The following is a 57,671-nucleotide window of genomic DNA, read 5'->3' as shown; positions in this document are numbered from 1 at the left end:
ACCTTTCAGCAACAAGAGGCTAATAAATTTAGAGTAAGGCAATACTATCATGATAAATATGCGAGTTGGGAAACAAAAAGAAATGAGGAATTAGCAAAATTAAAATCTGATAGAGCGTCTCTGACCGATGAAGAATATAAAGAATATGAAAAAACGATTAACTATCGACTCAGAGACCGAAAAATGCCCGGCTCTGGTCGGAGTAGCGCTTATAAAGTTGACGCAGGAACGCGTTTAGATGAGGAGAATCAGAAGGCTCTTACATCCCTACAAGCACAATTGAAGGTGTTAAAAGAGCATAAAACAGTTAGTGATGTTATTAGCTCTGAGCGTAAAAAACTTTGGGATACGGAAGCGAAAATATCAATCCTTGAGGAGGCTCAGAAAACAAGGCAGTTAACCAAGGACGAAAAGGCGTTGCTTGCTAAAAAGGACTACATTCTTGCTTCTCAAAAGGCTCTAGCTATAGCGGGTGATGAGGTTAAGCTTCAGGAGTTACATAATCGTGAGTTAGATAAGCAACTTAAACGTGTTGAAGAAATCAATGCCAGAAGTCGCGCCTTAGAGTTGGGAGCTGGTAAGTCTGACCGCATGTATCAACGAGACATCGCACTAGAGAAAGCTAAATCACCAGACGAGAGAAAAGCCTTAGAGGAGTATTATGCTAAGGAAGACTCCATTCGTGCTGACTGGGAGTTAGGCGTTAAGAAAGGCTTTGCTGAATTCCAAGAACAGGCCACTGATGTTTACGGCAACGTAGCTCAAATCAGCCAGTCTGCATTCCAAGGCATGAGTAACAGTCTCTCTGATTTTGTATTGACGGGCAAAGCTAATTTTGCTGATTTCACTCGCTCATTCTTAGAAATGACCACTAAGATGTTAATGCAGATGGCTATGCTAAATGCTATGAAAGCGGCATTTGGTGGTAATGCGGTAGGTAATTTCTTGGGGCTAAAAGGTCACTCGGAAGGCGGCTACACTGGGGATGGCGGTAAGTACGAACCGATGGGCATCGTTCATGGTGGAGAGTTTGTATTCACAAAAGAAGCCACGCAACGATTAGGCATTGCCAATCTTTATCGGCTAATGGATTACGGTCAAAAAGGGTACGCTTCTGGCGGCTATGTTGGGGGTTCAGCGCCAATGTCGGTTACGCAACCAACCGCATTTATCGCTCGCAACCCTCAAATTGCTGGTGGTGGAACCAACATCAACATTAATATGGGTGATATAAAGCTAGATAATGGCGGGCAAATTCAGCAATCGCAGTCAAATCAAATGAACACAAACGCAGTAAAACGCGAATTCCAGCAAATGATAGAAGTTGGGGTTAATAATTTACTTAAAAACCCAGCATCTGCATTATCAAGAACAATCAAAGGTAATTAAGAGAGGTAGTTATGAGCAATCAACATTTAGAAGCAGTGATCAGTGAATTATCAGCACGAGTAACAAGCCAAGGCATTCAGATCGCAGAGTTACAAAAACAGCTCACTGACATGCAAGCGAAAGTGAGCTGTGATGCGTTCTCTATAAAAGAAGGGGAAATATTTATAGAGAAAAAGGCTATTAGCGAACCTTTATTGAGTCAATTAACTTCATAACCGCTTTCTTTTCGTTGGCAAGAAAATCATCAGTTAGTCTCTTATCATTTGAACTATACATATTAACTATCGTTTCAACGCCTTCTCTTTTTATTAGCCCTGCTGCCACTAATGCGGAAAAGATAGATGCTAAAATTTCAATGCGTACAGCTAGAGATTTATTTGAGTTTCCAAGCGAAATAACGGTTTCGTTAAGTTTTCTTACATCAGAGGTGAGTTTATTCATCATCTGTTCGTCCATTTTAAATCCTCACACCGAAGTAAATCAGCCATTCCTTCGGCAAAATTACATAGGGCTGAACTTTTACCATAAACTAAATTTAACTATTGAAAATCCTGATATTTGATCATTAGGCGGCTTTGTGCCGTCTTTTTTCGAGGTGAACCATGATTGAAGAATTTAAGTGGCGAATGCAAACGCAAGAAACGCCAACGGGCGAATTCACTCATCGAATAAAAGAAGTCACTTTTGGTGATGGTTACAAACAAGTTGCGGGCGATGGCATCAACACGGAATCACAGTCATGGCCTTTTACCTATACAGGAATGAAAGAGGAGGTGATGCCGATATTTAAGTTTATCCGTGAGCACACCGCAAAGTCATTTATATGGACGCCACCATTTGGAGAGAAGGGGTTGTATCGCGTTAAGGCTGATTCAATCACGATGACCCCCATTGGCGGCCTTGCAGTCACTATCTCAGCAACATTCGAGCAGGCTTTTAGCGCATGAATATTACATCTGACATTCAAAAACTAGAATCGGGCAACAAGGTTCAACTTATCGAAGTTGATGGATCTGAATTTGATGGGCCGGTGCTTAGGTTTCACGCTTACAACTTGCCTCATACACCAGAAGAGATAGAGCAATCGAATGGTGACATCAAGCCAAAATCTATCTGGTGGCAAGGCAATGAGTACGGAGCATGGCCTTATGAAATTGAGGGCATGTCAAAAAATAGCGATGGCAGCCCACCAAGGCCAACATTGAGGGTTGCTAACATCGATGGGCTGATATCGTCATTGTGTTTGCAATTTGACGACATGGCCTTAGCCAAGGTCACTATTTATGAAACTTTTGCTCACTATCTTGATGCTAAAAATTTCACGGATGGCAACCCAACCGCTAACCCCGACGAGTGCTTTACCCAAGTTTATTACATTGACCGTAAGACTAGCGAGGTGGCTGGTGAAGCTGTTGAGTTCGAGCTTTCTACCCCGTTTGATTTACAGGGAATTATGATACCCGTTCGCCAGATACATAATCTGTGCTATTGGTGCATGAAAGGGGATTACCGCAGTGGTCGCGGGTGTAACTATACTGGCACAAAGTACTTCAATGAGCGGGGTGAGCCAGTTGATGATCCATCACTAGATAAATGTGGCGGGCTTATCAGTGATTGTAAAAAGCGCTTTGGTGAGAATGAACCTTTGGACTTCGGAGGTTTCCCAGCAGCGGGGTTAATACGATGATCACAAAGAAATTAACTGAACTGATATTTGAGCATGTGAAAGCTGAATATCCCAAAGAAGCTTGCGGAGTTATCTGTCAGAAAAGTCGAGTTAAAAAATACTTTCCTTGTAGCAATCTTTCAGATAACCCAACAGAGCATTTTGAGCTTTCTCCAGAAGATTACGCTCTTGCTGAGGACTGGGGTGAGCCAATAGCAATTGTGCACAGCCATTGCGGTGATGGTGTAACGACTCAACCTAGCGAAATAGATAAATTACAGTGTGATGCAACTGGATTGCCGTGGGTTATTGCATCATGGCCTGAGGGTGATATTCGAATTATTTACCCTCGAGGTGAGCGCGAATTAGAAGGCCGTCCTTTTGTGCTTGGTTATGCTGATTGCTGGTCACTCATTATGGACTACTACCGACAAAAGCACGGCATTGAGTTGCATAACTACAGCGTCGATAGGCATTGGTGGGAAGAAGGCGAAAACCTGTATATGGATAATTACCAGAAAGCAGGTTTTGTCGATGTTACTGGTGAACCTAAAGAAGGTGACATGGTGATTATGCAAGTGCAAGCCGATGTGCCTAATCACGCTGGTGTTATCTCTAATGGAATGCTGCTACATCATCTTTATGGTCAACTCAGCAGGTTAGTACCCTACAGCGATTACTGGCGCGATCGGACGGTAAAAATAGTGAGACGCAAGGAGTTGGTATGAGTTTAAAAACAATACGGCTTTACGGCGTTCTTGGCGCAAAATTTGGGCGTGAACATAAATTAGATATAGATTCCCCTCGTGAAGCCATAAAAGCATTATCAGTGCTTCATGACGGCTTTGAGCAATTCCTCGCGAATGCACACCTGAAAGGGCTAGAGTTTGCTGTATTTAAAGGTAAGCGCAATATTAGTGAAGATGAATTACATCTTGATACCACAGAAGATATCCGCATAGCACCAATCATTAAAGGAAGTAAACGAGGCGGATTTTTCCAGACTATTTTAGGTGTGGCCATGATTGGTGCGGCAGCATTTTTATCCGGCGGCTTATCTGTTGCATTTACTGCTGCTGGAACATGGGGCGGGGCATTGGCTATGGGCGGTGCTGCGATGGCGCTAGGTGGCGTAGTGCAAATGCTGTCACCTCAGCCGCGTGGCTTATCTGTGCGTCAAGACGCCGACAATAAACCGTCTTATGCCTTTGGTGGCACAGTCAACACCACTGCGCAAGGTAATCCTGTGCCGCTATTTTATGGGCTAGACCGACGCGAAATCGGCGGCGCTATTATCTCTGCAGGGATATATACCGAAGATCAGCAATAACAACAATGAATTTCAGAATAGCCACTTATGTGGCTTTTTTTATGGGTGAAATATGGAAACGATATACGGTGCAAAAGGTGGCGGCGGTGGCGGACATACGCCCGTCGAATCAAAAGACAGTTTGCTATCCGAATCTACCGCAAAAATTCTGTTAGCGATTTCAGAAGGTGAAATAGCAGGTGGGTTGGATGATACGCGGATCTTTCTTGATGATACCCCCATTGGTAATGCGGATGGCTCTAAAAACTTTGAAGGAGTGACGTGGGAGTTCCGTGCGGGTAGTGAGCATCAAGAATACATCCAAGGTATCCCCTCCGTTGATAATGAAATTGCAGTTGGGATGGAACTTAAAGATGACCAACCATATGTAAGAAGCATCAACAACACCCAGTTGTCGGCGGTTCGCGTCCGTTTTTCAGTTCCTCAATTGTTGCAACAGCACGATAATGGAGACACCACAGGCTATCGCATTGATTACGTTATAGAACTATCGACAGATGGTTCTGGCTATAAGGAAATTATCAAATCGGCATTCGATGGTAAGACAACTAGTGAATACCAACGCTCACATCGTGTTGATTTACCCAAAGCAAATACTGGTTGGCAAATTCGTGTTCGTCGCTTGACTAAGAATCAGAACAATGCACGTATCGCTGATAAAATAAGCATTGCAGCCATCACGGAAGTGATTGACGCAAAGTTACGCTACCCGAATACTGCTTTGTTATTCATTACCTTTAATGCCCGTCAATTTAATAACAGAATCCCTAAAATCAGCGTGCGACCTAAAGGTGGGATACTTGTCAAAGTTCCAACGAATTATGACCCAATTAACCGGACCTATTCTGGGGTATGGGATGGCACATTTAAGTTAGCTGCGACTAATAATCCAGCGTGGATCTATTACGATGTGGCAATTCACAATAGATATGGCTGCGGAGAGAGAATAAAACAACTTAATTTAAGCAAGTGGGATTTATATAAGATATCTCAATACTGTGATGAATTAGTACCAGATGGACGTGGGGGTGATGGCAAAGAGCCTCGTTTCATGTGTGATGTTTACTTTCAATCGCAAGAATCAGCTTATCAAGTATTGCGTGATATAGCAGCGATATTCAGAGGTATGACGTTTTGGGCAGATAACAAAGTCAATGCCGTTGCAGATATGCCTGAACCTATATTTCGCACGTTTACCAATGCAAATATTGTTGGTGGTAAACCAGCTTATTCAGGCGGCAGCATTCAAAACCGTTATACTCAAGCATTAGTTTCCTTTACCGATATTGATAACCACAGCAATGATGATGTTGAAGCCGTCGCGGACTTAAAGCTTCAGCGTCGATATGGTGTAAGAAAAACAGAGCTATCTGCAATTGGTTGTACCCGTCGCAGTGAAGCCAATCGTCGTGGTCGCTGGGCATTATTGACGAACGCGAATGACCGCATGGTCACTTTTGCGACAGGGCTTGAAGGCGCGATACCTTCTCCTGGTCATATTATCGGGTTAGCCGATTCAACATTGGCAGGTCGTAGCACTGGCGGACGTATTTCCTCTGTTGATGGTCGCAAGATTACGCTTGATAGAACGACCTCTATTAAAGTGGGTGATCGCTTAATTGTGAACTTGCCCGATGGTAAATCAGAAGGGCGCACTGTTACGTCAGTGAATCAAAAAGTTGTCACCGTTTCAGTTGAATATTCGCAAGTGCCGCAAAAAGAAGCGGTATGGGTGGTTGATTCGGATGATTTAGCTATCCAGTTGTACCGCGCTATTAACATCAGCGATAACGGTGATAATACTTACACCATCTCAGGTGCTATCCATAACCCTGACAATTATGAGCATATCGATGCTGGTGCACGTATTGACGAAAGACCCATTACCGTTATACCACCCAAAGTACAGCCAGCGCCTAAAAATGTGCGTATTTCTTCATACACACAAGTAGACCAAGGCATTGCATTTACAACTTTACGGGTTGATTGGGAAGCGGCTGAAAGTGCGATTGCGTATGAGGCGGAATGGCGTCGTGACAACGGTAACTGGATAAATGCCCCGCGTACATCAACGCTGGGTTTTGAAGTTAATGGCATTTATGCAGGCCGTTATCAAGTTCGCGTACGGGCGATTAATGCGTCTGAAATTTCCAGCGTGTGGGCTAATGCAGATGAAACTCAACTCAACGGAAAAGAAGGTAATCCACCAAAACCCTTAAATTTACGAGCCACTTCTGAGGTTTGGGGAATTACTCTCAATTGGGGCTTTGATGCGAACACGAGCGACACGCTAAAAACAGAACTGCAATATTCATCTGAAAACACAGTTGAATCTATGCAACTGCTGGCTGATGTACCTTATCCGCTAAAATCGTATCGCATGTCTGGCCTTAAAGCAGGTGCGCGCTTCTATTTCCGTGCTCGTTTAGTTGATAAAAGCGGGAATCAGTCAGAGTGGACGAGCGTTGTTTTAGGTGAATCGTCAACTGATGTTGAGGGAATTTTAGAGGCAGTTGGCGACACCTTCCTCACCACCGAAGCAGGCAAGCAGATGCAAGAGCAGATTGACTTTAGCAAAGAAGCGATTGCAGAGCTTGAGTTGGACTCGATTGATGTGAAGCAGAAAGTTGTCAGCATTGACAGAGATGTTGAAGCGGTCAACGAAGCGGTGATGATGAACACTCAGTTCACTACAGAATTACATTTCAGCTTGAAAGAAGAGGTTGCTGATAGAAAAGCTGAGATATTCCGCATTGAGCAAGTGCAAGTCACTGACAGAGAAGCTGCCGCGCGCTGGCAAGAGCAAATCACCGCAAAAGTCGATTATAACGCATCTGAAATCCTGAATATTAAGGATGCTCAGTCGAGTTATGAGAAAGCAACAGCGCAGCAAATCAGTCAAGTAAAAGCTGATGTCGATGGTGTTAAATCACGCGTCACAACAGTCGAAACAGCAACCGCCGATTTAAAGCAATCACAAGCGAAGTTTGAACAATCAACTACAGCTGAATTCGGCGAGATGCGCGGCTATATCACGCACTTTGAGACGTCATTGTCAAATGTGGAACTTGCAGTTTCAGAAGCGATTATGCAGACGACAGCTCAAGTGAATCAGCACAGCTCTGAGTTGCTACAGTCGAAAGCGGACGTCAAGCGTATTGCGAATGCAACTGCGACGAACGAAAAAGCAACAGCCGAGCTTGCAGAGAGCGTGAAAGCGCACTACGAAGATTCGCAAGCTGAATTCGTGGATGTGCGTAAATCAATCGCAGAGAAAGACAAAGCACACTCAGAACGCACAGAGCAAGTGCGCGCAGAACTCGGGAAAGACATCAACTCGAACAAAGAGGAGTTATCGAAAGTTAGTGCCGCTGTCACGACGAACACAAAAGCGATAGCGAAAACGGATGAGACTGTCACGGAGCTTCAGCAACTTCAAACATCCCAGTTTAATGACAACAGTTCATCCATTGCGAATGTGCAACACACGCAAGCGAATGCCGATAGCACCCACGCTGAAAGCACATTGCAACTTGCCGCGCAGCAAAATGAGCAAGGGTCTGAGCTTTTACGTGCTAAAGCCTCTATTCGTGAGACCAACAAAATTATTGTTGATAACGATAAAGCTTATGCGCAGAAGTTCACGCAGCTTGATTCACAATTTGAACAAGTGAATGCCCGTTTTACACGCGTTGAAAGCACCCTTGCGGATGCACAGCAATCTATCACGGAAACGAAAGAGCAGCTGTATAGCGAAATCAATTCTGTCGATAGAAAAGTGACCGCTGTTGACCAAAAAGTTGACCAAACAAAGGCTACTCTCGAAGGTGCTATTGCTGAATCCAATCATACCCTTTCGGCGAAAGTGGAAGCCGCGCAAGATACCGCCAATACGGCAAAATCAAATGCAGCGGACGCCAAGCAAGATATTGATAGATACAAAAATAGCAATGACCAGCGCATGTTGCTTGCAGAGACGCAAATTACGGCTAACAAGCAAGCGATTGCGAACGAGCAAGAAACCCGTGGCAGTCAGATTAACAAAATTAATTCTGAACTTGGTGGCTTAAATGCGGCATTTGAAGCGCAAGCCAAGACCTATGTTGACCAAAAAGGCAATGCATCTTCTATCTTTGGTATCAAGAATGCCGTTGTTGTGAATGGCCAATATTATGAAGCGCAGATGATTTTAGGTGCAGAAGTCAAAAACGGCCAAGTCGTCACGCAAATTGGTTTCAGTGCTGATACGTTTGGTATCTTTAACCCTGTAAGTGGCAAGCTAGAACCCGTGTTTTTCGTTGAAGACGGACAAGTTTTTATCAATGAAGCGTTTATTAATCAAGCGACGATTGAAAAACTGTTAGTTGGTTCGACTATCAAATCCAAAAACTGGGATCCTGCAACTAAAAAGGGTCTTATGCTGGATTTTGAAAAAGGGAAGCTGATTGCAAATGACGCTGAAATAACCGGTAAGATTTATGCAACTGATGGCGAGTTTAACGGGACGGTTTATATTGAAAAGTTAATTGGAGATGTAAGCAACACATACATTATTACCCCAGGGGCAACGGTCATTATTGAACCAGAAAAATATGACCGGATTATAATTTGCCCATCAATAAGCATTGCACGTGAATCATCAACAAGGCGACTTTACAATATGTTTGTTGCATTGCAAAAAAACGGAGTTGAATTTGTTAGGGCAAATCTTGGTGTGGATTTTAAGGTTGGCTTGACTGATTCTGAACACACTATTTTTACTGCAACCCCAGGAATATCATGCGGGAGTGTAATTATAAAAGCCAATGAAAGAGCAAGCATTAAATACGTCGCCAGCGATAATAGCAATTTAATACTCAACAAAACAACGCTCATTGTTATTAAAAAGTAAATCAACAACGAGACCGCTATTAAGCGGTTTTTTTGTATCTAAATTTCGGAGAATATTATGTATAACGCAGGAGCAGTCACAACGACAGCGAACAGCACAAAATTAATTGGCACAGGTACTAAGTGGAAAGATAACAACTCGCGAGTATCCGCAGAGCAGGTTATTTTAATTCAAAATGGCGCAACGATTTATATCAACAGCATTGCGTCTATTCAGAGCAACACAGAGATAACACTGAGTTTTCCTGTGCCTGCATCGGTGAGCAACGCACCGTATCAAATACTGACAACGATGGTGAACTCAGTTTCAGATGCAGCAAACAAGATTGTAGCAATGAACGTTGCGAATGTGCAGTTCAGCGATATCTTAAATCGATGGGCTACAGAAAGCGGTACAATTACAGTGACGTTGCCGGATGGTACGACACAGCAACTGAGAACGGCGAAAGAGATGGATAAGCAGCTAGATGGGAAGTTTGATAAAGCGGGTGGAACTATCTCTGGTGATGTGACTTTCAGTAAGAACGCAATCAAATCGACTAAAGGGACGCATGTCTTGCCTGACAAATACGGCACGCTAATGCAAGTTGGTGATTATGGGATAGGAGGCTCTATGAATGGTAGCTACCTAGGGAGTGTCGAAAATTTTGAAAAAAATAAAGTTGGTATTTTTAATGCATCACACAACGTCGAAGGAATGACAGAGCTTGGCATAACGGATTTTTACGGTTCATGTATTGTTACTAAATACAATAATTCAATAAACAATCAGGTATTATTGTTGGGGAACTTCGGCAAAGATTGGTTGCAACTTGTAAGAAAGGGCGGAAGCGATGCTAGAGTAGAACGATGTATCTTTTATAGTGATAAAAACACAACCAAAGACTCCAACGGCAACTTAAAAGCAGCATCGCCAATTGTGAAATTATTTGCTGATCACATTGAGCTTAACGAAGAGTCAGAAGGCGTTGAAATGGAGCACCTTGGTATAGGCCATTACCTCATTAAAGGTGTTGTAGGCTTTAATGCAGATGGTGCATGGGGGATCGATAACGGCTTTGTCATCCCTCAAGACCATAACGGTAAAAACATGGTGCTTATTGATTACAAGGTGAGACCAGATGGTGATATTGAAGTTTTTGTTTTCCACCAACAGAACGCAGACATGCCGGAGCGTTTTCAGAACAAGCGCATTAAGTACATAGATAAAGACGGCAACCCTGTTTACTACGAAAACTATGAGCCGTGTGACGTGCCTGAATCGCGCTGGATAGATATGCGTGTCGAAATGCCGGTGAATTCTATCTACAACCTCAAGCAAGCAGAAGCCGAGCGATTGGCGAAAGAGGAGGCGGAGAGGCAAGCGGAGGAGGAGGCTAAGAACGCCGAAATTGAAGCCGAGGAAGACATCTAATCTTCTTTGCTGTACTCATACCCCCCGCGGAAATCTCTTACTCACTGAGTTAGATTTGCGAGATTGTGCATGATTATTCTACTTTCTTGCGTGTGATTTATCAGCAGAACTGCTTAGATAACTTTCTATGAACTCAATTACTGGAGCTCTTTTTGGTTGCTCTATCTGGCAGTACAAAGATGAATTAGAAAGTAAGAGTATAAACTCATTGATCGAAATAGCCTTGTCATCTATCTCTGTTTTATAGAAAACATAGATACGTGATTGTTCAGCGTGAGACGGCTCTCTATTTTCATTGATGCAAGTAAGTGCGAGTAAGATAAGTTGCGTACTGGTCATAAACCCTCCAATAAAGTCTGGAGTTAATTATAAGCAGTCAGACAATGGCGCGATATCAATATTGGTCGTAATGTTATCAGATATCACTGTGACGAACTGTGCCGCAAAAATGAGAGAGGAGGGGTTAATTACCCCTCTTTTTCGTTCGAAATGAAGGGGTAACTTATTGATTCATTTAGAATGAAATGTAGTGTTTTGTAGTATGAAAAATGAACTGACAATAAATTAAGCTATTGATATTTAATGCTTTTTGTTGCTTTGGTAACCTAATGGACTGATATGAGTAATCAAGTAACTCTCCTTTATCCCAAAGGGATCTTGATATACTCGCCATACTTCAAGTTACGGCGTCATTGACTCAGTTTACTTTCGCACCATTGGCATCGTTATTTCTGCCTTGCTACGACTGGTCTACCGGTCGCCTTGCTGTACCTCGAACTATTTAGAGTATATAAAATTATATCAATTAACTTAATTAAGGTGCTTATTGCCGTGCTAAACGTCCTATTTCAGGCGTAAATTGGGTATTACTACGCCATGGATTGATATCAAGACCACCACGGCGCGTATAGCGTGCGTAAACACTGAGTTGTTCAGGCTTACACAGTTGTGTTATATCATTAAAAATACGTTCGACGCATTGTTCATGGAATTCGTTATGATGACGGAAAGAGACCAAATAGCGCAGCAGTGCTTCACGGTTGATCTTCGGGCCACGATAACGAATTTGTACTGACCCCCAATCGGGTTGGTTAGTAATCAAACAATTCGACTTTAATAAATGGCTAACTAGTGTTTCTTCTACGTTTTCATTTTCCGTGCTATTTGCGAGATAATCACGACTAAATTCATATTGATTGATCTCGATATCCTGTTCATCAATACAAATCCCTTCAAATTGGCAAATCGCTTGCTGTGAAAACTCATCAAGTTTATGGAGTGTAACGCTAACTTTTCCATTAGCACAATTGCTTAAGTCGTTTTGCAAAACACTTCGCACATTTTTCCATGAATCATAGCGAGTTTGGTTAAAACTATTTAGGTAGAGTTTAAAACTTTTTGATTCGATCAAGTTTTCACTTTGTGCATCGACATGGACTGAACCAATAGCGACTTGCGGAACACCTTTCTTGTTGAGCCAAGATAGCTCGTATAAGGTCCAAATATCAGCCCCATGAAACGGTAGGCTATCAGCGTGAATATCTAACGGATCTCTATTTAAGCTGCGCGGAACGGCTTGGAGTAGCCTTGGGTCATATTGATCATAATATGCCGTTTTTTTTCCTAGTGTGAGATTATCCAAAGCAGGGTTATTTTGATAGTGTGACATAGTGATCCTTAAACTTCATGTACTAAAAGCACGCGATACCATAAAACGGCTGAAAATGAGAGCAATTCATTCATCGGTTAACTTCTGTCATAATATCATTTATTAATGATATTGCCGCCATTTCAGTTCACTCAATCTAAAGTTATTAAATCATTATGAATACAACCGTTTCTGAAGTGCTTACTCAATTTACTCAACAATATGTGACCAAATGGAAGGAGCAAACAGGTCTATCGCCTGCTTCCTGTGACCTATATGGCATTCCGTCTCCTTGTGTCATTCGGACGGGAGAAAATTGGGTTTATTGGGAGCCACAAGCCTTCCCAATAGCAGATAAAAACTTAAATAAAGTAGCGACAGCATTGGATATTGAATTACAGCCGATGATCCATCCTTTTTATACCACTCAGCTTGCGGGGGATATGAAGGCTCAATTTGAAGGTCATCTATTGAATTTGGTTCAAGTGTGGAGCGAAGAGGATTTTATCCGTTTGCAAGAAAATTTAATTGGTCATCTAGTTACCCAAAAGCGTTTAAAACTATCACCAACATTATTTATAGCAACATTAGAATCTGATTTAGAAATGATTTCGTTATGTAATTTAACGGGAGAAATTATTTTAGAAAAATTTGGTAGTAAGGAAAAACGCGTGTTAGCGCCTAATCTTATCCATTTTATTCAAGAGTTAACCCCAGTAGTAGAACCGCTTGAGTAAGATATTGCTGATGGAAGCTGTAGGAAATAGCTTACAAATCAATTAAGAAATAAACCTTAATTTTCTTAATTTATCTAAGTGAGCATTATTTAACATTTAATTTCATGTAGTTACTATCAATCTCTTAAATTGAAGGTTTAAGGCTGTTTTTAAGTTTATTGCACTAGGTTGTTTCATTAGTGTTTTTAATACATTCTTAAACGACTGAATGAGGGAGCAGTGAGTTTGCTGCTTTATCAGTAAACAGAGGTCATGGATGGCAAAGTGGCGCATGTCGCTGACTTTAATCTGTTTATTAGCGACAGGATGTCGAACGGCAGGAGGTCGTTTTTGCAGGATGCTTTAACACCCTTTAAAACATGAGATAAGCCAGTCAACCCTCTTGTTGGCTGGCTTCTTTTTCACTTAGTGTTGCGTTTGTGTCTTTTGATGTGGGTCGGTAGAATATTGCGTTAATGCGTTTAACACACTTTGATACATGGCTTCTCTTAAGGCCTCACGCTTACGGAACGCAGAGCGGTGTTGGCTTTTGACCGATTCGATATCACGAACAGGCTCTGTTAAAGGCAAGTGATACCAGCCATCCGCGGAAACCGTACCATTACACTCTTGCCAAAAATTATCGTAGCTTGATTTCAAATGTTGGCGCTTAATATGGCAATGGTTTGAAATACCCATAATAGATGTACAGTGGAAAAAAGCGGCAACTGCATAAATAGATGACATCAATAAATTTTTAGGTCGCATCCCATGCATTTGCTTCGTAATGGACTTCACTTGTTCGGTACTTTGTTCAGTAGCAGGCCCCTGTAAAGAACAGATATAAAGTTGGCCTTCAGTACCAAACGAAAAGCTCATTAAATAGATATCATCCCCTGTTTCGTTTAGCAGGTGTAAGGTGAGGTCACCTTCGCGTGGATATTGGGAGTAAACAAGCCTTAATTGCGCATAATCTCCCGATTTTAATTCGATATCTGCAACTTTTAACCCTTGGCGATCAATAGAAAACATTGCTTTGATAGCATCCGTCGAAAATGTTTTTTCGATGAGTTCTAGGGTGTGACTCGCGGTGAGTAATTTTTGTTTTCCGTTCCACTCGCGATGCAAATACTTATTTAAGGGGCGTTCAGCAAAATCAGGAATATTATTTAATTCCTTAGACATGCGGGCACTGGTGTAGCTTTCACACATGGATTGAAATTGCTGATAAGGTTTAGACGGGAGTTTGGCAATACGGACTTGTCGTTTTAAATGGTCATAGCTGTTGTTAATAGACTGCCAAAATTTATTTTGTTTACGCCACTGCTTTAATAATCCCATATATAAACCATACTTGATTGTTGAGTGTTTTTTATTCAGTAAAGTGAAAAGCGTCTGATATTACTCTTATTAACTACAACAAAAGGTAAATAAACTTTAAATAAACTTATAAAAGTGCTTGCGGCAAGATGGATTACGTGAAAGTAACTGGGATTTTGTGTGGGAAATTATTTTGGTTGTTCTACACCCCATATTTACGACAGAATTAATGAAGGATATGCCGTATATTTCGAATTAAGTTTATTAAGTAGGTTTTTATATGAATATTGAACAGCGCATCATGGAAAAGCTTCGTCATATTGAAGAGGAAATGAGAGCGAAGGCACTTTGGCGTGAATTACCACCTAGCCCTGAAGCTTTTGAAAGTACAGAGCCTTTTTCAATTGATACGATGGAAGCAACAGAGTGGTTACAATGGGTACTTATCCCTCGTTTACAAGCACTCATTGAGCAAGGCGCTGTTTTACCCGGAGCTTTTGCTATAGCCCCTTATTTTGAAGAAGTTTATAAGAATGATGAGGAAGGGCAATATCATTTATTGTTGATTCACCTTCGTGAATTAGATGATTTTTTCAGTACTCAGTTGGGTAGGTAGCTCATTGATGTTAGAGATTATTTATCAAGATGAGTATATGGTTGCTGTTAATAAGCCTGCCGGTATGTTGGTGCATCGCAGCTGGTTAGACAGCAAGGAAACTGTGTTTGTTATGCAAACATTACGAGACCAAATTGGTCAATTTGTTTATCCAATCCATCGTCTTGATAGGCCAACATCGGGTGTGTTGTTGTTTGCACTATCCAGTGATGTGGCGAGGCAATTAGCGGCGCAGTTTGAATCTCATCAAATAGAAAAAATCTACCATGCGGTGGTTCGTGGCTATGTTGAAGCGCCTCAAACCATTGATTATCCATTACTTGAGCAGTTGGACAAAATTGCGGATAAACATGCGACCAGAGAGCCAGCATTGCAAGAGTGTGTTACACATTGCCAGCCAATCGCTCAAGTTGAGTGCTCAGTCGCAATTGGGCGTTATCCAACATCTCGGTTTAGTTTACTAGAATTGAAACCAGAAACAGGGCGCAAACATCAGTTACGACGTCATATGTCGCACATTCGTCACCCCATTATTGGCGATAGTAAACACGGTGATTTACGTCAAAACCGCGGTGTAAGCCAACATTTTGCCGTTTCACGGCTAATGTTGCATGCCAGCCAGCTAGTATTAGATCATCCCATTTCAGGGGAGCGTATCTCTCTGATTGCACAATGGGATGAGTCATGGTTGTCATTGGTAAATCAGTTTGGGTGGCAGCATATCGCCAGCAAATTGGGGATGGGAGAATTCAATTCATCACTGTAGTTGGGTCAATAGGAGGTGTTCGTGTCAAAAATTGGTATTTTTGTGGGAACAGTTTATGGTAATTCCTTAGCGGTGGCTGAATCTGCTCAGGAAATATTGGAGCAACTCGGCCATGAGGTCACGATTTTTGATGAGCCAATGCTCAGTGACTGGCAGCAATATAATGCGGGTGAAGGGATCGCCCTAGTCATCACTTCCTCCACAGGGCAAGGGGATTTACCCGATACGATTGCTCCACTATTTTATGAAATTCAAGATGTTGTTGGTTATCAACCTGAATTACGTTACGGGTTAATCGCTTTAGGTGATAGCAGCTACGAAAATTTTTGTGGGGCAGGAAAGCGTTTTGATGAGTTATTAACTGAACAATCGGGAACACGGATTGGTGAGGTTTTGTTCATTGACGCGATAGAAGAAGATGTACCCGAAGAATATGCGAAGCCTTGGATACAATCTTGGGGTGAGCAACTGTAAATTTCTGCACCGTGAATAGGATTCGCGGTGCAGTAAAGAAAATAAGAGCGGTATTTTAAAACTATTTACGGGTTAATTTTTCAAGGTCAGCTTCAATTTCAGCGATTTTGTTTGAGACCACATGCTCAAGATGACGTAGGTCATCCAAAATTTTGTGTTTCAAATCAATATCACTTGTATCGTTTTGGCAAATTTGGTCTAGTTCTTCAATAGCGTAACGTAGGTTGGAGTTGATCTCATTAATTTCTTTGAAATTATTGCTACCATCTGCCGCGGCTACAGTTTTGCGTTGGCGTGGATATTTAAATTTTACACTTTTCGCAAAGAATTCCCCTTTATCTTTGCGAAAATAGATTTTTAAAATATCGTTATTTGCTTCTTGGCGTAGCGTATAACGGTCAATATCTTGAGGGTTGCTAATACCTAAACTTTTTAGATTATCGTACATGTTGTTCACCGAGTTATAGGAAACCGAAATTTGTAGAGGCACAGAGCCGTTAGCATATGCCAGCAGAAACAGTATTATTCTATTTTTGGCAGGAATTAAAAACACGCGCATTAAAGCGAATAACACTTAGCGATGCTATTAATCTGTGTTTTAAAAAGGCAAAAAATAAAATCATACAGTTTATATTCTCGAAAGCCCGACAATAGCTAAACTTATATATTATGCGCGAAATGAGGAAATTGACAAACCCCTCATCATAAGAAAAAGAGGTCTATCATTTTTAGATTGGGTAGAGAACGTGTTTTATCTCTAGCCGAGCGAGGATGTGGGATTAGTCAATGCTTCTTAATAGCTCATTAATACCGACTTTTCCACGGGTTTTGTCATCGACCTTTTTAACAATCACGGCACAATAAAGGCTGTAGCTACCGTCTTTCGATGGCAGATTACCCGATACAACCACAGAGCCCGCTGGCACACGTCCATAGTGGATCTCACCAGTTTCGCGGTCATAAATTTTTGTGCTTTGACCAATATAAACCCCCATTGAAATGACAGACCCTTCTTCAATAATAACGCCTTCAACAATTTCTGAACGGGCGCCAATAAAGCAGTTGTCTTCAATGATGGTTGGGTTAGCTTGTAGTGGTTCAAGTACGCCACCAATACCAACTCCGCCGGATAAATGCACATTTTTACCGATTTGGGCACAAGAGCCTACCGTCGCCCATGTGTCTACCATGGTGCCTTCATCAATATAAGCACCAATGTTGACATAAGAAGGCATCAAAACACTGTTTTTAGCGATATATGCCCCTTGGCGAACAGCCGCGGGTGGAACAACACGGAAGCCTTCGCGTTCAAAGCGAGCCTGATCGTAATCCGCAAATTTCATGGGAACTTTATCAAAATAACGGCTTTCAGCCCCTTCGATTAACTGATTATCGTGAATGCGGAAGGAGAGTAATACTGCTTTTTTCAACCATTGATGTGTTACCCAAACCCCTGAAATTTTTTCAGCAACACGCAGTTTACCACTATCAAGTAGGGCAATGGTTTCTGTCACCGCTTGGCGAACGGCGGGGGTCACTGTGGATGGTGTGATAGCCGCTCTATCTTCAAATGCTTGTTCAATGATGGCTTGTAATTGCTGCATTGATTAATTTTCCCCTTTAAGGACCAGTAATAATATTGCTTATAAAACCTAACATTTATCCTTCGAGTTGAGGGTTTCTGTCAACCTTTCTGATAACTCTTGTTGCATTTTTTTATCGAGCGCTTTGTGATTTTTATCTGCAAGGACGAAAAAATCTTCCACTTTCTCGCCAATTGTGGTGATCCGTGCACCATGTAACGAGATTTCCATCTGAGCGAGCACATGCCCAACCCGTGCTAATAACCCCGGTTGATCGAGAGCAAAGAGCTCCATATAGCTACGGCGCTCATTGGTTGAGCGTAAAAAATTCACTTTGGTAGGAACGGTAAAATGGCGTAGTTTTGATGGTAGGGTGCGAGCCTGGGGAAGTGAGATCGCAGGTTGTTGTACCGCGTGTAGCAGACTATGGCGGATCTGCTCATATCTATCTTTTGATAATGGCGTGCCATTCGGTTCTAACACCACAAAGGTATCCATTGCCATGTTGTCTTTGTTGGTGAAAATCTGTGCACTGTGGATACTCAGGTTGCGCCTATCAAGCTCCCCAGCCACGGCCGCAAATAAGTGTGGCTTATCGGGGCACCAAATAAAAATTTCGGTTCCACCGTGTTTTGGCTGTGTGCTGATCAACACGAGAGGCTGCTCAAGATCATGTTTTAATAGGTTACAGGCATGCCAAGCTAATTGAGAAGGCGTGTGACGCAAAAAATAGTCTGCATGACAGCGAGACCATAATTGGTTTAATTTTTCTTCATTGATTGAAGATTGGCGTAATAACGCTAACGCTTGGTGGCGATGATGGCGGATACGTTCTCGTAAATCAGGAGTACTTTGCATTCCTTGGTTGAGTTGATGTTCAGTAGATAAAAACAGTTCTCGAATTAGGCTCTGCTTCCAACTATTCCAAAGCGTACTGTTAGTTGCACAAATATCGGCAACAGTTAAACACATCAAATAGTTTAGCCGCGTCACTGTTTTGACCTCGAGGGCAAATTGTTTGATGACATCGGGGTCTTGAATGTCGCGACGTTGTGCCGTAACTGACATTAATAAATGGCTTTTTACTAACCAAGAGGCTAACTCAGCTTCCTTGAGCGGCAAATCATGTTGCAGAGCAAACTCATACACAAATTCAGCCCCTAAATCAGAATGATCTCCCGAACGCCCTTTCGCAATATCGTGGAATAATGCGGCAAGCCTTAATGTTTCTGGATGCAACAGCTTAGGGTAAACGCTAACACAGAGTGGATGGTCGCGGCGATTTTCTTCATGAGTAAAGCTATCTATTTTTTGTAGCACTCGGATGGTGTGCTCATCGACCGTATACGCATGAAAAAGGTCAAACTGCATCTGACCAACGATATTGCTCCAATAAGGGGTATAAGCACTTAATACACTGTGCAGATGCATGGGAACGAAAGCCCCTTTAATGGCTCTAGGGTGACGTAATATTTTGATAAAAAGCCGCCTAGCTTCAGGGAGTTCGCATAAAGGAGTAGTTAAATTACGTCGCGCAAAGCGCAGTTGGCGCAAGGTCGTTGAGTAGATCCCCGTGATATTGGGGTATCGAGCCATTAAATAGAACATTTTTAAAATGGCGGCGGGTTGCTTAACGAACAGCATATCATCAATAACATCGATTAATGGCCCCCGCAACTGAAATTGTTCATCTAGTGGACGAGGTTTTTCATCAGGATTGAGAGTAAGAATAGCGTCATCAAACAGTTGTAATAACATCTGATTGAGTTCACGAACGCGGCGTGTCACACGATAAAAATCCTTCATCATCAGTTCAACGGGCTGGTTTTTTTCCCCTTGGTAGCCGAGTAAGCGAGCGACACTAAATTGGCGATCAAATAAAAGGCGATTGTCATAGCGTTTGACGACTAAGTGCAAAGCGAAGCGGATTTTCCATAAAAAAGTGAGACACTCTTTTAGCTCTTGGCGCTCTTCTTCAGTAAGAAAACCAAACCCAACCATTTCATCGACGGTGGTGGCTCCAAAGTGCCGCCGAACGACCCAAAGTAGCGTATGGATATCGCGTAACCCTCCAGGGCTACTTTTTATATCTGGCTCTAAGTTATAGCTAGTACTGTGATAGCGATGATGGCGATCTTGCTGCTCTTCGAGTTTTGCGGCAAAAAAGGTTGCTGAAGGCCAAAAACTATCACTAAAAATGGTTTTTTGTAAGCGTAAGAATAGGGCGATATCACCACAAATTAGGCGCGATTCAATAAGGTTTGTCGCAACGGTTAAATCGGCGATACCCGCATCAATACACTCTTGCAATGAGCGAACACTATGGCCGATATCAAATTTAAGATCCCACAATAGAGTAATAAACTGGCCTATTTTTGAGGCTATCTGTTCAGAAAGAGGCTCTGCACTTAACACTAAAATATCAATGTCTGATAAGGGATGCAGCTCATGTCGCCCGTATCCACCTACAGCAATTAAAGACATATTGGGTTGTCGGTCAAATTGATACTCTTTCCATAAACGCGTGAGTAGGGCATCTAAGTAATCACTGCGCGCATGGACTAAATCAATCACGGACTCGTTTTGCTTGAATGCGGCTTCTAAGTGGTTATGGAAAGATTCGACATGCTGCTTGAGGCGAAGCAGTTCGAGGTCAGAAGATTGAAATAAAGTGGGTGATAAAAACGCTAAAGAGGATGGTGTCATCATTATCTTTCCGCATCGATAGGCTGAACACAATAGTGAACAGCTTACTGGGGATTTTCATGGATGAACAGCCGCAAATTAAATTATTTCGAGTAAAAAAAGAGAAGGGAAACCTTAAGTATGCGGCATGTTACGAAAGTTGTTTCCTCTAACAGGTAACATGCCACATAAGAGCCGCGTGCTAAAAATTAATCGTTAACCAGCACCGCTGAGATATATGGCTCTTCTTCTTTACGTAATGTCATGATTTCACACCCGTTGTCGGTGACAACTAGCGTATGCTCATATTGAGCCGACCAGCTTCTATCTTTGGTTTTTACGGTCCAACCATCATTCATAGTACGGATACGGTAATCACCGACGTTGACCATCGGTTCGATAGTAAAAGCCATGCCTTTTTGTAATACAACACCGCTGTCATCGGCATCATAATGAAGGACTTGTGGCTCTTCATGGAAACCTTCACCGATACCATGACCACAATATTCACGAACAACAGAGAAGTCATGTTTCTCGACAAATTGTTGAATCGCTTTGCCCAAGGTGCGTAGGCGGATACCCGGTTTTACCATACGTAACGCTAAATAGAGGCTCTCTTGGGTAATATGGCACAGGCGTTCGCCTTGGATGGTTGGCTTACCAACAATGAACATTTTTGAGGTATCGCCATGAAAACCCTCTTTAATCACGGTAACATCGATATTCACAACGTCGCCGTCTTTTAGAATCTTATCATCACTAGGGATACCATGGCAGATAACATCATTGACTGAAATACAGACTGATTTAGGGAAGCCATGATAATTTAAGCAAGCAGGTATCGCTTGTTGTACATCGACAATGTGCTGATGACAAATGCGATCCAACTCCCCCGTGCTAACGCCCGGTTTTACATGGGGAGCAATAATTTCTAACACTTCGGCTGCTAAACGACCAGCAACGCGCATTTTCTGAATATCTTCTTCAGTTTTGATAATAATAGCCATGAATTCAGTCCATTTATGTCAGTAACGACTCTGTGACATAGTTTGTATGAAAAGGGTTTAATAGATGAGCGATAGTACCATCTATATCAACATGATGATGTTTATGGTATCAGCCACTGCATTTTCTGCCAACTAGGCATTGATGCTTCTTAGCCTTTAGAGTGAAATATCAGGCTGGAATGTACGCCATTAAATAAAAGGTATTGAGAGCAAATACACTTTGGGTCTGATATTATGGATAGTGAAAAACGAGTATTTGTCGTTGAAGATTTTTTTATCAAATAATAAAAAGAAAAAACGCTATCCATACGCCGTGTATAAAACGCTCAATGATGCTTACCAAGGCGATTTCGCCTCGTTTTAATGAAGAGATTCAAGCCATTTGATGGTGTTTTTTCACCCCGTAAAAAAACAACAAAAGTTGGCTTATTGATCCATTTTATGGTATAAAGCGCGCCGGCGATCCACATTATCTCTTCGAAAAAATCGTTTTGCTACCCTGTTAAAGCGTATTCGATTGGCATTATGGATTAGCGAAAACTAAACTCAATTGTGTATAACACACACGGGTCGACACATGCACCGGGGTGCTCTTATGCGTTTTAGCGCAGCTTTGGAGTCGGTGTTATGGGATCCGTGGAGGCATAACCCCAATTACTTAAAATACAGAGGTATTAAATGGCAACTGTTTCCATGCGCGATATGCTACAAGCGGGCGTACACTTTGGTCACCAGACTCGTTACTGGAACCCTAAAATGAAACCTTTCATTTTCGGCGCTCGTAACAAAGTACATATCATTAACTTGGAAAAAACCGTTCCAATGTTCAACGAAGCTCTGGCTGAGTTGACTAAAATTGCTTCTCGTAAAGGCAAGATTCTGTTTGTTGGTACTAAACGTGCAGCAAGCGAAGCCGTTCAAGAAGCTGCTAATAGCTGTGACCAGTATTTCGTTAACCACCGTTGGTTAGGTGGTATGCTGACTAACTGGAAAACTGTTCGTCAGTCAATCAAACGTCTGAAAGATCTGGAAGTTCAGTCACAAGACGGTACTTTCGACAAACTGACCAAAAAAGAAGCGCTGATGCGTTCTCGTGAACTTGGTAAGTTAGAAAACAGCTTAGGCGGTATCAAAGATATGGGCGGTTTACCTGACGCTCTGTTCGTTATCGATGCAGAACACGAACACATTGCTATCAAAGAAGCAAACAACCTGGGTATCCCAGTATTTGCTATCGTTGATACTAACTCTGATCCAGACGGTATCGACTTCGTTATCCCTGGTAACGACGACGCAATCCGTGCAATCAAATTGTATCTGAGCGCTGTAGCAACTTCCGTTCGTGAAGGTCGTTCTCAGGATCTGGCTGTTCAAGCAGAAGAAGGCTTAGTAGAAGCTGAATAATAAGGCCTGCTCTAATAAAGAGCCCTTATAAACCAGGTATTGCTATATGGTTAGAAGGGGGCCTATATGGCCCCTTTTATCTATCTGAATCAGAATGACCCTTGTAGGGAGCCCCCTACGAGGTATATCGAGGAATAAATCACATGTCTGGAATTACCGCTGCATTGGTAAAAGAACTGCGCGAACGTACTGGCGCAGGTATGATGGAATGTAAAAAAGCACTAGTTGAAGCTAATGGTGATATCGAATTAGCAATCGACAACATGCGTAAATCAGGTCAAGCTAAAGCTGCTAAGAAAGCAGGCCGTGTTGCTGCTGAAGGTGTTATCCTTGCAGAAGTTTTTGCTGATGGCAAAAGCGGTGCTCTGATCGAACTGAACTGTGAAACTGACTTCGTTGCTAAAGATGCTGGTTTCTTGGCATTTGGTAAAGAAGTTATGGCTTCTGTTATCGCTGATAGAAATACTGATATCGAAGCAGTTAAAGCGAAATTCGAAGATGCACGTACTGCTCTGGTCGCTAAAATCGGTGAAAACATCAACATTCGTCGCGTCGCAATCCTAGACGGTGCACAAGTAGGTAGCTACCTGCACGGTGCGCGTATCGGTGTTTTGGTTGCGGCTGAAGGCGCTGATGAAGAGCTGCTAAAACACATTGCAATGCACATTGCTGCAAGCAAGCCTGAATATGTTACTCCAGACGATGTACCAGCGGACGTTGTTGCTCACGAGCACCAAATCCAATTAGACATCGCTATGCAGTCAGGTAAACCACGCGAAATCGCAGAGAAAATGGTTACTGGCCGTATGAACAAATTTACTGGCGAAATCTCTCTGACTGGCCAGCCTTTCGTGATGGATCCAAGCAAATCTGTTGGTGATCTGCTGAAAGAGAAAAATGCGAAAGTCACTAACTTCATCCGTTTCGAAGTGGGTGAAGGTATTGAGAAAGTTGAAACTGACTTTGCAGCTGAAGTTGCTGCAATGAGCAAATAAGTCGTCAGTTTTACAAGGAGCCGCCGATTGGCGGCTCTGTTTTAATATACATTGTAGTAATACAACGAATTCAATAATTAAGGTACGTAGAATCCACCTTTAAGTATTCTGCGTGTGTTACCCCAATAAATTATCTGTGTAGGACAGAACACCATGGCAACCAATGCAAAACCCGTTTATCAGCGTATCCTGCTTAAGCTCAGTGGCGAAGCCTTACAAGGCGCAGAAGGTTTTGGAATCGATGCTAGCGTTTTAGATCGTATGGCTCAGGAAATCAAAGAACTTATAGAGCTGGGTGTACAGGTCGGTGTCGTTATTGGCGGTGGTAACCTGTTTCGTGGTGCTGGTTTGGCACAGGCGGGGATGAACCGTGTGGTCGGTGACCATATGGGAATGCTAGCCACTGTGATGAACGGGCTAGCGATGCGTGATGCATTGCATCGTGCTTACGTGAATGCAAGACTGATGTCTGCTATTCCTCTTAACGGCGTGTGTGATAACTATAGCTGGGCTGAAGCTATCAGTCTGTTACGCCATGGTCGTGTTGTGATTTTTTCTGCTGGAACAGGTAACCCATTCTTTACAACTGACTCTGCCGCGTGTTTACGTGGTATTGAGATTGAAGCGGATGTTGTATTGAAAGCAACAAAAGTTGATGGTGTTTATTCAGCGGATCCTGCAAAGAACCCAGATGCCGTACTTTATGAAACGCTGACTTATCAAGAGGTGCTTGAGCGTGAATTGAAAGTGATGGATTTGGCAGCGTTTACGTTAGCACGTGATCATAACTTGCCTATTCGTGTTTTCAATATGAATAAACCTGGCGCTCTACGTCGTGTTGTAATGGGTGAAAATGAAGGAACTCTGATTTCTCACAATTAATACTCAGAGACATCAACCGCGTTTAACTGTATTATCTAATATAAGTTCAGACAATTTAAGCGAGGCTGCATTGCGGCCTTTAATAACCAGTTCTTAAGGGTTGAAAACGTGATTAATGAAATCAAAAAAGATGCTCAAGACCGTATGGAAAAGAGTGTTGAAGCACTAAAAAACCAAATCAGTAAAGTTCGTACAGGCCGTGCGTCACCAAGCCTACTTGATGGCATCATGGTTGACTATTATGGCGCCGCAACGCCTTTGCGCCAACTTGCTAACGTAACTGTTGAAGATGCGCGTACTTTAGCAATTTCAGTCTTTGATCGCTCAATGTCTCCTGCGATTGAAAAAGCGATTATGGCGTCTGATTTAGGTTTAAACCCATCTTCTGCCGGTACTGTTATCCGTGTTCCACTTCCTCCACTGACAGAAGAGCGCCGTAAAGACCTGATCAAAGTTGTTAGAGCGGAAGCTGAGCAAGGTCGTGTTGCTGTTCGTAACATTCGTCGTGATGCGAACGATAAAATTAAAGCCCTGCTGAAAGATAAAGAGATCAGTGAAGACGAAGAACGTCGTTCACAAGATGACATCCAAAAACTGACTGATGGCTACATTAAGAAAGTTGATGAAGCATTAGCGCAGAAAGAAGCTGAATTGATGGAATTCTAATCTATCAAGTAGCGAATAAAGCCATCTAGAGGGAAATCTCTGATGGCTTTATTCATTCATATCTAATAAAAATCCTTTCTTCCCTTTCAAGCTGATATAATCTCAGTATTGAGTAAATACAGAGCATCCGCATAATGAAACGTCTTACTATTCTAGGATCAACAGGTTCAATTGGTAAAAGCACACTTTCTGTTGTCAGAAATAACCGTGATAAATTTCAAATTGTCGCTTTAGTTGCTGGTCGCAATGTGGCGGAATTAGCAAACCAATGCCTTGAATTTCAACCTCAATACGCCTCTATGGCTGATGAATCTTCTGCTCAAGCATTACGGGCAATTTTGTCTGAAAATAATTGCAAAACAGAAGTTTTATCAGGAACAGATGCCGCCATTCAACTTGCAGGCTTGGATGATGCGGACCAAGTGATGTCCGCTATTACTGGTGTTGCTGGACTACTTCCTACCTTAGCCGCAATCCGCAAGGGCAAACGAATTTTATTAGCGAATAAAGAATCGCTGATCACGAGCGGTCGTCTATTCTTTAATGCGATTCGTGAGCACGGTGCGACAGTCTTTCCTATCGATAGCGAACATAATGCGATTTTCCAAAGTTTACCTGAAAACATTCAACTCAACTTGGGTTTTGCCGATTTATCGGCCTCGGGAATTTCAAGCATTATTTTGACAGGTTCTGGTGGTCCTTTTAGGGATACTCCGTTGTCGCACCTAGATAATGTGACGCCGGACGAAGCATGCAACCATCCAAATTGGTCTATGGGGCGTAAAATTTCTGTTGATTCAGCGACGATGATGAATAAGGGGCTTGAATATATTGAGGCTTGTTATTTCTTTAATGCCAATCAACAACAAATGGAAGTGATTATTCACCCTCAATCCGTTATCCATTCTATGGTGCGTTATCGTGATGGTAGCGTGATAGCTCAGCTAGGTACGCCTGATATGTGCACCCCAATTTCATACAGCATGGCTTATCCGCAGCGTATTTCTTCTGGTGTCGAACCGTTAGATTTTACAAAATTGTCATCATTAACCTTTGTACAGCCAGATTATCAACGTTACCCTTGTTTAAAATTGGCTATCGATGCCTGCCATGCTGGGCAAGCAGCCACAACTATTCTAAATGGCGCTAATGAAATCGCTGTCGCTGCATTCTTGGACGGTAAAATACGCTTTACAGATATTGCAAAAATTAACCTAAGTACATTAGAAAAATTGCATTTATCTGAACCAGTTTCGATTGATGAGGTCTTAGACATCGACAATCAAGCTCGTCGAGAAGCTGCACAACTAATCAAACATACATTTTCAGTCTAGTATGTGATTTATTTAGTTGCTGATAAGTATAATAAGTCTTTAATATGTGACGCTTATAAGAACGAAAGATAATATCAGTATTTAGCGGAGAATTAAGGATGTGTCTTATCAGCAAACTCAACAATAGCGGTTATGATAATGCTGAATTCTCGACGCTATGCATACAAGGATTACTATTTAATGAACTCTAGTGGTGAAAATCTCTCTCATTCAGCCTTGCCAAAACATGTTGCGATTATCATGGATGGCAATGGGCGTTGGGCAAAGCAGAGAGGAAAACTAAGAATAACAGGGCACAAGGCTGGCGTTGAGTCTGTGCGTAATGCAGTACGTTTTGCAGTAAAAAACAAGATTAGCTCACTGACGCTGTATGCATTTAGTAGTGAAAACTGGAGAAGACCAGAAAAAGAAGTCAGTTCACTGATGGAGCTATTTGTTTTTGCGTTAGATAATGAAGTCAAGAATCTACATAAAAATAATGTAAAATTATTGGTTATTGGTGATATTAGTCGATTTAGTGAGCGTCTTCAAAAACGTATTCAAAAAGCAGAAAAATTAACTGCAAATAATACGGGCTTAAAACTCAATATTGCGGCGAATTATGGTGGTCGTTGGGATATTGCTAATAGTATGAAGCAAATCTTTGCGCGCGTACAAAGTGGGCAACTTTCTCTTGACGATATCAATGAAAATACCATTGACCATTATGTTTGTATGCATGATCAAGAAAATGTTGATTTGGTTATCAGAACTGGTGGAGAACACCGTATCAGTAACTTTTTATTATGGCAGGTTGCTTATGCGGAATTCTATTTCACCAATGTACTGTGGCCAGATTTTGATGAAATGGTGTTTCAGAATGCAATTGATGCTTTTAGTCAACGCGAGCGGCGTTATGGTGGAGCTGAGTCTGATGATGAGCTCGTTAAATAAAAGGGGTAAATTGTGCTGAAATATCGTTTAATGACAGCGATTGTATTAATACCGCTGGTTATTGCTGCGCTTTTTTTGCTTTCACCTGCCGCTTTTGGTTATGTGGTGATTGCCGTATGTGCTTTAGGGGCTTGGGAATGGGCGCAATTTGCAGGTTGGCACACACACGCTAAGCGAATTGGTCTTGCGGTGGTTTTTGCCATCATACTGCTAGCCATGCAGTTCTCTTTTGCTGATATCACAACGTTAAAGAATGAGCCGCTTATTTTATATGGTTTATGGGCCGGTCTTATTTGGTGGATAGTGGCAATTTTACTTGTGATTACTTTCCCAGCATCAGCAAAAGCATGGGGGCAATCGGCGTTAGTACGTGTACTGTTTGGGCTGTTAACTATCATTCCTTTTTATTGCGGTATGATGGTGCTTCGAACCATTGGTTACCATAGTGACACCTTTTTTGGTGCTTGGTGGTTGCTATATGTTATGTTGCTGGTGTGGGGTGCTGATTCAGGCGCTTATGCCTTTGGTCGTACAATGGGGCGCCATAAGATGGCACCTAAGGTTTCCCCCGGTAAAACCTGGGAAGGCCTTGTTGGTGGGTTGATCACCGCAGGTATTATTTCTTGGCTATTTAGTTCATTTGCGCCAATCCCAGTAATGCCTGATTATTTGCTGGTTACATCAATTATTGTTGTTGTAGTATCTGTGTTCGGTGATTTGACGGAAAGTATGTTTAAACGCCAGTCAGGAATTAAAGACAGTAGCCATTTAATTCCTGGTCACGGTGGAATTCTTGATCGAATTGACAGTCTAACAGCGGCAATACCTGTATTTGCAGGGTTAAATTTGTTAGTTTTTAACGGGTTCGGTCTCTAGGATAAGACATGGGATTTTTTTGGAGTCTAGCGGCATTTATCATCGCCATTGGGGTGTTAATTACCGTACATGAATTTGGTCACTTTTGGGTTGCACGTCGCTGCGGTGTTTATGTAGAACGTTTTTCTATCGGCTTTGGGAAAACGTTATGGCGCAAGGTGGATCGACAAGGAACCGAATTTGTTATTGCCCTGATCCCGCTAGGCGGTTATGTCAAAATGCTTGATGAGCGCGTCGGTGATGTGTCACCTGAACGCCGTCATTTAGCGTTTAACAATAAAACGGTTGGTCAGAGAGCCGCCATCATTAGTGCTGGCCCAATTGCGAACTTTTTACTTGCAATTGTTGTCTACTGGGTGGTGTTCATGATGGGGATTCCATCAGTACGCCCTGTGATTGAAGATGTGAAACCTGGCTCCGTTGCCGCTAGTGCAAATATTTTGCCGGGAATGGAACTAAAATCGATTGATGGTATCGAAACGCCTGACTGGAATTCAATTCGATTAGCCTTAGTTGGCAAAATTGGCGACAGTGAACTCACTGTGTCCGTATTGCCTCAAGGGTTTAGTGAACCAGTGACTAAAACGGTAGATTTAACCGCATGGCAATTTGATCCTGAAAAGCAAGATCCCGTTCTTTCCATGGGAATTATGCCGGTTTCCGCTAGAATTGATCCTGTGATATCGAAAGTTTCACCGGGTTTAGCTGGTGAGCGAGCAGGTTTGCAACCCGGAGATAGAATTGTTAGCGTAAATGGCGAAACATTAGATTTGTGGAATCCGGTAACTCGGTTGATTCGTAATAGTCCGAATCAACCGTTGAAGTTAGCTGTTGAAAGAAATAATCAGATCATCTCACTCACATTGACGCCTGATAGTCAAAATGGAAAGGGTGGCGAGCAAATTGGATTTGCGGGAGTTGAACTTTCAGTGTTACCGTTAGCAGATGAATATAGAATGGTGCAGCAATATGGGCCATTTTCTGCCATCTATCAAGCTAGCGATAAAACGTGGCAGTTGATGAAACTGACCGTGAATATGATGGGCAAACTCGTTGTTGGGGATGTCAAACTTAACAACTTGAGTGGACCGATATCTATTGCGAAAGGTGCAGGGGTATCGGCAGAGTCAGGCTTGGTATATTATTTGATGTTCATTGCGCTGATAAGCGTAAACTTGGGCATTATCAATTTGTTTCCATTGCCTGTATTAGATGGGGGGGCACTTGCTCTTCCTGTTAATTGAGAAAATTAAAGGAAGTCCAGTGTCTGAGCGAGTACAAGACTTTAGTTATCGGATAGGTGCAATGGCATTGATTCTGTTAATGGGACTTGCACTTTTTAATGATTTCTCTCGCTTCTAACAAGTAAGCTGGGGACCAGTAAGGAATACGCATAACAACGATGGCGATGAAAAAGTTGCTCATAGCGTCGCTGCTATTTGGCAGCGCGACTGCATACGGTTCAGACGGATTCGTAGTTAAGGACATTCGTTTCGAAGGTCTACAACGCGTCGCCGTTGGTGCAGCATTATTGAACATGCCTGTCAGGGTAGGTGACTCGATTGATAACGAAGATATTAGCCGTTCAATTCGATCTCTATTCTCTACTGGCAACTTCGAAGATGTTAGGGTCCTGCGTGATGGAAACACGCTGATCGTTCAAGTTAAAGAGCGACCAACCATCGCGAGTATCACTTTTACAGGCAATAAATCTGTTAAAGATGATATGCTCAAACAAAACTTGGAAGCATCAAACATTCGTGTTGGTGAGGCTTTGGACCGCACGAAAATAGCGAATATCGAGAAAGGTCTGGAAGACTTTTACTATAGTGTTGGTAAATACAATGCGACAGTAAAAGCAGTGGCTACGCCACTGCCTCGTAACCGTGTAGATTTAAAATTTGTGTTCTCTGAGGGCGTGTCTGCAAAAATTCAGCAGATTAACGTCGTAGGAAACAAAAATTACACGACGGCTGAATTGGTTAATAAATTCCAATTGCGTGATGATGTGCCATGGTGGAACCTAGCGGCAGACCAAAAATATCAAAAACAAAAACTGGCTGGTGATTTAGAAACTCTTCGTAGCTTCTATCTTGACCGTGGCTATGCGCGTTTCAATATTGATTCCACTCAAGTCAGTTTGACGCTAGACAAAAAAGATATCTACATTACAATTAATGTCACTGAAGGCGATCAATATAAGATCTCTGGTGTGGAAATTAATGGTAATACCGCAGATCATCTGACTGAAATTCAAGAACTCATTACGATCACCCCAGGCGAGCTGTATAACGGCACGCAGGTGACGAGTATGGAAAACAAAATCAAGGATCTTCTTGGTCGTTATGGTTATGCCTATCCTCGTGTAATGACACAACCTGAAATTAATGATGAAGATAAAACGGTCAAACTGCATGTCAATATTGATGCAGGTAACCGCTTCTATGTTCGTCAAATCCGTTTCCAAGGTAATGACACAAGTAAAGACTCCGTCCTCCGTCGTGAAATGCGCCAGATGGAAGGGGCTTGGCTTGGTAATGATTTAGTCGAATTAGGCAAAGAGCGTCTTAACCGTACGGGTTTCTTTGAAACTGTTGATGTCGAAACGCAACGGGTACCGGGTAGCCCAGACCAAGTCGATGTGGTCTACAAAGTTAAAGAGCGTAATACAGGCTCCATGAACTTTGGTGTCGGTTTCGGTACTGAAAGTGGCGTGAGTTTCCAAGTCGGTGTAAGTCAAGACAACTGGTTAGGAACCGGTAATGCGGTTGGGATCAACGCAAGTAAAAACGATTACTCAACCAACGTTGAAATGTCGTTTACGGATCCTTACTTCACCGTTAATGGTGTGAGCTTAGGCGGGCGTGTTTTCTATAATGATTTCCGTGCGAAAGATGCTGACTTGTCTGGCTATACCAATAAAACCTATGGTTTAGATACGTTCTTAAGCTTCCCATTCAACGAGAATAACTCATTCCGTGTTGGTGCAGGTTACGTTCATAACTCATTGTCTGATATGCGTCCGCAAGCAGCAATGTGGGATTACCTCTATTCTATGGGCGATAAGCCTCCAATTAATGATGATGGTCGCAATAAAGAGAAATTTAATGCGGATGACTTCACCGTTAACTTAGGTTGGACTTATAATTCCTTGAACCGTGGTTTCTTCCCGACATCGGGTAATAAAACCAGTGTTTCAGGTAAAATCACCGTTCCAGGCTCTGATAACGAGTACTACAAACTGCGTTTTGATACAGCACAGTACTACCCAATCAATGAAGATGAGACTTGGGTTATCTTAGGTCGTGCACAAGCAGGTTACGGGGATGGTCTTGGCAGCAAGCAAATGCCATTCTATGAAAACTTCTATGCTGGTGGTTCAAGTACGCTGCGTGGTTTCCGTTCTAACAATATCGGGCCAAAAGCGGTTTATCTGAAAAATGTTAATGGTAAAGGTGAGCCTGAACCGGGTAGCCCATCAAGCGATGCGGTAGGTGGTAATGCGATGTATGCGGCGTCCTTTGAGCTGATTACACCAACACCATTTATCGATGAGAAATACTCAAATACAGTTCGTACATCGTTATTTGTTGATGCGGGTACAGTATGGGATACCAACTGGAACAGTATCAATGCAGATTGGCGTAAAGGCATGCCAGATTATGGTAAAGCAACAAACGTCCGTGTTTCTACGGGGGTTGCTCTACAGTGGATGTCACCGCTTGGGCCTCTGGTCTTCTCCTATGCGCAACCTATTAAGGATTACGAAGGGGATAAATCAGAACAGTTCCAATTTAATATTGGTAGAACGTGGTAATCTAGAACGTCTCTATCTAAGGAAAGCCCTTGCATATATAGTGAGGGTGACCAAAATTTCCAGCCATAAATATGGGTTAAGGAGTTTCGTGTGAAAAAATTGTTGTGTGCGGCGGGTGTCACTCTGGCTTTGGCGATGTCAGCAGGTGCTTATGCAGATAAAATTGCAGTCGTGAACGTTGGCGAAATTTTCCAAAAAATGCCAGCGCGCGAAGCTGTAGCTAAACAGCTTGAAAGTGAATTCAAAAGCCGTGCGACAGAGTTGCAAAATTTAGAAAAAGACCTTCAATCACGCGTAGAAAAATTACGTCGTGATGGTGCAACAATGAAGCAAAGCGAACGTGAAAAACAAGAAAAAGAGCTGATGGCTAAACGTGATCAGTTCGCAGAAAAAGCGCAAAAATTTGAAGAAGACAACCGTCGTCGTCAAATGGAAGAGCGTAACAAAATCCTAAGTCGTATTCAGGATTCTATTAAATCTGTTGCAGCCAAAGAAGGTTATGATGTGGTTATCGATGCAAATGCTGTTGCATATGCCAAAGATAGCGTAGACATCACGAGTAAGGTTCAAAAACAGGTTAAATAATAGATGTCCTCAATTCGATTGGCTGACCTCGCTCAGCAGTTGAATGCACAGTTACACGGTGATGGCGATATCGTCATCACCGGTATTGCACCGATGTATTCAGCAAATAATCAGCAAATTACATTCCTATCAGATAGTCGCTACAGCGACAAACTCGCTGAGTGTCAGGCTGCCGCTGTGGTATTAACAGCGAAAGATCTTGATGCTTGTAAAGTGGCGGCGCTGGTAGTCGATAACCCTTATCTTGCCTATGCTCGCATGGCACAAATCATGGATACAACGCCAAGCCCAGCAGAGAATATCCATTCGTCAGCCGTTATCGATGAAGGGGCGAAGTTAGGAAACAACGTGGCGATTGGGGCGAATGCCGTGATTGAAAGCGGCGTTGTGTTAGGCGATAACGTTGTTATTGGCGCAGGTTGTTTTGTTGGTAAAAATACTCGTATCGGGGCTGGTACGCGTTTATGGGCGAATGTTAGCGTTTACCATAATGTTGAAATTGGTGAACACTGCTTGATCCAATCAGGAGCTGTTATCGGTTCTGATGGTTTTGGCTACGCGAATGATCGTGGCAATTGGGTCAAAATTCCTCAGCTAGGCACAGTTATTATTGGCGATCGCGTAGAAATTGGCGCTTGTACAACAATTGATCGTGGTGCGCTAGATAATACAGTTATTGGTAATGGTGTTATTATTGATAACCAATGTCAGATAGCACACAACGTAACCATCGGTGATAATACCGCCGTAGCAGGTGGCGTTATCATGGCGGGTAGCTTGAAAATTGGTCGCTACTGCATGATTGGTGGTGCGAGTGTTATTAACGGTCACATGGAAATTTGCGATAAGGTGACTGTCACAGGGATGGGAATGGTTATGAGACCAATCACTGAACCTGGTGTATACTCTTCTGGTATTCCTTTACAGCCTAATAAAGTTTGGCGTAAAACAGCAGCTTTGGTTTTGAATATCAATGAGATGAATAAGCGCTTAAAAGCTGTTGAGCGTGAATTAGATAGTCAAACTCAAAAAAATCAGTAATCATTTCGTAATTCAGGTTAAAATAATCGACTGAGTTACGTTTTTCCGGCCTGCCAGTTAACCTAACTTTATGGTTAAAGCAGGCCGATTCGTTAATTAAATTGTATTAATAGACAGGAAGAGTATTTCGATGAGTGATAATCATACTCTGAATATTGAAGAGATTTTAGAATTACTTCCACACCGTTACCCATTCCTTTTGGTTGACCGTGTACTGGATTTTGAAAAAGGAAAATCTCTGCGCGCAGTAAAAAATGTGTCATTCAATGAACCCTTTTTCCAAGGCCACTTTCCGGGCAAACCTATTTTTCCAGGTGTGTTGATCCTAGAAGCAATGGCTCAAGCAACAGGTATCCTAGCATTTAAGAGCGTTGGTAAACTAGAACCGGGTGAATTGTACTATTTTGCAGCGATTGATAATGCTCGTTTCAAGCGCCCAGTGTTGCCGGGAGATCAGATGATCCTCGAAGTCGAGTTTATTAAAGAACGTCGCGGTGTTGCACGTTTTAAAGGTGTTGCAAAAGTTGATGGAGAAGTGGCCTGCGAAGCTGAAATGATGTGCGCCCGTCGCCGTGAGGTCTGATATGATTGATAAAACAGCCTGTATTCATCCCTCATCGATTGTCGAAGATGGAGCTATTATTGGTGCCAATGTTCGTATTGGCCCTTTTTGTTATATTGGTGCTAACGTTGAAATCGGCGAAGGCACTGAGCTCAAATCGCACATTGTTGTTAATGGCCACACCAAAATTGGCCGTGACAATGTGATCTTCCAGTTCGCATCGATTGGTGAAATCAACCAAGACCTGAAATACCAAGGTGAACCAACACGAGTCGAGATCGGTGACAGAAACCGTATAAGAGAAAGTGTCACTATCCATCGCGGAACGATCCAAGGCGGTAGTTTAACCAAAGTGGGTGACGATAACCTATTTATGGTGAATGTGCATATTGCCCACGATTGTATTATTGGTAACCGCTGCATCATTGCAAACAACGGTACACTGGGTGGTCATGTTATTTTAGGTGACTTCGCAATTATTGGCGGAATGACTGCTGTTCATCAATTTTGCCAAATTGGTGCTCATGTTATGGTTGGCGGTTGTTCAGGTGTGGCGCAAGATGTTCCACCTTACGTCATTGCGCAAGGTAACCATGCAACGCCTTATGGCCTGAATATTGAAGGCTTGAAGCGTCGCGGTTTTGATAAAGAGTCTCTACATGCGATTCGTAATGCCTACAAAGTCCTTTATCGTTCAGGTAAATCACTAGAGGAAGCACGTAGCGAAATCGCTCAACTTGCACAAGCTAACCCGCATGTGAAAGTGTTCAGCGAGTTCCTTGAGAACTCCGCAGAGTCTAATCGTGGTATTATTCGTTAGTCGGTAGTTAAGATAACGAAGTCAGGGCCTTTATTAAGGAGATCATTTTGGCGAATCATCACCGCCCACTTACTATTGGCCTTGTTGCTGGGGAAACATCCGGCGATATACTCGGCGCAGGGCTTATCCGAGCACTCAAAGCACAAGTACCTGATGCACGTTTTGTAGGTGTCGCAGGGCCTTTAATGCAAGCAGAAGGCTGTGAAGCTTGGTATGAGATGGAAGAGTTAGCGGTAATGGGGATTGTTGAAGTGCTTGGCAGGCTTCCTCGGTTACTCGCTATTCGCAAAGATCTTACCGAACGCTTTACACAATTACAGCCAGATATCTTTGTTGGTATTGATGCACCTGATTTTAATATCACCCTTGAAGGGAAGTTAAAATCAAAAGGCATTAAAACCATTCATTACGTCAGCCCTTCTGTGTGGGCATGGCGGCAGAAACGCGTCTTCAAAATTGGTCGAGCAACAAATTTAGTGCTTGCCTTTTTGCCGTTTGAAAAAGCCTTCTATGATCGTTTTAATGTTCCGTGTCGCTTTATTGGGCACACAATGGCAGATGCTATCCCGCTTCATGTCGATAAAACAGCGGCAAGGCAACGCATTGGTATACCTGAAGAAGGGAAGTGTTTAGCCCTCTTACCGGGCAGCCGTCACTCAGAAGTTGAAATGCTAAGTGCTGATTTTTTGAAAACAGCGAAAATTTTACAACAGCATTTTACGGATCTTCACATTGTCGTGCCTTTGGTCAACCAAAAACGGCGTGAACAGTTTGAAGCGATCCGTCAACAAGTCGCTCCAGAGCTAGCTGTCCATATGTTAGATGGCCAAGGCAGAGATGCGATGATCGCGGCGGATGCGACGTTGCTCGCATCGGGAACGGCGGCTCTTGAATGTATGCTAGCGAAATGTCCAATGGTAGTGGGTTATCGTATGAAACCATTTACTTTTTGGTTGGCAAAACGTTTAGTAAAGACACCCTATGTTTCATTGCCTAATTTGTTAGCTGAAAAAGAGATAGTCAAAGAGTTACTACAGGAAGAGTGCCAACCTGAAAAGTTAGCTCAGCAGCTAATTCCCTTACTGGAAGGCGGCGAACAGGTAGAACAATTAAAAGCAACATTTTTACAGCTCCATCAATTGATCCGCTGTGATGCAGATAAACAAGCGGCTGAAGCTGTATTGGATTTGGTTCGAAATTAATGGATTTTATATACCCAAAAGCCAACTTAATTGCTGGCGTAGATGAAGTTGGGCGCGGCCCCCTTGTTGGTGCGGTGGTGACCGCCGCTGTAATATTGGATCCTAAAAATCCAATCATTGGCTTGACTGACTCAAAAAAACTCACCGAGAAAAAACGCGAAAAACTCTTTGTTGAGATCCAAGAAAAAGCCTTGTGCTGGTGTATTGGGCGAGCCGAACCTGAAGAAATTGATGAAATCAATATCCTGCATGCCACCATGCTTGCGATGCAACGTGCTGTTGCTGGTTTAAGCATAACACCTGATTTTGTTTTAGTGGATGGTAACCGTTGCCCAACCTTATCAATGCCTTCACAAGCGGTGATTAAAGGTGATAGTTTAGTGCAGGAAATAAGCGCGGCATCAATTTTAGCCAAAGTGGTTAGAGACCGAGAAATGGTTGAGCTAGATAAAGCTTATCCAGAATATGGTTTTGCAAAACATAAGGGCTATCCGACGGCTTATCATTTAGAAAAACTGGCACAGTTTGGCGCAACAAAATTTCATCGCAAGAGTTTTGCTCCTGTGCGCCGTGCATTAGAAGCGAAAGATTGAGTATAAATTAGATGGCTGAACCTCGTTTTATTCACTTACGCGTTCACAGCGACTATTCAATGATTGATGGTCTGGCAAAAACCGGCCCATTAGTTAAAAAAGTGGCAGCAATGGGCATGCCAGCATTTGCGATCACTGATTTCACTAACTTATGTGGTTTGGTGAAGTTCTATGGGGCAGCGCACGGTGCTGGTATTAAACCTATTATTGGCGCTGACTTTTTTGTTGAAAGCGAGCAATTGGGTGATGAGATTGCTCACTTAACCGTACTAGCTCGTAATAACGAAGGCTACCAAAACCTGACACTGTTGATCTCAGAAGCCTATCAAAAAGGCTATGGGGCGATAGGGCCAACGATCCATCGCGATTGGCTTGTTAAGCATAAAGAAGGTTTGATACTGCTTTCAGGTGGCCGCCAAGGGGATGTAGGGCAATTTTTATTGCGCGGTAATCAAGCTCTCGTTGATGAATGCTTGGCATTTTACGAAACCCACTTTCCCGGTTGCTACTATTTAGAACTCATTCGTACAGGAAGGCCTGACGAAGAGAGTTATTTACATGCGGCGGTAGAGCTTGCAACGCAGCGTGGTTTACCTGTTGTTGCGACTAATGATGTACGTTTTATTGAAAGTAGCGACTTTGATGCGCATGAAATACGTGTCGCTATCCATGATGGTTTTACCTTATCTGATCCTAAAAGGCCTAAAAAATATAGCCCTCAGCAATATTTACGATCTGAAGAAGAGATGTGTGAGCTGTTTGCCGACATCCCTGAAGCACTTGAAAATAGTGTAGAGATTGCTAAGCGTTGTAACGTAACCATTCGTCTTGGTGAGTACTTCCTTCCCCAATTCCCAACAGGGGATATGAAAACGGAAGACTTTTTGGTTATGCGGTCAAAAGAGGGATTAGAGGAGCGCCTGAAGTTCCTTTTTCCTGATGAGAAAGTGAGAGCCGAAAGACGTCCTGAATATGATGAACGGCTAGAAGTCGAGCTAAACGTTATTAACCAAATGGGGTTCCCTGGTTATTTCTTGATCGTGATGGAGTTTATTCAATGGTCAAAAGATAACGGTGTACCAGTAGGGCCTGGTCGTGGCTCCGGTGCAGGCTCTTTGGTTGCCTACGCTCTAAAAATTACTGACTTAGATCCGTTAGAGTTCGATCTCCTTTTTGAACGTTTCTTAAACCCTGAACGGGTTTCTATGCCTGACTTTGACGTTGACTTCTGTATGGAAAAACGCGATCAAGTGATTGATCACGTTGCTCAAATGTATGGACGAGATGCGGTTTCGCAGATCATTACGTTCGGTACGATGGCGGCGAAGGCGGTTATCCGCGACGTAGGCCGTGTATTAGGCCACCCATACGGTTTTGTCGATCGGATCTCGAAACTGGTTCCCCCTGATCCGGGAATGACATTAGAGAAAGCATTTGAGGCCGAGCCGCAACTGCCTGAAATTTACGAAGCCGATGAAGAGGTGAAAGCGCTCATCGATATGGCGCGTAAACTTGAAGGGGTCACACGTAACGCTGGGAAACATGCTGGGGGCGTGGTTATTGCGCCTACCAAAATTACCGATTTTGCCCCTCTGTATTGCGATGCGGAAGGGAATAACCCAGTCACCCAATTTGATAAAAACGACGTTGAATATGCGGGATTGGTGAAGTTCGACTTTTTGGGATTACGTACGCTCACGATCATTAACTGGGCGTTAGAGATGATCAACGCAAGGCGGGCTAAGAAAAACCTTGAGCCAGTGGATATTGCGGCAATACCATTGGATGATCAAAAAAGTTTCGACATGTTGCAGCGTTCAGAAACAACGGCGGTATTCCAGCTTGAATCCCGAGGGATGAAGGATTTGATCAAGCGCCTGCGTCCTGACTGCTTTGAAGATATGATTGCATTGGTGGCACTGTTTCGCCCTGGTCCATTGCAATCAGGGATGGTGGATAACTTTATCGACCGTAAGCATGGGCGTGAAGAGATTTCATACCCTGATGTGCAGTGGCAACATGAATCATTAAAACCTGTTCTAGAGCCGACGTATGGCATTATCTTATACCAGGAACAGGTGATGCAGATTGCACAGGTACTCGCTGGTTATACTCTCGGCGGCGCGGATATGTTACGTCGTGCGATGGGGAAAAAGAAACCGGAGGAGATGGCAAAACAGCGTTCCGTCTTTGAGGAAGGAGCCATCAAAAACGGTATCGATGGTGAGCTATCGATGAAAATCTTTGACTTGGTAGAAAAATTTGCCGGTTACGGATTTAACAAATCTCACTCCGCCGCTTATGCGCTCGTTTCATACCAGACATTATGGCTTAAAGCACATTATCCGGCTGAATTTATGGCGGCTGTTATGACCGCGGATATGGATAACACCGAGAAAGTCGTCGGCCTCGTCGATGAATGTTGGCGAATGGGGTTAAAAGTATTACCTCCTGATATTAATAGTGGGCTATATCATTTTCACGTTAACGATGAAGGTGAAATTGTTTACGGTATCGGTGCGATTAAAGGTGTCGGTGAAGGCCCAATTGAGGCGATTATAGAAGCTCGCCAAAAAGGTGGGATCTTTAAGGAAATTTTTGATCTTTGTGCGCGTGTTGATCTTAAAAAAATTAATCGTCGCGTCATGGAAAAACTGATCATGGCGGGGGCGTTCGATCATTTAGGGCCTCACCGCGCAGCCTTAATGTCTTCACTGGAAGATGCGCTGAAAGCGGCGGATCAGCACGCCAAAGCAGAGGCTATAGGGCAAACTGATATGTTTGGTGTGCTTGCAGAAGCCCCTGAACAAGTGGAAAGCTCATACGCGAGCGTACCAAAATGGCCAGATCAAGTTGTTTTGGACGGTGAAAGGGAAACGCTGGGTCTTTATTTGACAGGGCACCCGATAACGCGTTATTTAAATGAAATAGAACGTTATACTAATGGTCTGAGATTGAAAGATGTGAACCCTACCCCTCGTGGTCAGGTGACAACTGTGGTAGGTTTAGTACTTTCAGCCAAAGTTATTACTACCAAGCGTGGCAATCGAATTGGTATTTGTACGCTTGATGATCGTTCCGGTCGTCTGGATATTATGTTATTTTCAGATGCACTAGATAAATACCAGCACTTGCTGGAAAAAGACAGTATCCTGATTGCCACCGGTCAGGTCAGCTTTGATGATTTCAACGGTGGTAATAAAATGACAGTGCGGGAGTTAATGGATATTAGTGAAGCAAGGGAAAAATATGCGCGAGGACTTGCAATTTCACTGTCAGACAAACAAATTAATGATCAGTTACTGAACCGACTTCGCAGCACTCTTGAACCCCATCGTTCAGGAACGATTCCGGTTCATTTGTATTATCAGAAGGATGATGCCAGAGCAAAGCTTAAATTTGGTGTTGTTTGGCGCGTAACACCCGTTGATGACCTTCTGAATTCTCTGCGAACTCTGCTGGGTAATGAGCAGGTAGAATTAGAATTTGACTAAAATAGGAATATTATGAGTCTGGATTTTCTTGATTTTGAACAGCCAATTGCTGAATTGGAAGCGAAAATTGATTCGCTGACTGCAGTTAGCCGTCAAGACAACAATTTAGAAGTCAACCTAGATGACGAGGTTGCTCGTTTACGTGAAAAAAGTGTTGAACTGACGCGTAAGATTTTCTCTGATCTGGGTGCATGGCAAATTGCTAAACTTGCTCGTCATCCACGCCGTCCTTATACATTAGATTATATTTCTCGTATATTTACTGACTTCCAAGAACTCGCTGGTGATCGTGCTTATGCCGATGATAAAGCTATTGTTGGCGGTATTGCACGTTTGGACGGTCGTCCTGTTATGGTTATTGGCCATCAAAAAGGGCGTGAGACAAAAGAAAAAATTCGCCGTAACTTTGGTATGCCAGCACCAGAAGGCTATCGTAAGGCATTACGCTTGATGGAAATGGCCGATCGTTTCAACTTACCTATTATTACCTTTATTGATACTCCGGGGGCTTACCCAGGTGTTGGCGCGGAAGAGCGTGGTCAGTCGGAAGCCATTGCACGTAACTTGCGTGAAATGTCTCGCTTATCAGTGCCAGTTATCTGTACCGTTATTGGTGAAGGTGGGTCTGGTGGCGCGCTGGCTATCGGCGTAGGTGATAAAGTGAATATGCTGCAATACAGCACCTATTCCGTTATCTCTCCAGAAGGTTGTGCATCTATTCTGTGGAAAAGCGCTGATAAAGCGCCATTAGCGGCAGAAGCAATGGGGATCACCGCATCTCGTCTTAAAGAGTTGAAACTTATTGATAATGTGGTCACTGAGCCGTTAGGTGGCGCACACCGCAGTTACGATGAAGTTGCGGCGTCTTTAAAAGCACGTATCGTCGAAGATTTAGACGAATTGCTTGAGCTAGATGAAGAAGCATTAAAAAATCGTCGCTACCAGCGTTTAATGGAATATGGCTATTGCTAATTAAGACCTATTAGCAAAGTAAAAACGGGAGTTTGGGATAGCCAGCTCCCGTTTTTTATGCGTGCATCACGCTCTTTGAGTCGTGAAATCTAGTCAAGGTGGTGATTAATTGGTAACTTTGATAGGGTAGTTAACCACATAAGCACTTTATTGTTTTTGCTAAAATAATGAATATAGGCAGCGACGGTCGTTCCAAAGTTGATGTCACTTTTCCGATTAAAAACTGACATAAATAAGAGATAAGAATGAGGCAATATAACTACTTAATTTACGCCTTGATGTGTGTATTAATATGGAGTTTTATCCCAATTGTTTCTCGGTTTGGGCAAAATGGTTTAGATAGCTTTCAATTTTTATTTTGGTCTAATCTTATTTCAGCGATGTCAGTAATACTGGTTGCACTGATCGCGGGTTATAAGCCAACCAAATTGTTTATTCTTCCTCGTGATATCCTCCTTAAAGTCTTTGTGCTTGGTTTTTTAGATTGCTTATTTTATTTGCTTCTTTATTACGGTTACGCCATTGAAAATGGTATTGCAGTATTAGTGATCCAGTATAGTTGGCCTTTAATCATTATCTTGCTGTCGGTCTTTTTATTAAAAGATAAGCTAGCTGGCAGGCAGATTGTGGGCGTGATTATCGGGTTTATTGCAGTGATTATCACTTTTACCAAAGGGCATATTACTCAACTACAGGTTGAGGATCCGGTGGCTCTGTTATTCGTATTTAGCGGTGCATTTTGTTTCGCACTGATGTCGGTGTTCTCACGGCAATATTCGATTGACCCTTATATTAGTACAGTTTGGTTATTTATCTTTTCAACGTTAACTTCATTGGTGTTACTACTGTCATTTAGTGAACTACAATTGCCTTCCAAAGCTGCATTTTGGCCGACGGTAATCAACGGGGTACTCATTAACGGTGTATCTTACATTTTATGGTTTAAGGCGATGAATACGGGACATTCTGCAAAAATTGCCTCCATCGTATTTTTATCCCCAGTATTATCCGTACTTTGGTTGGTGGTCATTTTAAGTGATCCGTTTGAAATCGCTTATATCATCGGTGTATTGCTAGTTATCGTTTCTGGTGTGTTATGTGTTGGTCAGAAGAGAAAGCAATCATATTAGCGTAAAGAAGGGCAGATTCATGGCGCTACAGCCGCAAGCAATTATAGAGCAGGTGCTCAACAAAATAGGTCATTTTCGAAAAATACTGGTGGGATTTAGCGGGGGCGTTGATTCAACCGTATTGCTGCATGCACTTTACCAAATCAAAAAATATCAGCTTCCCTCGTTAGAGATCCGGGCTATTCACATTCATCATGGGCTTAACGTTAGGGCCGACGATTGGGAAGCTCACTGCCAACACTTGTGTGAACAGTGGCATATTCCCTTTGTCTGCACGCATGTTACAGTTGATCCTTCAAGTCGTGGTATTGAAGCGGCTGCTCGTGAGGCGCGTTATCAGGCTTACCGAAACGAGTTGGCAGAGGGGGAAATCATAGCCACCGCTCAGCACCTTGATGACCAAGCAGAAACCTTTATGTTGGCATTAAAGCGTGGCAGTGGACCTGCTGGGCTTTCGTCAATGCCTGAATTGTCACCATTTTATGCAGAAAAAGGGGAAACGTGGTTACTACGTCCGTTATTAGCAATATCTCGCGGCGATCTGGAAAATTATGCACGTGAATATCCGTTAACGTGGGTCGAAGATGACAGTAATCAAGACGATCGTTATGATCGCAATTTCCTTCGGATACATATTATGCCGACTTTAACTGAGCGTTGGCCTCATTTTGCCGCCGCAGTTTCGCGTAGTGCATCCTTATGTGCTGAACAGGAATCGCTGCTTGATGAGCTATTACAAGATGCGCTGGACGAAATGATGGATTATCGCGGTGGTCTATTTATTGATAACTTGCATGATTGCAGCCCAGCGAAACGTAACGCGCTACTTAGGCGTTGGGTTGGTCTACACCGCTTGCCAATGCCACCTTACCATCAACTACAACGCATTTGGCAAGAAGTGGCGCTAGCCCGTCAGGATGCTGAGCCGATTTGTCAGTTAGGCCATGTCGATATTCGTCGATACCAAGGCGCATTATGGATTGTACGTCGTATCAACCCGTTATTAGGGCAACAATTTTGCTGGGATTATCCCCAACCTTTTATTTTGCCTGAAGGATTAGGGCGACTTGAGGTTATTGCCGATGAAGGGCAAATTCGCCCGCCTCTGCCAACAGAAAAAGTGACTGTTCGTTTTGGCTTACAAGGCACACTGAACATTGTGGGTAGGACGCATTCAAGAAGTAGCAAAAAAATCTGGCAAGAGCTTGGTATCTCTCCTTGGATGCGAGAAAGAACCCCACTAGTTTATTATGATGAACAATTAATTACCGCCATTGGGTGCTTTATCACTCCTGAAGGCCTCGTTGCAGATGAGGAAATTGGGGTTGCCTTCCATTGGGATAAGTTCGATGAATATCAAATAGAGGTGTAAATAAAATAGAGAGCCCCTTATGACAGTGACCATTCATAAGGGGCGTAGAGGGGCTCAATGGAGTATGAGCTTTAGTGAGAGCAATCGACAACGATAGTGCCGATCTCAGGATGACTGAAGGTGTTGATATGATCCAAACGAAGCTCTTTTGTTCCATCTTGAGTCTCTAAGATTAGGTACTCAACTTTTTTACGCAAGAGCAAGTCGCTGGCCTTCCCCTCAATGATTTCGCCGCCATGAAGTTTAATTTCCAGTTTCAATTGGCGTTGGCACGCGATTTCAAGATATTCGTAATCATCACAATTGATAGGTTGATATTCAGTATCTGTAGACATATTCCCTCACCACTATGTTAGTGGCGGTTATTGCCGCCTTGACTATTTTTTACCAAGCATCATGTGCTTCATAGGATAATAGCACAGTAATTTTAATAACAATAATCAGCAATAGATGAAAACGTAAATTCATGATTAACGTATGTGGTAAAAAATGAACTAATATCAGTAAAGTCCGAAATATAATAATCTCGCCATTTTTCTCTGCATAAAATGTTATGATTAGATATAGACTAAAAATATAAGAATTGAACTGTTAGGAGATAAAGGTAATGAAAAAGTCACTATTCTTAGCATTAATGGCGACCGGTGTGATGACATTAGTGGGTTGCCAAACAGCCGTTAAACAACCTAGCGTAACTTATATTGATAGAGCATATACAGGCATTTTACCGTGTGCGGATTGTTCTGGAATTGAGGCCACTCTACTGGTTAACCAAGATGGTACATACGTAGAGCAATTAGTATATTTAGGGTCTCGCGATGGTGACCAAACATTTTATGAAACGGGCACATGGGCAAAAGATGGCGATAAATTACGCATGACGAATGCAAATGGTGAGCGCGCGTACTTTGCACCATCGGCAGATGATAAATCAATGGTCTTGCTTGATCAGGAAGGCAACAAAATTCAATCACAACTGAATTATACGCTAACGCAAGTCGCACCAAGCAAAAAAACAGGTGAATACCGCTACTTTGCTGATGCAGCAACATTTACCGAATGTAAAACAGGCCGTACTTATACTGCAACAGGGATAGAGCTTGAGAAAGGTTATAGTGCAACAGGTGTGACAGGTGGAACGCCTGTTTATGCTGAAATTGAAGGTTACTATACGGTAAGGCCATCAATGGAAGACGGTAAATTTGATCCTGCGTTAGTGCAAACAGGTGATATTATGTTTGATAAATCGAGCGCATGTAAATAAATAGATTTAATCTATTATTAAAATAATAAATATCGGCTCAATTTGAGCCGATATTTTTTTTGATAAGTGGATAAAAATAGAAAATTTAAATTATTACTTAATTTATAATAATAAAAATATGATTAATTGATATTTTTTATCAATAATATATTTATATGAAATGTGAAGAACGTCATAACGATTAGTCAATCAGAAACAATTCACTGTAACCCTGAAATATTCATTACAAGGGATATTACGTATAATGTCTTCAACTAAAAGCAACTCGCGAATGACGCAAGCTGAATTTAGATAACAAAAAAACGTAAAAATATCTGATGCGAGAGGTAGGTATTTTAAGTGAACGATATGATTGAGAGGATTACTGTGGAAAAGAAGCTTATTTACTTGTTTTGTTCCGCTGGGATGTCAACCTCACTACTTGTCTCTAAAATGAGGCAACAAGCTGAAAAGTATGAGGTTCCCGTTATTATAGAAGCTTTTTCTGAAACGCTTGTCCTCCAAAAAGGGAATGATGCAGATCTCGTTTTACTTGGTCCTCAAATTGCTTGGAAGCATTCCGAAATCCAGCGTTTACTGCCAACTAAAAATGTTGAAGTTATTGATTCGGTTTTATATGGAAAAGTTGATGGCTTAGGTGTTTTAAAAGCAGCGGTCGCATCAATAAAAAATAAATCACGTTAATCAATTATAGTTTGTTACAACTTCAGTTATTTATCTATTTGCTATGGTCGTCTTATGCATACAAACAAGATATGTGATTAAAGTATCTAAGGATATTCTATGGATCATATGCTCTCTTCTCTTGAAAAAGTATTGCTTCCGATCGCATTAAAATTGGGTAATCAACCTCATATCAATGCAATAAAAAATGGTTTTATTAGATTAATGCCATTAGTGTTAATTGGGGCAATGTTTGTTTTGATTAATAACGTTTTTCTGAGTTTTAATGAAGGGTCGTTTTTCTATTCATTAGGTGTTCGTCTATCACCAGAAACAATAGAGTTCATTAATAAGTTTAAAGGCATCGGCGGTAATGTATATAACGGTACATTAGGGATTATGTCTTTAATGACGCCTTTTTTTATTGCTATGGCTCTCGCTGAAGAACGCAAAGTGGACTCTATAGCGGCAGGAATTATTGCGATAGCAGCCTTTGTGGCTGTTACACCATTTGATGTGAATGGAGCCTATGCTATCGGTGCGAATTGGCTAGGTGGCGCAAATATTATTTCAGGTATTATCATTGGCTTAGTTATTGCTGAAGCTTTTACCTTTATTGTCCGCCGTAACTGGGTAATTACATTACCGGATACAGTACCGCCAGCAGTTAGCCGCTCCTTTTCTGCATTAGTGCCAGGTTTCCTGATACTATTAGTGGTAGGGATTATTGCATGGGTGCTAGCAGGGCAAGCGACTCACTTCCATCAATTTATTATGGATACGATCTCAACCCCATTAGCTTCTCTGGGAGGGGTTGTCGGTTGGGCGTATACGATTTTCACCTCACTATTATGGTTCTTTGGTATTCATGGTGCTTTGGCTCTTACAGCACTAGACTCAGGGATTATGACGCCTTGGGCGCTAGAAAATGTCGCGTTATATAATCAATATGGTTCGGTTAATGATGCGATTGAGGCGGGGCAGACATTTCATTTGTGGGCAAAACCTTTATTAGACTCCTATGTTTTCCTTGGTGGAACAGGCGCTACGCTTGGATTAATTATTGCCATATTTATAGCCTCACGGCGAGCAGATTATCGGCAGGTCGCTAAATTAGGGTTACCAGCGGGGATATTTCAAATTAATGAACCAATTATATTTGGGATCCCTGTGATCATGAACCCAATCCTTTTTATTCCATTTATCATTATTCAACCTCTGTTAGCCGCAATCACGGTGATTGCCTATTATGTAGGTATTATTCCGCCGATTACGAATATAGGTCCATGGACTATGCCAACAGGATTAGGCGCATTCTTTAACACAAATGGTAATATTTCTGCTTTATTTTTAGCACTGTTTAATCTTGGTATTTCTGTTCTTGTTTATTTACCTTTCGTTATTATTTCTAATAAGGCGCAAACTATTGCAAATAATACGGAAAGTGAAGAAGAGATCAAAAATGCATTGAAGTTTTAAATATATTAAAAATGAATAATAAATGGGGAAGTTATGATTGACATAGATAGTAATGGAACACTCTCTGCTGACAGTCTGGAAGAAGTAGTGATGGGGTTAATCATTAATTCTGGTAGGGCAAGAAGCCTCGCTTATAAAGCGTTAACTTATGCCAAGGAAGGCAAGTTTGTTGAGGCGATGGAGCTAATGGAAGATTCAAAAGAAGCCTTAACTGAAGCCCATAAAGTGCAGACAAAAATGATAGAGACGGATATGGGGGAAGGCAAAATTAAAGTGAGTTTAATACTTGTTCATGCTCAAGATCACTTAATGAATACGATACTTGCTCGTGAATTGATCACGGAGTTAATCGAAGTCCATAAAAAATAAATTAAATAAAGGGGATGATGATGCAGCCGACACTAAATGTTAATAACTCAAATATAGAGATTAAAATGGTCTATGAGAATGATATATTTAATGACAAGGATTTCCATGTTGTTATTTATAATAAAACAGAAAGTGCAACAGGGCTGCATCAGCATGATTATTATGAATATACGATTGTCCTAACAGGGCGTTATTATCAAAAAATTAATGGCAGAAAAGTATTGCTTGAACGAGGGAATTTTGTTTTTCTGCCAATTGGCTCTCATCATGAAAGTTTCTATGACTTTGGAGCAACAAGAATTTTAAATGTTGGTATAAGAAAGTCATTCTTCGAAAAATATTTTTCACCCTTATTACCATCATTTTTTGTTGCCTCTCAAGCCTACCCATTAAAAAATGAATTTATGGCTTATATAGAATCAGTGATTGCGTCATTAAACTTTCGTGATAGTGAATTTAATGAGTTTATTGAGGTAGTAACCTTTAATGTGGTCAATAGACTACGTCATTATAGAGAAAGCAAAGTCTATGATGATACGCCACAATGGCTAAAAAACACGATTGAAGAAATGCATGAAATTGCAATGTTTAATGAAAATGCGTTAGAAAATATGGTGACAATAACAGGGAAGTCACAAGAGTATTTAACTCGTGCCACAAAGCGCTATTGCGGAAAAACACCAATGCAAATCATTAATGAAATTAGAATTAATTTTGCTAAAAAACAGCTAGAAATTACAAATTATTCAATCACTGATATTGCATTTGAATCAGGTTACAGTAGCCCTAGTTTATTTGTGAAAAAATTTAAAGAGGCGACATCATTAACACCAAGTGAATATAGAAAAAGCCTACAGTCAAATTTTTATTAAAGATATCCAGTGAAAATGATAGCCAATGTTTATTAATAAAATAGGTAGGTGTTAATATGGTGCATAAATTAAAAGTCGTCACTATTGGTGGTGGAAGCAGTTACACTCCTGAATTAATAGATGGTTTTATTAAACGTTATCATGAACTACCGATTAGTGAACTTTGGCTGGTTGATATTGAAGAAGGAAAAGAAAAACTCGATATCATTTATGAGCTAGGGTTGCGCATGATAAAAAATGCCAATATACCGTTAAAACTCTATAAAACATTAGACCGCAAAGCTGCACTAAAGGATGCTGATTTTGTGACGACACAGCTACGTGTCGGGTTATTAAAAGCGAGAGAGAAAGATGAAGTAATACCATTACAATATGGATACTTAGGGCAAGAAACGAATGGAGTGGGAGGCTTATTTAAAGGGTTACGTACCATTCCGGTAATTTTTGAGATCCTTAAAGATATTGAAGCTCTTTGCCCCCAAGCTTGGGTGATTAATTTTACCAATCCAGCAGGAATGATAACCGAAGCAGTATACCGGCATACGCAATTTAGACGTTTTATAGGCGTTTGTAATATTCCAATTGGCCTGAAAATGTTTATTACGGATGTGCTCGGTTTAACAAAAAAAAATAATTTGTCGATAACGCTTTTTGGTTTAAATCATATGGTATTTATCAAAGACATTTTTGTCGACGGCGTGTCTCGCTTTGATGAAGTACTTAATGGCATTATTTCGAAAGCTTATAAAGCAAGCTCGGTAAAAAATATTACAGGTTTACCCTTTGATAGTGGGTTATTGAAGGCCTTGAAATTAATTCCATGCTCATACTTACAGTACTATTTTAAGTATAAAGAAATGCTCGCGATTGAAATGGCGGAATTCTATAAAGAAGGCACCAGAGCGCAAGTTGTACAAAAAATTGAAAAAGAGCTTTTTGAATTATACCAAGATCCCGAATTAAAAATTAAACCAAAACAGCTTGAATTGCGGGGGGGAGCTTATTATTCAGATGCCGCCTGTGAAGTGATAAATGCACTGTATAATGACAAGCAGACCGAGCATTATGTGAATATTCCCCATAATGGTCATATTAGTAATATCCCTGCAAATTGGGTTGTCGAAATGACCTGTAAATTAGGGCGTAATGGCGTTACACCGCACGAAAGAGTGACTCAGTTCGATGAAAAAGTTCTCGGCTTAATTTATAGCATCAAAGAATTTGAAATAGCCGCGAGCCAAGCGGCAGTGAGTGGCGATTTTAATGAGCTTTTATTAGCAATGAACTTAAATCCTTTAGTTCATTCAGACAATGATGCTCGGAATATGGCTAAAGCACTTCTTTTAGCCCATAAACATTATTTACCGAATTTTTCTAAGGTAATTAAATATCTTGAAGAAGAGGGGAGTGCGAATAAAACCCATCTTAATGGCATTGCAGTATGATGAGTTTACTTATTGTGAACGCAGATGATTTTGGCTTATGTAAGTCAGTCAATTATGGGATCTTAGAGGCTCATCGAAATGGTATTGTGACATCAACTACGGCCATGGTAAATATGCCTAGTATCCAACATGCGGCACAATTAGCCACAGAGCAGCCATTATTGGCTGTAGGAATGCATTTTGTCCTTACAATGGGGAAACCGTGTTCGCCAATGCCTTCGCTTGTGCGTAACGGTATATTAGGGAAGTGGATATGGGAGATGGAAAAATCAGATCAACTTCCTATAGCCGAAATAGTGCAAGAGCTACACTGCCAATATAATCAGTTTATTGATATTTTTGGTAAACCCCCCAGCCACATTGATAGCCATCATCATGTACATATGATGGCGTCCCTTTATCCTTTAATGGTCGATTTCGCCAATCAAAAAGGGATAGCATTACGGGTCGGTTACCACAATAAAATAAAAAATACTCAAGTACGTACAACAGATGCGTTTTCCGCTGACTTTTATGGGGAGCCAAATAGCATATCAGAGTCGCTTTTTTTAGAAATACTCCATAAGGCAAAGCAACGAGGGGAGCGTTCACTCGAAATAATGTGCCATCCCGCATTTATTGATAATGAATTATTAAATAGCGGCTATGTGTATTCCCGAGTAAAAGAGTTAGACGTTTTAACGTCAAAAAACTTAAAAGCGGCTATTGCTGAGAAGGGGTTTTTACTTGGTTCGTATTTAGATTTATCATAAATATGCCCAACCTATCAGGTAATAGGTTGGGCAGGAAGGATTAGCGCACAGTATTTGCGAGCTTCTCTTTTAAGAAACTGACAACATTATCAAGACCGATAAGGGCTTTTTCATCATTACGGCGAGCTTTATATTCAACTTGATTATTGTCTAAGTTACGGTCGCCAATAACAATGGTGTATGGAACACCGATAAGCTCCATATCAGCAAACATAACGCCTGGGCGCTCTTTACGGTCATCAAAAATAACGTCAATACCTTGTGCTTTTAAGTCAGCATACAGTTTTTCCGCGACTTCTTTGACTCGATAAGATTTGTGCATATTCATCGGCAGGATCGCAACATGGAATGGCGCAATCGCATCTGGCCAAATGATACCACGCTCATCGTGGCTCTGTTCAATTGCCGCTGCAACAATACGCGTAACACCAATACCATAGCAACCCATGGTTACGATTTGATTATGACCTTCTTCATTTTGTACTGAAGCTTTCATCGCTTCTGAATACTTAGTCCCCAGTTGGAAGATATGCCCTACTTCAATACCACGCTTAATCAGCAATGTGCCTTTGCCGTCTGGGCTTGGATCCCCTTCAACAACATTGCGTAAATCGAACGTTTCAGGTTGTGCTAAATCACGTTCCCAGTTGATACCAAAGTAGTGTTTGCCATCGATATTGGCACCTGCACTAAAGTCACTCATTACGGCAACACTACGGTCAATCACCATTGGCAGAGGCATATTGACAGGGCCTAATGAGCCCGGCGCTGCTTTAACTGCCGCTTTGATTTCTTCTTCAGATGCAAACTCTAATGGGCTAGAGATCCATGGGTGTTTTTCCGCTTTAACTTCGTTTAATTCATGATCGCCACGAATTAATAAGGCAACTAATGTGTGCCCAGACTCTTTTTTAGCTCTAACAATGAGTGTCTTAACGGTTTTTTCGATAGGCAAACCGAATTGCTCCACCAACTCCGCAATAGTTTTTGCGTTTGGTGTATCGACAAGGCGCATTTCTTCTGTTGGCGCTGAACGTGGTGTTAGCGGAGTGATGGCTTCAGCCAGCTCAATATTTGCTGCGAAATCAGAGCCTGTAGAGAATACGATATCGTCTTCACCGCTTTGCGCAAGCACTTGGAATTCGTGAGAAGCACTGCCCCCAATTGAGCCTGTGTCAGCTTGTACAGCACGGAAATCAAAACCGATACGAGTAAAGATTTTGCTGTAGGCTTCATACATTGCATCATAGGTTTCTTGCAATGATTCTTGCGATGTATGGAAAGAGTAAGCATCTTTCATAATAAATTCACGTGAGCGCATGATACCGAAACGTGGGCGCACTTCATCACGGAATTTTGTCTGAATTTGGAATAAATTCAGTGGTAGCTGTTTGTATGAAGTAATTTCATTACGCACTAAATCAGTAATGACTTCTTCATGGGTTGGACCTAAAACGAAAGGGCGCTCGCCACGATCAGCGAAACGCAGTAATTCAGGACCATACTGCTCCCAGCGACCACTCTCTTGCCACAAATCAGCGGGTTGAACAACGGGCAAAGACACTTCAATTGAGCCCGCATTTTCCATTTCTTCACGGACAATGTTTTCGACTTTACGCAGAACACGGACACCAGTCGGTAACCAGTCATAAAGGCCAGATGCAAGTTTACGGATCATTCCTGCACGAAGCATCAATTGGTGACTGATCACTTCGGCATCTGCAGGAGTCTCTTTTAGTGTTGAGAGCAGATATTTGCTAGTACGCATTGTATAGGTTCCATTAGAACAACGGGTGATGGCAAAAATGTTCTTGCCAACTTAATCTAGGCTGCAAAAGCAGCATGATAAAACAGCTAGTCTACCAGCGACCGTGCTTTGCCAAAAGGGGTTAGTCGATTTTTTCATAAGGTTCGATGGCGAACACTTCTGTTATATTATTGAGCACTCTCCAACGCACATTAAAATCGAGTAAATGCACAGCATAGTCACGCTCTTCAGTCATAGCCTGTTTCTTGTAGGCTGGACGTGGATCTTGCATGAGAACTTGCTGTATAAATTGCGCGATCCCAGGGTAGCTTGTTTGGTATTTTAATAAATCTTGCTGAACTTGGGGATGAAAAATCACTTGCATATCATCCGCCGGGGCATCTTGAGCAAAACCAGCCTGCGCTGTAGGGATAGCTTCAGCAAAAGGTAAGTATGGTTTGATATCAATGACTGGAGTGCCATCAACTAAATCTAAACTCCCTAACTCCAAAATAATTTGATTATTATTTTGGCTTATTCCTTTTAATTCAATTAATGACATGCCAATTGGGTTTGGTCTAAAGGTTGAGCGTGTAGCGAAAACGCCCATTTTCTCATTACCACCAAGCCGAGGAGGGCGCACTAGTGGTTTCCACCCCCCTTGCATGGTTTGGTGGAAAACAAATAGTACCCAAATATGGCTGAACTGGTCTAAACCTCTAATCGAATTAGGCTCATTATAGGGAGGATGCAAATGCAATCGCCCCGAGCCACCTGGAACAAGTCCAGGTTGGCGTGGGATGGCAAATTTTTCCTTATAGGGGGATTCAATATGCCCAATTACATTACATTCGAACGATTTCATTAGGTATTTATTCGACAATTTTTATCGCACTACCTTCACAAATCGTTGCTTGGTAGCAACCAGGAGAAGCCATTGTTTGGCATTGATGCAATACAACAGCATCGGCGGCGATATACGCTGCTTTGGTTAACATACTTTTCTTCGCAGTATTCAGATTTGCTGGTGGGCTTTGAAGGCTTTCACGACATGATTGACCTGAAACAACACCTAAATCTTTAAATGGCATTCCCAATAGCTCTTCAGGGCTGTTCATGAGTTTTACATTTGTCGTGCTAGGTTTGGTGTCTGTTTTTGGTACTGGTTTTGAAAGCTTCATACTTGTGAAGCCTTTATTTGGACCCTGATGAATGTATTGATTCATTCCACACCCAGCGAGAACAAAAGTTGCTAGGGTGAGCAATAACAATCTCATAAGTTTTTCCTTTTTTAATCTTATAGTCTTATAGGTATTGGGAAAATGATATTTGCTATGTGTTGTCTTTATATAATACAAAAAATACTAGGTGGCACTGACCACCTAGTATATTAATCGCTTTTTTACTAATAAAAAAGATTACCAGCCTTTAACTGCACCACCATCAAAGACTTCATCTGCCTTCTTAGCAACTTCATCTGATTGATATGCTTGAACAAACTTCTTCACATTCTCATTATCTTTATTATCGTCACGAGTCACAATAATGTTGACATAAGGAGAATCTTTATCTTCTACAAATAAACCATCTTTTGCTGGCGTCAGTTTAGGCGTTGCGCTGCTCGCCCAAGTTGTGTTGATGATGGCCAGAGCAATTTTTTTATCATCCAATGCACGTGGCAATTGTGGTGCTTCTAATTCAACAAATTTCAAGTTCTTAGGGTTTTCGACCACATCCAAAGCGGTCGGCATTAAACCAGTACCTTCTTTCAGTTTAATTAAGCCTTGTTTTTCCAGCAGAAGTAGTGAACGACCTAAGTTAGTTGGATCGTTAGGCAACGCAATTTGTGAGCCATCGGCAAGTTCATCAACTGATTTAATTTGTTTAGAGTATGCCGCGATTGGGTAGATAAATGTATTACCTACAGGCACTAATTTATAGTTACGATCTTTAATTTGCTGATCAAGATACGGTTTGTGTTGGAATGCGTTGGCATCAAGATCACCTTTGCTTAAGGTTTCGTTTGGTAGAACAAAGTCATTAAACGCAACCAGTTCGACATTCAAACCATATTTTTCTTTTGCTACTTTTTGTGCAACTTCAGCAACTTCTAGCTCTTTCCCCATAATAACACCGACTTTGATGCTATTGGGATCTTTTTCTTTTTCGCCACAACCCGCTAGAACTAATGATCCTAATAGCGCGCCGACAACTGCGATAGATTTCAACTTAATAGACATAGATATACCCCTTAAATGCTTTTCTTTATAGCACCTTAATAACGGCGCTGCTATTTTACGGACTATTTATGTGACACTTTTTTCATTAAGTATTCACCAGTAAATTGAATGGCGAAAACTAAGATGACTAACAGGACAAGTACAGTATTCATCACTAATGGATTATAACTGTAATAACCATACTGCATTGCTATTTGGCCTAGGCCACCTGAACCGACAGCACCGCCCATTGCAGAATACCCAACCAGCATAATTAAGGTGATCGTTGCAGCGTTGATGATCCCAGGTAAAGACTCAGGTAATAGAACCTTTTGAATAATTTGCAGTGGTGTAGCGCCCATAGCTCTGGATGCTTCAATCAAACCACTTGGTACTTCTAATAAGGTATTTTCAACCATACGAGCAATAAAAGGGATTGCACCAACAGTAAGGGGAACAATAGCACCTTCAATGCCGATTGCTGAGCCGACTAAAAACTTGGTAAACGGGCTTATCCAGACTAATAGAATAATAAATGGTATTGAACGGAAAATGTTCACTATAGCCGAGATCACCGCATAAAGAGCCGTATTTTCCATGACTTGCCCTCGGCGAGTCACATAGAGTAGAACCCCTGTAGGTACGCCCATGATAAAACCGAGGATCGCCGAAACGAAAGTCATAATAATAGTATCAATCGTTCCCGATATAAGCAGTGAAATCATTCCATCAGACATAACCCAAAACCTCTACTTTGACATGATGCTCTTTCAAAAATTCAATGGTTGCTTCAACACCGCCATTAACCCCATGTAATTCAGCGAGCATGACGCCAAATTTTACGCCACCGGCATAGTCAATTTGTGAACTTAATATATTGATATCGATGTCAAATTTACGAACAGCCATAGAAATTAGTGGTGCATCAACAGATTGCCCTGTGAATTCTAGCTTCAATAAAGGCGATAAATCTGCTGCTGGTTCATTTTTGAGTCGTTCTTTATAGTCATCAGGAATATCAATGACCAACGTTGATTTAATAAACTCTTGTGCTACAGGCGTTTTAGGATGAGAGAAAACTTCACTCACTTTATCTTGTTCAATCAACTGACCGCCACTAATGACAGCGACTTGGTCACAAATATTCTTCACCACATCCATTTCATGGGTGATTAAGAGAATAGTTAGCCCTAAACGGCGGTTTATATCTTTGAGTAACTCTAAGATGGAGCGTGTTGTCGCAGGATCCAGTGCACTCGTAGCTTCATCACATAATAAAACTTTTGGCGAGTTGGCTAATGCACGCGCGATTGCTACACGCTGCTTTTGCCCTCCCGAAAGATTCGCGGGATAAGCATCTTTTTTCTCTGTTAGGCCAACAAGATCCAGTAATTCGCTAACACGTGCTTTAATTTTATCTTTAGGCGTATTATCTAGCTCAAGTGGCAGTGCCACGTTATCAAATACGTTCCTAGAAGATAGCAAATTAAAATGTTGAAAGATCATGCCAATACCACGACGTGCTCTCGTCAAAGATTTTTCAGGTAAAGCCGTTAAATCTTGACCGTCAACGATAACTTGCCCAGAGGTTGGGCGTTCAAGCATGTTTACACAACGGATTAGCGTACTTTTACCCGCGCCAGAAGCACCGATAACACCATAGATCTGTCCAGCAGGAACATGCAGGCTAATATCTGTAAGTGCCTGAATGTTACGGCTTCCTTGCTGGAAAACTTTATTAATATTTGAGAGCTTTATCATTTATTTCTTCTAAGTATATAGGAATCAATTTTTAGATGTCTAAATCTAATATGGTTGGATGTTAAGGCGTCTAGACGTCTAAGTCAACAAGGTTTGGTTTATTTATTCTATTCTCATTTATTTTCTTTTCATGAGATACTTAAAACTCATTTAGTTTGAGGAGTAAATCGGTGAGTAAAGGCATACCTGCAATCTTTTTAGATAGAGACGGTACAATCAATATTGATCACGGCTATGTACACAAAATAGATGACTTTCAATTTATTGAAGGTGCCATTGAAGCCATGGCTGAGTTAAAGAAAATGGGTTACGCGCTTGTCGTAGTGACGAACCAATCAGGCATCGGTAGAGGGATCTATTCTGAAGATAGTTTTATGCAACTGACAGAATGGATGGATTGGTCATTAGCCGACCGCGGTGTTGATCTGGATGGCATCTATTTTTGCCCTCATCACCCAGAAGCTAAAGATAAAGAGTATCGTCAAGATTGCGATTGTCGTAAACCTAAACCCGGCATGCTGCTAGATGCTCAATCATTTCTTAATATAGATATGGCATCTTCTATAATGGTGGGAGATAAATTAGCAGACATGCAAGCAGGGAAAGCAGCAAAAGTGGGTACAACTATTCTAGTGAAAAGTGGTGAAGCGGTATCAGAAGAAGCGATTGCGAATGCCGATATGGTGATTGAAAGTATCGCAGAGCTACCAAAAGTAGTAAAAAGTATCAAAAAATAGGCTTTGTGAGTGATATTTGACCAAGTGATAATTTTTTTTCAAAAAACACTTGCCAGAATTTTCTGACTCCCTATAATGCGCCTCCACTGACCGACGATGAGCCGACACTGAATGTGATGGCAAGCCCAACAGAGTAACGAAGGCAGGCGAGAGATTCTGAAAAGAATAAGCGAAAAAAAAA

Annotated in this window: 53 protein-coding genes and 1 pseudogene (1 of these 54 running past the window's edge); 39 read left to right on the top strand and 15 right to left on the bottom strand. The window is 41.9% G+C overall.

All coding sequences use genetic code 11. The annotated features are described in order from the left end of the window. On the top strand, positions 1 to 1,389 hold the final stretch of the coding sequence (locus PSE69_RS12600; protein ID WP_272675250.1) for a phage tail tape measure protein. The gene continues 1,446 nt to the left of window position 1, outside the view; only the last 1,389 of its 2,835 coding nucleotides appear in the window; its start codon lies beyond the left edge, outside the window; the stop codon is at positions 1,387 to 1,389. An 11-nt stretch (positions 1,390 to 1,400) separates the two neighbouring features. Beyond that, positions 1,401 to 1,604 carry a hypothetical protein gene (locus PSE69_RS12595; RefSeq protein ID WP_072502323.1) on the top strand — a complete coding sequence of 68 codons (204 nt, stop codon included), beginning with the start codon at positions 1,401 to 1,403 and terminating at the stop codon, positions 1,602 to 1,604. On the opposite strand, the gene PSE69_RS12590 is transcribed toward PSE69_RS12595, so the two are convergent. After that, positions 1,570 to 1,845: a hypothetical protein gene (locus PSE69_RS12590; RefSeq protein ID WP_072502322.1), complete on the bottom strand. Its 276-nt coding sequence runs from the start codon at positions 1,843 to 1,845 to the stop codon at positions 1,570 to 1,572. The genes PSE69_RS12595 and PSE69_RS12590 overlap by 35 nt on opposite strands. A gap of 146 nt (positions 1,846 to 1,991) precedes the next feature. On the opposite strand from PSE69_RS12590, the gene PSE69_RS12585 reads away from it, so the two are divergent. Genes PSE69_RS12585 through PSE69_RS12560 form a run of 6 tightly spaced genes read left to right on the top strand, consistent with a single transcriptional unit; the run spans position 1,992 to position 10,689 of the window. Continuing rightward, positions 1,992 to 2,336, top strand: coding sequence for a phage tail protein (locus PSE69_RS12585; RefSeq protein ID WP_196993062.1), 345 nt, complete (start codon positions 1,992 to 1,994; stop codon positions 2,334 to 2,336). Continuing rightward, positions 2,333 to 3,076, top strand: coding sequence for a phage minor tail protein L (locus PSE69_RS12580; RefSeq protein ID WP_196715490.1), 744 nt, complete (start codon positions 2,333 to 2,335; stop codon positions 3,074 to 3,076). Before PSE69_RS12585 ends, PSE69_RS12580 begins: the two co-directional genes overlap by 4 nt. Continuing rightward, a complete protein-coding gene (locus PSE69_RS12575; protein ID WP_272675249.1) occupies positions 3,073 to 3,783 on the top strand; it encodes a C40 family peptidase in 711 nt (236 codons plus the stop codon). Before PSE69_RS12580 ends, PSE69_RS12575 begins: the two co-directional genes overlap by 4 nt. Next, a complete protein-coding gene (locus tag PSE69_RS12570) occupies positions 3,780 to 4,385 on the top strand; it encodes a tail assembly protein (RefSeq protein WP_196715488.1) in 606 nt (201 codons plus the stop codon). The genes PSE69_RS12575 and PSE69_RS12570 overlap by 4 nt, the downstream gene beginning before the upstream one ends. 52 nt (positions 4,386 to 4,437) lie before the next feature. Continuing rightward, positions 4,438 to 9,276 carry a TipJ family phage tail tip protein gene (gene gpJ, locus PSE69_RS12565; protein ID WP_272675248.1) on the top strand — a complete coding sequence of 1,613 codons (4,839 nt, stop codon included), beginning with the start codon at positions 4,438 to 4,440 and terminating at the stop codon, positions 9,274 to 9,276. Between the two features lie 57 nt (positions 9,277 to 9,333). Further along, positions 9,334 to 10,689 carry a phage tail fiber protein gene (locus PSE69_RS12560; protein WP_004915373.1) on the top strand — a complete coding sequence of 452 codons (1,356 nt, stop codon included), beginning with the start codon at positions 9,334 to 9,336 and terminating at the stop codon, positions 10,687 to 10,689. Between the two features lie 78 nt (positions 10,690 to 10,767). Here PSE69_RS12560 and PSE69_RS12555 read toward each other — a convergent pair whose 3' ends face one another. Next, positions 10,768 to 11,028: a hypothetical protein gene (locus tag PSE69_RS12555; protein WP_004915371.1), complete on the bottom strand. Its 261-nt coding sequence runs from the start codon at positions 11,026 to 11,028 to the stop codon at positions 10,768 to 10,770. Positions 11,029 to 11,512: 484 nt separating this feature from the next. After that, a complete protein-coding gene (gene queF, locus PSE69_RS12550) occupies positions 11,513 to 12,358 on the bottom strand; it encodes an NADPH-dependent 7-cyano-7-deazaguanine reductase QueF (protein ID WP_272675247.1) in 846 nt (281 codons plus the stop codon). Between the two features lie 155 nt (positions 12,359 to 12,513). Here queF and syd point away from each other — a divergent pair, with 155 nt between their 5' ends. Then, a complete protein-coding gene (gene syd / locus PSE69_RS12545) occupies positions 12,514 to 13,074 on the top strand; it encodes a SecY-interacting protein (protein ID WP_121874658.1) in 561 nt (186 codons plus the stop codon). Positions 13,075 to 13,479: 405 nt separating this feature from the next. Here the strand turns inward: syd and PSE69_RS12540 are convergent, their stop codons facing one another. After that, positions 13,480 to 14,394: a VirK/YbjX family protein gene (locus tag PSE69_RS12540; protein WP_121874657.1), complete on the bottom strand. Its 915-nt coding sequence runs from the start codon at positions 14,392 to 14,394 to the stop codon at positions 13,480 to 13,482. A gap of 259 nt (positions 14,395 to 14,653) precedes the next feature. On the opposite strand from PSE69_RS12540, the gene PSE69_RS12535 reads away from it, so the two are divergent. The 3 genes from PSE69_RS12535 to PSE69_RS12525 are packed head-to-tail and all read left to right on the top strand — an operon-like array spanning position 14,654 to position 16,229. Beyond that, positions 14,654 to 14,989 (top strand): YqcC family protein, encoded by a 336-nt coding sequence (locus PSE69_RS12535; RefSeq protein WP_004916805.1) that lies wholly within the window; start codon positions 14,654 to 14,656, stop codon positions 14,987 to 14,989. 7 nt (positions 14,990 to 14,996) lie between these two features. Continuing rightward, positions 14,997 to 15,755, top strand: a complete 759-nt coding sequence (gene truC, locus PSE69_RS12530) for a tRNA pseudouridine(65) synthase TruC (RefSeq protein ID WP_004916802.1) — start codon at positions 14,997 to 14,999, stop codon at positions 15,753 to 15,755. A 21-nt stretch (positions 15,756 to 15,776) separates the two neighbouring features. Continuing rightward, on the top strand, positions 15,777 to 16,229 hold the full coding sequence (locus PSE69_RS12525) for a flavodoxin (RefSeq protein WP_072502887.1): 453 nt from the start codon (positions 15,777 to 15,779) through the stop codon (positions 16,227 to 16,229). A 61-nt stretch (positions 16,230 to 16,290) separates the two neighbouring features. Here the strand turns inward: PSE69_RS12525 and PSE69_RS12520 are convergent, their stop codons facing one another. The 4 genes from PSE69_RS12520 to map form a co-directional block, all read right to left on the bottom strand. Next, complete coding sequence (locus PSE69_RS12520) at positions 16,291 to 16,677, bottom strand: DUF3461 family protein (RefSeq protein WP_014657679.1); 387 nt, start codon at positions 16,675 to 16,677, stop codon at positions 16,291 to 16,293. 331 nt (positions 16,678 to 17,008) lie between these two features. Further along, positions 17,009 to 17,833, bottom strand: coding sequence for a 2,3,4,5-tetrahydropyridine-2,6-dicarboxylate N-succinyltransferase (gene dapD, locus PSE69_RS12515; protein ID WP_004916799.1), 825 nt, complete (start codon positions 17,831 to 17,833; stop codon positions 17,009 to 17,011). 48 nt (positions 17,834 to 17,881) lie between these two features. Then, positions 17,882 to 20,521 carry a bifunctional uridylyltransferase/uridylyl-removing protein GlnD gene (glnD, locus tag PSE69_RS12510; RefSeq protein ID WP_121874656.1) on the bottom strand — a complete coding sequence of 880 codons (2,640 nt, stop codon included), beginning with the start codon at positions 20,519 to 20,521 and terminating at the stop codon, positions 17,882 to 17,884. Between the two features lie 185 nt (positions 20,522 to 20,706). Next, a complete protein-coding gene (map, locus tag PSE69_RS12505; protein WP_004916796.1) occupies positions 20,707 to 21,504 on the bottom strand; it encodes a type I methionyl aminopeptidase in 798 nt (265 codons plus the stop codon). A gap of 678 nt (positions 21,505 to 22,182) precedes the next feature. Here map and rpsB point away from each other — a divergent pair. The 19 genes and pseudogenes from rpsB (at position 22,183) to tilS (ending at position 44,182) form a co-directional block, all read left to right on the top strand. After that, on the top strand, positions 22,183 to 22,908 hold the full coding sequence (rpsB, locus tag PSE69_RS12500; protein WP_004916790.1) for a 30S ribosomal protein S2: 726 nt from the start codon (positions 22,183 to 22,185) through the stop codon (positions 22,906 to 22,908). 143 nt (positions 22,909 to 23,051) lie between these two features. After that, entirely contained in the window at positions 23,052 to 23,903 is an 852-nt protein-coding gene (gene tsf, locus PSE69_RS12495; RefSeq protein ID WP_004916787.1) for a translation elongation factor Ts, read from the top strand. A 153-nt stretch (positions 23,904 to 24,056) separates the two neighbouring features. Continuing rightward, positions 24,057 to 24,785, top strand: coding sequence for a UMP kinase (pyrH, locus tag PSE69_RS12490; RefSeq protein WP_004916784.1), 729 nt, complete (start codon positions 24,057 to 24,059; stop codon positions 24,783 to 24,785). A gap of 108 nt (positions 24,786 to 24,893) precedes the next feature. Next, positions 24,894 to 25,451: a ribosome recycling factor gene (gene frr / locus PSE69_RS12485; RefSeq protein WP_004916781.1), complete on the top strand. Its 558-nt coding sequence runs from the start codon at positions 24,894 to 24,896 to the stop codon at positions 25,449 to 25,451. A 134-nt stretch (positions 25,452 to 25,585) separates the two neighbouring features. Continuing rightward, on the top strand, positions 25,586 to 26,785 hold the full coding sequence (gene ispC / locus PSE69_RS12480) for a 1-deoxy-D-xylulose-5-phosphate reductoisomerase (RefSeq protein WP_036943421.1): 1,200 nt from the start codon (positions 25,586 to 25,588) through the stop codon (positions 26,783 to 26,785). A 180-nt stretch (positions 26,786 to 26,965) separates the two neighbouring features. Continuing rightward, positions 26,966 to 27,718 (top strand): polyprenyl diphosphate synthase, encoded by a 753-nt coding sequence (gene uppS / locus PSE69_RS12475; RefSeq protein WP_004916773.1) that lies wholly within the window; start codon positions 26,966 to 26,968, stop codon positions 27,716 to 27,718. Between the two features lie 12 nt (positions 27,719 to 27,730). After that, positions 27,731 to 28,594: a phosphatidate cytidylyltransferase gene (cdsA, locus tag PSE69_RS12470; RefSeq protein ID WP_121874655.1), complete on the top strand. Its 864-nt coding sequence runs from the start codon at positions 27,731 to 27,733 to the stop codon at positions 28,592 to 28,594. A gap of 8 nt (positions 28,595 to 28,602) precedes the next feature. Further along, a pseudogene (gene rseP, locus PSE69_RS12465) lies at positions 28,603 to 29,956 on the top strand (sigma E protease regulator RseP). Positions 29,957 to 29,996: 40 nt separating this feature from the next. Next, positions 29,997 to 32,411, top strand: coding sequence for an outer membrane protein assembly factor BamA (gene bamA / locus PSE69_RS12460; protein ID WP_272675246.1), 2,415 nt, complete (start codon positions 29,997 to 29,999; stop codon positions 32,409 to 32,411). A 90-nt stretch (positions 32,412 to 32,501) separates the two neighbouring features. Continuing rightward, on the top strand, positions 32,502 to 32,996 hold the full coding sequence (gene skp / locus PSE69_RS12455; protein ID WP_004916764.1) for a molecular chaperone Skp: 495 nt from the start codon (positions 32,502 to 32,504) through the stop codon (positions 32,994 to 32,996). Positions 32,997 to 32,999: 3 nt separating this feature from the next. Continuing rightward, positions 33,000 to 34,037, top strand: a complete 1,038-nt coding sequence (gene lpxD / locus PSE69_RS12450) for a UDP-3-O-(3-hydroxymyristoyl)glucosamine N-acyltransferase (protein ID WP_004916761.1) — start codon at positions 33,000 to 33,002, stop codon at positions 34,035 to 34,037. A 130-nt stretch (positions 34,038 to 34,167) separates the two neighbouring features. Next, on the top strand, positions 34,168 to 34,620 hold the full coding sequence (fabZ, locus tag PSE69_RS12445; protein WP_004916757.1) for a 3-hydroxyacyl-ACP dehydratase FabZ: 453 nt from the start codon (positions 34,168 to 34,170) through the stop codon (positions 34,618 to 34,620). 1 nt (position 34,621) lies between these two features. Further along, on the top strand, positions 34,622 to 35,419 hold the full coding sequence (lpxA, locus tag PSE69_RS12440) for an acyl-ACP--UDP-N-acetylglucosamine O-acyltransferase (RefSeq protein ID WP_004916754.1): 798 nt from the start codon (positions 34,622 to 34,624) through the stop codon (positions 35,417 to 35,419). 47 nt (positions 35,420 to 35,466) lie between these two features. Beyond that, positions 35,467 to 36,621, top strand: a complete 1,155-nt coding sequence (lpxB, locus tag PSE69_RS12435; protein ID WP_036943426.1) for a lipid-A-disaccharide synthase — start codon at positions 35,467 to 35,469, stop codon at positions 36,619 to 36,621. Continuing rightward, the gene (gene rnhB / locus PSE69_RS12430) at positions 36,621 to 37,214 is read left to right on the top strand and encodes a ribonuclease HII (protein ID WP_004916745.1); all 594 of its coding nucleotides are present in this window, start codon (positions 36,621 to 36,623) and stop codon (positions 37,212 to 37,214) included. The genes lpxB and rnhB overlap by 1 nt, the downstream gene beginning before the upstream one ends. 11 nt (positions 37,215 to 37,225) lie before the next feature. After that, the gene (dnaE, locus tag PSE69_RS12425; protein ID WP_040132401.1) at positions 37,226 to 40,708 is read left to right on the top strand and encodes a DNA polymerase III subunit alpha; all 3,483 of its coding nucleotides are present in this window, start codon (positions 37,226 to 37,228) and stop codon (positions 40,706 to 40,708) included. Between the two features lie 12 nt (positions 40,709 to 40,720). Then, a complete protein-coding gene (gene accA / locus PSE69_RS12420; protein ID WP_004916741.1) occupies positions 40,721 to 41,680 on the top strand; it encodes an acetyl-CoA carboxylase carboxyl transferase subunit alpha in 960 nt (319 codons plus the stop codon). A gap of 245 nt (positions 41,681 to 41,925) precedes the next feature. Next, complete coding sequence (locus tag PSE69_RS12415) at positions 41,926 to 42,810, top strand: DMT family transporter (protein WP_014657689.1); 885 nt, start codon at positions 41,926 to 41,928, stop codon at positions 42,808 to 42,810. A gap of 19 nt (positions 42,811 to 42,829) precedes the next feature. Further along, positions 42,830 to 44,182 (top strand): tRNA lysidine(34) synthetase TilS, encoded by a 1,353-nt coding sequence (tilS, locus tag PSE69_RS12410; RefSeq protein WP_040132400.1) that lies wholly within the window; start codon positions 42,830 to 42,832, stop codon positions 44,180 to 44,182. 71 nt (positions 44,183 to 44,253) lie between these two features. Here the strand turns inward: tilS and rof are convergent, their stop codons facing one another. Then, positions 44,254 to 44,517, bottom strand: coding sequence for a Rho-binding antiterminator (gene rof / locus PSE69_RS12405; RefSeq protein WP_004916733.1), 264 nt, complete (start codon positions 44,515 to 44,517; stop codon positions 44,254 to 44,256). A 272-nt stretch (positions 44,518 to 44,789) separates the two neighbouring features. Between rof and nlpE the strand changes: the two genes are divergently transcribed. From nlpE to chbG, 7 genes are all read left to right on the top strand, one after another. Continuing rightward, the gene (gene nlpE / locus PSE69_RS12400) at positions 44,790 to 45,446 is read left to right on the top strand and encodes an envelope stress response activation lipoprotein NlpE (protein WP_004916731.1); all 657 of its coding nucleotides are present in this window, start codon (positions 44,790 to 44,792) and stop codon (positions 45,444 to 45,446) included. A gap of 366 nt (positions 45,447 to 45,812) precedes the next feature. Further along, on the top strand, positions 45,813 to 46,130 hold the full coding sequence (locus PSE69_RS12395) for a PTS sugar transporter subunit IIB (protein ID WP_036944146.1): 318 nt from the start codon (positions 45,813 to 45,815) through the stop codon (positions 46,128 to 46,130). Positions 46,131 to 46,229: 99 nt separating this feature from the next. Next, positions 46,230 to 47,588, top strand: a complete 1,359-nt coding sequence (gene chbC / locus PSE69_RS12390) for a PTS N,N'-diacetylchitobiose transporter subunit IIC (RefSeq protein WP_004916725.1) — start codon at positions 46,230 to 46,232, stop codon at positions 47,586 to 47,588. 33 nt (positions 47,589 to 47,621) lie between these two features. After that, on the top strand, positions 47,622 to 47,957 hold the full coding sequence (chbA, locus tag PSE69_RS12385; RefSeq protein WP_272675245.1) for a PTS N,N'-diacetylchitobiose transporter subunit IIA: 336 nt from the start codon (positions 47,622 to 47,624) through the stop codon (positions 47,955 to 47,957). A 20-nt stretch (positions 47,958 to 47,977) separates the two neighbouring features. Further along, positions 47,978 to 48,829: a transcriptional regulator ChbR gene (gene chbR / locus PSE69_RS12380; RefSeq protein WP_014657692.1), complete on the top strand. Its 852-nt coding sequence runs from the start codon at positions 47,978 to 47,980 to the stop codon at positions 48,827 to 48,829. Between the two features lie 56 nt (positions 48,830 to 48,885). After that, a complete protein-coding gene (locus tag PSE69_RS12375) occupies positions 48,886 to 50,274 on the top strand; it encodes a 6-phospho-beta-glucosidase (RefSeq protein WP_121874654.1) in 1,389 nt (462 codons plus the stop codon). Further along, on the top strand, positions 50,271 to 51,026 hold the full coding sequence (gene chbG / locus PSE69_RS12370) for a chitin disaccharide deacetylase (RefSeq protein WP_121874653.1): 756 nt from the start codon (positions 50,271 to 50,273) through the stop codon (positions 51,024 to 51,026). The genes PSE69_RS12375 and chbG overlap by 4 nt, the downstream gene beginning before the upstream one ends. Positions 51,027 to 51,066: 40 nt before the next feature. Here chbG and proS read toward each other — a convergent pair whose 3' ends face one another. The 6 genes from proS to metN form a co-directional block, all read right to left on the bottom strand. After that, a complete protein-coding gene (gene proS / locus PSE69_RS12365) occupies positions 51,067 to 52,794 on the bottom strand; it encodes a proline--tRNA ligase (RefSeq protein ID WP_004916715.1) in 1,728 nt (575 codons plus the stop codon). A gap of 121 nt (positions 52,795 to 52,915) precedes the next feature. Then, on the bottom strand, positions 52,916 to 53,638 hold the full coding sequence (gene tsaA / locus PSE69_RS12360; protein WP_121874652.1) for a tRNA (N6-threonylcarbamoyladenosine(37)-N6)-methyltransferase TrmO: 723 nt from the start codon (positions 53,636 to 53,638) through the stop codon (positions 52,916 to 52,918). 7 nt (positions 53,639 to 53,645) lie between these two features. Continuing rightward, positions 53,646 to 54,050 (bottom strand): Rcs stress response system protein RcsF, encoded by a 405-nt coding sequence (gene rcsF / locus PSE69_RS12355; RefSeq protein WP_004916709.1) that lies wholly within the window; start codon positions 54,048 to 54,050, stop codon positions 53,646 to 53,648. 141 nt (positions 54,051 to 54,191) lie between these two features. Beyond that, on the bottom strand, positions 54,192 to 55,013 hold the full coding sequence (locus PSE69_RS12350) for a MetQ/NlpA family lipoprotein (protein WP_036943442.1): 822 nt from the start codon (positions 55,011 to 55,013) through the stop codon (positions 54,192 to 54,194). 62 nt (positions 55,014 to 55,075) lie between these two features. Then, the gene (gene metI, locus PSE69_RS12345; RefSeq protein ID WP_004916702.1) at positions 55,076 to 55,729 is read right to left on the bottom strand and encodes a methionine ABC transporter permease MetI; all 654 of its coding nucleotides are present in this window, start codon (positions 55,727 to 55,729) and stop codon (positions 55,076 to 55,078) included. Continuing rightward, positions 55,722 to 56,753, bottom strand: a complete 1,032-nt coding sequence (gene metN, locus PSE69_RS12340) for a methionine ABC transporter ATP-binding protein MetN (RefSeq protein ID WP_004916698.1) — start codon at positions 56,751 to 56,753, stop codon at positions 55,722 to 55,724. Before metN ends, metI begins: the two co-directional genes overlap by 8 nt. A 170-nt stretch (positions 56,754 to 56,923) precedes the next feature. Between metN and gmhB the strand changes: the two genes are divergently transcribed. Then, the gene (gene gmhB / locus PSE69_RS12335; RefSeq protein ID WP_004916695.1) at positions 56,924 to 57,490 is read left to right on the top strand and encodes a D-glycero-beta-D-manno-heptose 1,7-bisphosphate 7-phosphatase; all 567 of its coding nucleotides are present in this window, start codon (positions 56,924 to 56,926) and stop codon (positions 57,488 to 57,490) included. Positions 57,491 to 57,671 lie beyond the last annotated feature (181 nt).

The sequence above is a fragment of the Providencia sp. PROV122 genome (assembly GCF_028482365.1).
In the GTDB taxonomy this organism is placed as follows: Bacteria; Pseudomonadota; Gammaproteobacteria; order Enterobacterales; family Enterobacteriaceae; genus Providencia; species Providencia stuartii.
Note: the sequence above shows the minus strand (reverse complement) of the source record. Positions and strands in the feature narration are given on the sequence as shown.

Coding starts and splice junctions, on each gene's coding strand:
- PSE69_RS12595 (WP_072502323.1), top strand. CDS start 1,401: ATGAGCAATCAACATTTAGAAGCAGTGATCAGTGAATTATCAGCACGA.
- PSE69_RS12590 (WP_072502322.1), bottom strand. CDS start 1,845: ATGGACGAACAGATGATGAATAAACTCACCTCTGATGTAAGAAAACTT.
- PSE69_RS12585 (WP_196993062.1), top strand. CDS start 1,992: ATGATTGAAGAATTTAAGTGGCGAATGCAAACGCAAGAAACGCCAACG.
- PSE69_RS12580 (WP_196715490.1), top strand. CDS start 2,333: ATGAATATTACATCTGACATTCAAAAACTAGAATCGGGCAACAAGGTT.
- PSE69_RS12575 (WP_272675249.1), top strand. CDS start 3,073: ATGATCACAAAGAAATTAACTGAACTGATATTTGAGCATGTGAAAGCT.
- PSE69_RS12570 (WP_196715488.1), top strand. CDS start 3,780: ATGAGTTTAAAAACAATACGGCTTTACGGCGTTCTTGGCGCAAAATTT.
- gpJ (WP_272675248.1), top strand. CDS start 4,438: ATGGAAACGATATACGGTGCAAAAGGTGGCGGCGGTGGCGGACATACG.
- PSE69_RS12560 (WP_004915373.1), top strand. CDS start 9,334: ATGTATAACGCAGGAGCAGTCACAACGACAGCGAACAGCACAAAATTA.
- PSE69_RS12555 (WP_004915371.1), bottom strand. CDS start 11,028: ATGACCAGTACGCAACTTATCTTACTCGCACTTACTTGCATCAATGAA.
- queF (WP_272675247.1), bottom strand. CDS start 12,358: ATGTCACACTATCAAAATAACCCTGCTTTGGATAATCTCACACTAGGA.
- syd (WP_121874658.1), top strand. CDS start 12,514: ATGAATACAACCGTTTCTGAAGTGCTTACTCAATTTACTCAACAATAT.
- PSE69_RS12540 (WP_121874657.1), bottom strand. CDS start 14,394: ATGGGATTATTAAAGCAGTGGCGTAAACAAAATAAATTTTGGCAGTCT.
- PSE69_RS12535 (WP_004916805.1), top strand. CDS start 14,654: ATGAATATTGAACAGCGCATCATGGAAAAGCTTCGTCATATTGAAGAG.
- truC (WP_004916802.1), top strand. CDS start 14,997: ATGTTAGAGATTATTTATCAAGATGAGTATATGGTTGCTGTTAATAAG.
- PSE69_RS12520 (WP_014657679.1), bottom strand. CDS start 16,677: ATGTACGATAATCTAAAAAGTTTAGGTATTAGCAACCCTCAAGATATT.
- dapD (WP_004916799.1), bottom strand. CDS start 17,833: ATGCAGCAATTACAAGCCATCATTGAACAAGCATTTGAAGATAGAGCG.
- glnD (WP_121874656.1), bottom strand. CDS start 20,521: ATGATGACACCATCCTCTTTAGCGTTTTTATCACCCACTTTATTTCAA.
- map (WP_004916796.1), bottom strand. CDS start 21,504: ATGGCTATTATTATCAAAACTGAAGAAGATATTCAGAAAATGCGCGTT.
- rpsB (WP_004916790.1), top strand. CDS start 22,183: ATGGCAACTGTTTCCATGCGCGATATGCTACAAGCGGGCGTACACTTT.
- tsf (WP_004916787.1), top strand. CDS start 23,052: ATGTCTGGAATTACCGCTGCATTGGTAAAAGAACTGCGCGAACGTACT.
- pyrH (WP_004916784.1), top strand. CDS start 24,057: ATGGCAACCAATGCAAAACCCGTTTATCAGCGTATCCTGCTTAAGCTC.
- ispC (WP_036943421.1), top strand. CDS start 25,586: ATGAAACGTCTTACTATTCTAGGATCAACAGGTTCAATTGGTAAAAGC.
- uppS (WP_004916773.1), top strand. CDS start 26,966: ATGAACTCTAGTGGTGAAAATCTCTCTCATTCAGCCTTGCCAAAACAT.
- bamA (WP_272675246.1), top strand. CDS start 29,997: ATGGCGATGAAAAAGTTGCTCATAGCGTCGCTGCTATTTGGCAGCGCG.
- lpxD (WP_004916761.1), top strand. CDS start 33,000: ATGTCCTCAATTCGATTGGCTGACCTCGCTCAGCAGTTGAATGCACAG.
- fabZ (WP_004916757.1), top strand. CDS start 34,168: ATGAGTGATAATCATACTCTGAATATTGAAGAGATTTTAGAATTACTT.
- lpxA (WP_004916754.1), top strand. CDS start 34,622: ATGATTGATAAAACAGCCTGTATTCATCCCTCATCGATTGTCGAAGAT.
- rnhB (WP_004916745.1), top strand. CDS start 36,621: ATGGATTTTATATACCCAAAAGCCAACTTAATTGCTGGCGTAGATGAA.
- dnaE (WP_040132401.1), top strand. CDS start 37,226: ATGGCTGAACCTCGTTTTATTCACTTACGCGTTCACAGCGACTATTCA.
- accA (WP_004916741.1), top strand. CDS start 40,721: ATGAGTCTGGATTTTCTTGATTTTGAACAGCCAATTGCTGAATTGGAA.
- PSE69_RS12415 (WP_014657689.1), top strand. CDS start 41,926: ATGAGGCAATATAACTACTTAATTTACGCCTTGATGTGTGTATTAATA.
- tilS (WP_040132400.1), top strand. CDS start 42,830: ATGGCGCTACAGCCGCAAGCAATTATAGAGCAGGTGCTCAACAAAATA.
- rof (WP_004916733.1), bottom strand. CDS start 44,517: ATGTCTACAGATACTGAATATCAACCTATCAATTGTGATGATTACGAA.
- nlpE (WP_004916731.1), top strand. CDS start 44,790: ATGAAAAAGTCACTATTCTTAGCATTAATGGCGACCGGTGTGATGACA.
- chbC (WP_004916725.1), top strand. CDS start 46,230: ATGGATCATATGCTCTCTTCTCTTGAAAAAGTATTGCTTCCGATCGCA.
- chbA (WP_272675245.1), top strand. CDS start 47,622: ATGATTGACATAGATAGTAATGGAACACTCTCTGCTGACAGTCTGGAA.
- chbR (WP_014657692.1), top strand. CDS start 47,978: ATGCAGCCGACACTAAATGTTAATAACTCAAATATAGAGATTAAAATG.
- PSE69_RS12375 (WP_121874654.1), top strand. CDS start 48,886: ATGGTGCATAAATTAAAAGTCGTCACTATTGGTGGTGGAAGCAGTTAC.
- chbG (WP_121874653.1), top strand. CDS start 50,271: ATGATGAGTTTACTTATTGTGAACGCAGATGATTTTGGCTTATGTAAG.
- proS (WP_004916715.1), bottom strand. CDS start 52,794: ATGCGTACTAGCAAATATCTGCTCTCAACACTAAAAGAGACTCCTGCA.
- tsaA (WP_121874652.1), bottom strand. CDS start 53,638: ATGAAATCGTTCGAATGTAATGTAATTGGGCATATTGAATCCCCCTAT.
- rcsF (WP_004916709.1), bottom strand. CDS start 54,050: ATGAGATTGTTATTGCTCACCCTAGCAACTTTTGTTCTCGCTGGGTGT.
- PSE69_RS12350 (WP_036943442.1), bottom strand. CDS start 55,013: ATGTCTATTAAGTTGAAATCTATCGCAGTTGTCGGCGCGCTATTAGGA.
- metI (WP_004916702.1), bottom strand. CDS start 55,729: ATGTCTGATGGAATGATTTCACTGCTTATATCGGGAACGATTGATACT.
- metN (WP_004916698.1), bottom strand. CDS start 56,753: ATGATAAAGCTCTCAAATATTAATAAAGTTTTCCAGCAAGGAAGCCGT.